The sequence below is a fragment of the Pseudomonas californiensis genome, assembly GCF_021147775.1.
In the GTDB taxonomy this organism is placed as follows: Bacteria; Pseudomonadota; Gammaproteobacteria; order Pseudomonadales; family Pseudomonadaceae; genus Aquipseudomonas; species Aquipseudomonas californiensis.
On sequence record NZ_JAGTPK010000036.1, the window covers coordinates 1 to 55,665 of the forward strand.

At 58.1% G+C, this 55,665-nt stretch carries 58 protein-coding genes and 2 pseudogenes (1 of these 60 only partly in view); 25 read left to right on the plus strand and 35 right to left on the minus strand.

Annotated elements, in window-relative coordinates; all coding sequences use genetic code 11:
- On the plus strand, positions 1–160 hold a 160-nt coding region (locus KDX37_RS24025), incomplete at its 5' end, for a transposase domain-containing protein (RefSeq protein ID WP_231655087.1).
- Positions 161–187: 27 nt separating this feature from the next.
- Here the strand turns inward: KDX37_RS24025 and KDX37_RS24030 are convergent.
- The 3 genes from KDX37_RS24030 to KDX37_RS24040 all read right to left on the minus strand — a co-directional run bounded on the left by KDX37_RS24030 (position 188) and on the right by KDX37_RS24040 (position 4,810).
- Complete coding sequence (locus KDX37_RS24030) at positions 188–1,726, minus strand: McrB family protein (RefSeq protein WP_231655515.1); 1,539 nt, start codon at positions 1,724–1,726, stop codon at positions 188–190.
- Positions 1,727–2,196: 470 nt separating this feature from the next.
- A complete protein-coding gene (locus KDX37_RS24035) occupies positions 2,197–2,949 on the minus strand; it encodes a site-specific integrase (protein ID WP_231655516.1) in 753 nt (250 codons plus the stop codon).
- 295 nt (positions 2,950–3,244) lie between these two features.
- A complete protein-coding gene (locus tag KDX37_RS24040) occupies positions 3,245–4,810 on the minus strand; it encodes a methyl-accepting chemotaxis protein (protein WP_231655517.1) in 1,566 nt (521 codons plus the stop codon).
- A gap of 236 nt (positions 4,811–5,046) precedes the next feature.
- Here KDX37_RS24040 and KDX37_RS29570 point away from each other — a divergent pair, with 236 nt between their 5' ends.
- Together KDX37_RS29570 and KDX37_RS24050 are read left to right on the plus strand one after the other, a co-directional pair.
- Positions 5,047–5,418 (plus strand): topoisomerase DNA-binding C4 zinc finger domain-containing protein, encoded by a 372-nt coding sequence (locus tag KDX37_RS29570; RefSeq protein ID WP_319941716.1) that lies wholly within the window; start codon positions 5,047–5,049, stop codon positions 5,416–5,418.
- Between the two features lie 143 nt (positions 5,419–5,561).
- Positions 5,562–6,149 carry a DcrB/PsbP domain-containing protein gene (locus KDX37_RS24050; protein WP_231655518.1) on the plus strand — a complete coding sequence of 196 codons (588 nt, stop codon included), beginning with the start codon at positions 5,562–5,564 and terminating at the stop codon, positions 6,147–6,149.
- A 42-nt stretch (positions 6,150–6,191) separates the two neighbouring features.
- On the opposite strand, the gene KDX37_RS24055 is transcribed toward KDX37_RS24050, so the two are convergent.
- Positions 6,192–6,827 carry a LysE family translocator gene (locus KDX37_RS24055; RefSeq protein WP_231655519.1) on the minus strand — a complete coding sequence of 212 codons (636 nt, stop codon included), beginning with the start codon at positions 6,825–6,827 and terminating at the stop codon, positions 6,192–6,194.
- A 97-nt stretch (positions 6,828–6,924) separates the two neighbouring features.
- Positions 6,925–7,833 carry a LysR family transcriptional regulator gene (locus KDX37_RS24060; RefSeq protein ID WP_231655520.1) on the minus strand — a complete coding sequence of 303 codons (909 nt, stop codon included), beginning with the start codon at positions 7,831–7,833 and terminating at the stop codon, positions 6,925–6,927.
- A gap of 109 nt (positions 7,834–7,942) precedes the next feature.
- Between KDX37_RS24060 and KDX37_RS24065 the strand changes: the two genes are divergently transcribed.
- Positions 7,943–9,142 (plus strand): MFS transporter, encoded by a 1,200-nt coding sequence (locus tag KDX37_RS24065; protein WP_231655521.1) that lies wholly within the window; start codon positions 7,943–7,945, stop codon positions 9,140–9,142.
- A gap of 264 nt (positions 9,143–9,406) precedes the next feature.
- Positions 9,407–10,483: a diguanylate cyclase gene (locus KDX37_RS24070; RefSeq protein ID WP_231655588.1), complete on the plus strand. Its 1,077-nt coding sequence runs from the start codon at positions 9,407–9,409 to the stop codon at positions 10,481–10,483.
- A 3-nt stretch (positions 10,484–10,486) separates the two neighbouring features.
- Here the strand turns inward: KDX37_RS24070 and KDX37_RS24075 are convergent, their stop codons facing one another.
- The 5 genes from KDX37_RS24075 to KDX37_RS24095 form a co-directional block, all read right to left on the minus strand.
- The gene (locus KDX37_RS24075) at positions 10,487–10,930 is read right to left on the minus strand and encodes a hypothetical protein (RefSeq protein ID WP_231655594.1); all 444 of its coding nucleotides are present in this window, start codon (positions 10,928–10,930) and stop codon (positions 10,487–10,489) included.
- A gap of 357 nt (positions 10,931–11,287) precedes the next feature.
- Positions 11,288–12,007, minus strand: coding sequence for a hypothetical protein (locus tag KDX37_RS24080; RefSeq protein WP_231655522.1), 720 nt, complete (start codon positions 12,005–12,007; stop codon positions 11,288–11,290).
- Between the two features lie 562 nt (positions 12,008–12,569).
- Positions 12,570–12,818, minus strand: a complete 249-nt coding sequence (locus KDX37_RS24085; RefSeq protein WP_231655590.1) for a helix-turn-helix domain-containing protein — start codon at positions 12,816–12,818, stop codon at positions 12,570–12,572.
- Between the two features lie 527 nt (positions 12,819–13,345).
- Positions 13,346–14,662, minus strand: a complete 1,317-nt coding sequence (locus KDX37_RS24090; protein WP_231655523.1) for an MFS transporter — start codon at positions 14,660–14,662, stop codon at positions 13,346–13,348.
- Positions 14,663–14,801: 139 nt separating this feature from the next.
- Positions 14,802–16,976: a TonB-dependent siderophore receptor gene (locus KDX37_RS24095; RefSeq protein ID WP_231655524.1), complete on the minus strand. Its 2,175-nt coding sequence runs from the start codon at positions 16,974–16,976 to the stop codon at positions 14,802–14,804.
- A gap of 321 nt (positions 16,977–17,297) precedes the next feature.
- Here KDX37_RS24095 and KDX37_RS24100 point away from each other — a divergent pair, with 321 nt between their 5' ends.
- The gene (locus KDX37_RS24100; RefSeq protein WP_231655525.1) at positions 17,298–17,606 is read left to right on the plus strand and encodes a PepSY domain-containing protein; all 309 of its coding nucleotides are present in this window, start codon (positions 17,298–17,300) and stop codon (positions 17,604–17,606) included.
- 87 nt (positions 17,607–17,693) lie between these two features.
- Here KDX37_RS24100 and KDX37_RS24105 read toward each other — a convergent pair whose 3' ends face one another.
- The 5 genes from KDX37_RS24105 to KDX37_RS24125 all read right to left on the minus strand — a co-directional run bounded on the left by KDX37_RS24105 (position 17,694) and on the right by KDX37_RS24125 (position 22,826).
- Positions 17,694–18,857 (minus strand): PQQ-dependent sugar dehydrogenase, encoded by a 1,164-nt coding sequence (locus KDX37_RS24105; RefSeq protein WP_231655527.1) that lies wholly within the window; start codon positions 18,855–18,857, stop codon positions 17,694–17,696.
- Positions 18,858–18,921: 64 nt separating this feature from the next.
- Positions 18,922–19,242, minus strand: coding sequence for a hypothetical protein (locus KDX37_RS24110; protein WP_231655528.1), 321 nt, complete (start codon positions 19,240–19,242; stop codon positions 18,922–18,924).
- A 145-nt stretch (positions 19,243–19,387) separates the two neighbouring features.
- The gene (locus tag KDX37_RS24115) at positions 19,388–20,602 is read right to left on the minus strand and encodes a GAF domain-containing sensor histidine kinase (RefSeq protein ID WP_231655529.1); all 1,215 of its coding nucleotides are present in this window, start codon (positions 20,600–20,602) and stop codon (positions 19,388–19,390) included.
- A gap of 231 nt (positions 20,603–20,833) precedes the next feature.
- Complete coding sequence (locus tag KDX37_RS24120; protein WP_231655530.1) at positions 20,834–22,015, minus strand: PAS domain-containing sensor histidine kinase; 1,182 nt, start codon at positions 22,013–22,015, stop codon at positions 20,834–20,836.
- Positions 22,005–22,826, minus strand: a complete 822-nt coding sequence (locus KDX37_RS24125; protein ID WP_231655531.1) for an alpha/beta fold hydrolase — start codon at positions 22,824–22,826, stop codon at positions 22,005–22,007. The genes KDX37_RS24120 and KDX37_RS24125 overlap by 11 nt, the downstream gene beginning before the upstream one ends.
- A gap of 153 nt (positions 22,827–22,979) precedes the next feature.
- Here KDX37_RS24125 and KDX37_RS24130 point away from each other — a divergent pair, with 153 nt between their 5' ends.
- Positions 22,980–23,981, plus strand: a complete 1,002-nt coding sequence (locus KDX37_RS24130) for a diaminopimelate epimerase (protein WP_231655533.1) — start codon at positions 22,980–22,982, stop codon at positions 23,979–23,981.
- Between the two features lie 30 nt (positions 23,982–24,011).
- Here KDX37_RS24130 and KDX37_RS24135 read toward each other — a convergent pair whose 3' ends face one another.
- The 4 genes from KDX37_RS24135 to KDX37_RS24150 form a co-directional block, all read right to left on the minus strand.
- Positions 24,012–24,449 carry a nucleoside deaminase gene (locus KDX37_RS24135; protein WP_231655534.1) on the minus strand — a complete coding sequence of 146 codons (438 nt, stop codon included), beginning with the start codon at positions 24,447–24,449 and terminating at the stop codon, positions 24,012–24,014.
- A gap of 25 nt (positions 24,450–24,474) precedes the next feature.
- Positions 24,475–24,975 carry a hypothetical protein gene (locus KDX37_RS24140; protein WP_231655536.1) on the minus strand — a complete coding sequence of 167 codons (501 nt, stop codon included), beginning with the start codon at positions 24,973–24,975 and terminating at the stop codon, positions 24,475–24,477.
- Between the two features lie 167 nt (positions 24,976–25,142).
- On the minus strand, positions 25,143–25,670 hold the full coding sequence (locus KDX37_RS24145) for a GNAT family N-acetyltransferase (protein WP_231655537.1): 528 nt from the start codon (positions 25,668–25,670) through the stop codon (positions 25,143–25,145).
- Positions 25,671–25,677: 7 nt separating this feature from the next.
- Positions 25,678–26,691 (minus strand): ABC transporter substrate-binding protein, encoded by a 1,014-nt coding sequence (locus KDX37_RS24150; RefSeq protein WP_231655539.1) that lies wholly within the window; start codon positions 26,689–26,691, stop codon positions 25,678–25,680.
- 153 nt (positions 26,692–26,844) lie between these two features.
- On the opposite strand from KDX37_RS24150, the gene KDX37_RS24155 reads away from it, so the two are divergent.
- Positions 26,845–27,276: a GNAT family N-acetyltransferase gene (locus KDX37_RS24155; RefSeq protein ID WP_231655592.1), complete on the plus strand. Its 432-nt coding sequence runs from the start codon at positions 26,845–26,847 to the stop codon at positions 27,274–27,276.
- On the opposite strand, the gene def is transcribed toward KDX37_RS24155, so the two are convergent.
- The 3 genes from def to KDX37_RS24170 form a co-directional block, all read right to left on the minus strand.
- Complete coding sequence (gene def / locus KDX37_RS24160; protein WP_231655541.1) at positions 27,277–27,816, minus strand: peptide deformylase; 540 nt, start codon at positions 27,814–27,816, stop codon at positions 27,277–27,279. It abuts the gene before it with no gap.
- Between the two features lie 46 nt (positions 27,817–27,862).
- Positions 27,863–28,822: a YihY/virulence factor BrkB family protein gene (locus tag KDX37_RS24165; protein ID WP_231655542.1), complete on the minus strand. Its 960-nt coding sequence runs from the start codon at positions 28,820–28,822 to the stop codon at positions 27,863–27,865.
- 225 nt (positions 28,823–29,047) lie between these two features.
- A complete protein-coding gene (locus tag KDX37_RS24170; RefSeq protein WP_231655543.1) occupies positions 29,048–29,239 on the minus strand; it encodes a CsbD family protein in 192 nt (63 codons plus the stop codon).
- A 244-nt stretch (positions 29,240–29,483) separates the two neighbouring features.
- Between KDX37_RS24170 and KDX37_RS24175 the strand changes: the two genes are divergently transcribed.
- Complete coding sequence (locus KDX37_RS24175) at positions 29,484–29,864, plus strand: hypothetical protein (RefSeq protein ID WP_231655545.1); 381 nt, start codon at positions 29,484–29,486, stop codon at positions 29,862–29,864.
- Positions 29,865–29,912: 48 nt separating this feature from the next.
- Here KDX37_RS24175 and KDX37_RS24180 read toward each other — a convergent pair whose 3' ends face one another.
- Positions 29,913–30,314 carry a DUF2177 family protein gene (locus KDX37_RS24180; protein WP_231655546.1) on the minus strand — a complete coding sequence of 134 codons (402 nt, stop codon included), beginning with the start codon at positions 30,312–30,314 and terminating at the stop codon, positions 29,913–29,915.
- A 144-nt stretch (positions 30,315–30,458) separates the two neighbouring features.
- Between KDX37_RS24180 and KDX37_RS24185 the strand changes: the two genes are divergently transcribed.
- On the plus strand, positions 30,459–31,091 hold the full coding sequence (locus KDX37_RS24185; RefSeq protein ID WP_231655548.1) for a DsbA family oxidoreductase: 633 nt from the start codon (positions 30,459–30,461) through the stop codon (positions 31,089–31,091).
- 60 nt (positions 31,092–31,151) lie between these two features.
- On the opposite strand, the gene KDX37_RS24190 is transcribed toward KDX37_RS24185, so the two are convergent.
- On the minus strand, positions 31,152–31,988 hold the full coding sequence (locus tag KDX37_RS24190) for a CvfB family protein (RefSeq protein WP_231655549.1): 837 nt from the start codon (positions 31,986–31,988) through the stop codon (positions 31,152–31,154).
- 362 nt (positions 31,989–32,350) lie between these two features.
- On the opposite strand from KDX37_RS24190, the gene KDX37_RS24195 reads away from it, so the two are divergent.
- The 4 genes from KDX37_RS24195 (at position 32,351) to KDX37_RS24210 (ending at position 35,051) form a co-directional block, all read left to right on the plus strand.
- Complete coding sequence (locus tag KDX37_RS24195; RefSeq protein WP_002554403.1) at positions 32,351–32,539, plus strand: hypothetical protein; 189 nt, start codon at positions 32,351–32,353, stop codon at positions 32,537–32,539.
- A 182-nt stretch (positions 32,540–32,721) separates the two neighbouring features.
- Positions 32,722–33,234 carry a hypothetical protein gene (locus tag KDX37_RS24200; RefSeq protein ID WP_231655551.1) on the plus strand — a complete coding sequence of 171 codons (513 nt, stop codon included), beginning with the start codon at positions 32,722–32,724 and terminating at the stop codon, positions 33,232–33,234.
- A gap of 147 nt (positions 33,235–33,381) precedes the next feature.
- Entirely contained in the window at positions 33,382–34,110 is a 729-nt protein-coding gene (locus KDX37_RS24205; protein WP_231655553.1) for a TorF family putative porin, read from the plus strand.
- Between the two features lie 68 nt (positions 34,111–34,178).
- Positions 34,179–35,051: a DUF6279 family lipoprotein gene (locus tag KDX37_RS24210; protein WP_231655554.1), complete on the plus strand. Its 873-nt coding sequence runs from the start codon at positions 34,179–34,181 to the stop codon at positions 35,049–35,051.
- 102 nt (positions 35,052–35,153) lie between these two features.
- Here KDX37_RS24210 and KDX37_RS24215 read toward each other — a convergent pair whose 3' ends face one another.
- On the minus strand, positions 35,154–35,531 hold the full coding sequence (locus KDX37_RS24215) for a transcriptional regulator (RefSeq protein WP_231655555.1): 378 nt from the start codon (positions 35,529–35,531) through the stop codon (positions 35,154–35,156).
- Positions 35,532–35,799: 268 nt separating this feature from the next.
- Positions 35,800–37,137 carry a DEAD/DEAH box helicase gene (locus tag KDX37_RS24220; RefSeq protein WP_231655556.1) on the minus strand — a complete coding sequence of 446 codons (1,338 nt, stop codon included), beginning with the start codon at positions 37,135–37,137 and terminating at the stop codon, positions 35,800–35,802.
- A gap of 271 nt (positions 37,138–37,408) precedes the next feature.
- Between KDX37_RS24220 and KDX37_RS24225 the strand changes: the two genes are divergently transcribed.
- Genes KDX37_RS24225 through KDX37_RS24255 form a run of 7 tightly spaced genes read left to right on the plus strand, consistent with a single transcriptional unit; the run spans position 37,409 to position 43,732 of the window.
- A complete protein-coding gene (locus KDX37_RS24225) occupies positions 37,409–38,098 on the plus strand; it encodes a thermostable hemolysin (RefSeq protein WP_231655558.1) in 690 nt (229 codons plus the stop codon).
- Complete coding sequence (locus tag KDX37_RS24230) at positions 38,088–39,569, plus strand: AMP-binding protein (RefSeq protein WP_231655559.1); 1,482 nt, start codon at positions 38,088–38,090, stop codon at positions 39,567–39,569. The genes KDX37_RS24225 and KDX37_RS24230 overlap by 11 nt, the downstream gene beginning before the upstream one ends.
- The gene (locus KDX37_RS24235; protein ID WP_231655561.1) at positions 39,566–40,255 is read left to right on the plus strand and encodes a TenA family transcriptional regulator; all 690 of its coding nucleotides are present in this window, start codon (positions 39,566–39,568) and stop codon (positions 40,253–40,255) included. Before KDX37_RS24230 ends, KDX37_RS24235 begins: the two co-directional genes overlap by 4 nt.
- A complete protein-coding gene (locus KDX37_RS24240) occupies positions 40,242–41,051 on the plus strand; it encodes an SDR family oxidoreductase (protein WP_231655562.1) in 810 nt (269 codons plus the stop codon). Before KDX37_RS24235 ends, KDX37_RS24240 begins: the two co-directional genes overlap by 14 nt.
- A complete protein-coding gene (locus tag KDX37_RS24245) occupies positions 41,048–41,692 on the plus strand; it encodes a tetratricopeptide repeat protein (protein WP_231655563.1) in 645 nt (214 codons plus the stop codon). The genes KDX37_RS24240 and KDX37_RS24245 overlap by 4 nt, the downstream gene beginning before the upstream one ends.
- 10 nt (positions 41,693–41,702) lie before the next feature.
- Positions 41,703–42,365, plus strand: a complete 663-nt coding sequence (locus tag KDX37_RS24250) for a response regulator (protein WP_231655564.1) — start codon at positions 41,703–41,705, stop codon at positions 42,363–42,365.
- Positions 42,362–43,732: an ATP-binding protein gene (locus KDX37_RS24255; protein ID WP_231655567.1), complete on the plus strand. Its 1,371-nt coding sequence runs from the start codon at positions 42,362–42,364 to the stop codon at positions 43,730–43,732. The genes KDX37_RS24250 and KDX37_RS24255 overlap by 4 nt, the downstream gene beginning before the upstream one ends.
- 26 nt (positions 43,733–43,758) lie before the next feature.
- On the opposite strand, the gene KDX37_RS24260 is transcribed toward KDX37_RS24255, so the two are convergent.
- The 4 genes from KDX37_RS24260 to KDX37_RS24275 all read right to left on the minus strand — a co-directional run bounded on the left by KDX37_RS24260 (position 43,759) and on the right by KDX37_RS24275 (position 48,131).
- A complete protein-coding gene (locus tag KDX37_RS24260; RefSeq protein WP_231655568.1) occupies positions 43,759–44,637 on the minus strand; it encodes a carboxylate/amino acid/amine transporter in 879 nt (292 codons plus the stop codon).
- Between the two features lie 97 nt (positions 44,638–44,734).
- Positions 44,735–45,649 carry a LysR family transcriptional regulator gene (locus tag KDX37_RS24265; protein ID WP_231655570.1) on the minus strand — a complete coding sequence of 305 codons (915 nt, stop codon included), beginning with the start codon at positions 45,647–45,649 and terminating at the stop codon, positions 44,735–44,737.
- Between the two features lie 95 nt (positions 45,650–45,744).
- Positions 45,745–46,773, minus strand: coding sequence for an alpha/beta hydrolase (locus tag KDX37_RS24270; RefSeq protein ID WP_231655571.1), 1,029 nt, complete (start codon positions 46,771–46,773; stop codon positions 45,745–45,747).
- Between the two features lie 158 nt (positions 46,774–46,931).
- Complete coding sequence (locus KDX37_RS24275; RefSeq protein ID WP_231655573.1) at positions 46,932–48,131, minus strand: MFS transporter; 1,200 nt, start codon at positions 48,129–48,131, stop codon at positions 46,932–46,934.
- 105 nt (positions 48,132–48,236) lie between these two features.
- Between KDX37_RS24275 and KDX37_RS24280 the strand changes: the two genes are divergently transcribed.
- Positions 48,237–49,130: a LysR family transcriptional regulator gene (locus KDX37_RS24280; protein WP_231655574.1), complete on the plus strand. Its 894-nt coding sequence runs from the start codon at positions 48,237–48,239 to the stop codon at positions 49,128–49,130.
- A gap of 5 nt (positions 49,131–49,135) precedes the next feature.
- On the opposite strand, the pseudogene KDX37_RS24285 reads toward KDX37_RS24280, so the two are convergent.
- Positions 49,136–50,167 (minus strand): annotated as a pseudogene (locus tag KDX37_RS24285) (XAC2610-related protein).
- Positions 50,168–50,508: 341 nt separating this feature from the next.
- On the opposite strand from KDX37_RS24285, the gene KDX37_RS24295 reads away from it, so the two are divergent.
- The 3 genes and pseudogenes from KDX37_RS24295 to KDX37_RS24305 all read left to right on the plus strand — a co-directional run bounded on the left by KDX37_RS24295 (position 50,509) and on the right by KDX37_RS24305 (position 53,506).
- Positions 50,509–50,898, plus strand: coding sequence for a DUF2946 domain-containing protein (locus tag KDX37_RS24295; protein ID WP_231655579.1), 390 nt, complete (start codon positions 50,509–50,511; stop codon positions 50,896–50,898).
- Between the two features lie 110 nt (positions 50,899–51,008).
- Positions 51,009–53,090, plus strand: a pseudogene (locus tag KDX37_RS24300) (TonB-dependent receptor).
- Positions 53,091–53,266: 176 nt separating this feature from the next.
- The gene (locus tag KDX37_RS24305; RefSeq protein WP_231655593.1) at positions 53,267–53,506 is read left to right on the plus strand and encodes a helix-turn-helix domain-containing protein; all 240 of its coding nucleotides are present in this window, start codon (positions 53,267–53,269) and stop codon (positions 53,504–53,506) included.
- A gap of 42 nt (positions 53,507–53,548) precedes the next feature.
- Here the strand turns inward: KDX37_RS24305 and KDX37_RS24310 are convergent, their stop codons facing one another.
- The 4 genes from KDX37_RS24310 to KDX37_RS24325 all read right to left on the minus strand — a co-directional run.
- The gene (locus KDX37_RS24310) at positions 53,549–53,842 is read right to left on the minus strand and encodes a hypothetical protein (protein ID WP_231655581.1); all 294 of its coding nucleotides are present in this window, start codon (positions 53,840–53,842) and stop codon (positions 53,549–53,551) included.
- An 80-nt stretch (positions 53,843–53,922) separates the two neighbouring features.
- Positions 53,923–55,098 (minus strand): baeRF3 domain-containing protein, encoded by a 1,176-nt coding sequence (locus tag KDX37_RS24315; protein ID WP_231655583.1) that lies wholly within the window; start codon positions 55,096–55,098, stop codon positions 53,923–53,925.
- Positions 55,099–55,108: 10 nt separating this feature from the next.
- On the minus strand, positions 55,109–55,534 hold the full coding sequence (locus tag KDX37_RS24320) for an HPF/RaiA family ribosome-associated protein (RefSeq protein ID WP_231655584.1): 426 nt from the start codon (positions 55,532–55,534) through the stop codon (positions 55,109–55,111).
- Positions 55,515–55,665, minus strand: part of the annotated coding region (locus KDX37_RS24325; protein WP_231655586.1) for a hypothetical protein (this coding region is incomplete at its 5' end). 171 nt of the annotated region lie beyond the right edge of the window; 151 of its 322 annotated nt are in view. The genes KDX37_RS24325 and KDX37_RS24320, both read right to left, overlap by 20 nt.

Below are 55,665 nucleotides of genomic sequence, written 5' to 3' on the forward strand. Positions count from 1 at the left end.
CAGCGGCAAGCGGGCGGCGGCGATCATGAGTTTGATCCAATCGGCGCGCATGAATGGGCACGATCCGTATGCCTATCTTAAAGATGTGCTGGCGCGGTTACCGACGCAGCGAGCGAGTGAGATTGAGCAACTGCTGCCGCATCAGTGGGTATCTGCCTAAGTCGTGCAAGATGACTTCGGCGGACGCTTACGCCATAGCTTTGATGACCATAGCTCCCAAGTGCCGGGTATTCAGCGGAGTGCCCGAATCATATTTCAACGCGATGTTGAATTTATGGGCCAACTCCCGAAGTACGGGGAGCGACTTTTCAGCCCTAATTCCATCTTGAAGCACTTCAATGGTTCCAGAGGCAAGCTTTCGTACAATCACACCCCCCACTGAAGCCTCTAGCTCATCACCCATGACCGGGGCGATAGAAACATGATCTATGATGCCCAGATACGCTTCCACACGACTGAAAGCCTCTTCGTTTAGCTCCCACCGCTCATTGTTCTGGCTCACGGTGACGGTATCGCCAAACAGCGCGTTAACGTCTTGAGTAGGTTGCACCAAGAATCGATTTTCAGGAGCTTTGCGCTGATCGTTGAGCACCCACTGAATCCGCTGCCAATCTTCAAAGAAATACTCCTGAAGGAGCGGCAAAATCTGCGTACGGAAAATGCTTTCCAGTGTATTCAATGTCGGCTTGTCTATGAGCGACATAAAATAAGCGTGGCCGAGGCAATGGTCGCGATCCAGCAGCGCAGCGATACGCTGATTCATGACGCTAAGCAACTTATCGATGGCGACGCCTTGAACCTCAACCGCTTTGAGCAAATCAGGCTCAGGCGGCGTTTCCAGAAAGGTAAAGCGACGACGAAGTGCTATATCCAGCGCTGCCAATGATCGGTCGGCGGTGTTCATAGTACCTATCAGATAAACGTTGCCAGGAATGCTAAAACGTTCTTTTGAGTACGGCAGTGTGACCTCTAACGCTTCGGCAGCGCCTGCTCGTTTCGAAGGCTCGATGAGCGTAATAAGCTCACCGAATATACGGGAGACATTACCGCGGTTGATCTCATCAATTATTAGAACTTTGGCGCTAGTGTGTTGCACAGGGCTTGGCTCAAACAAACCGTCCTCGTTGAGTCCAATCATGTGTTCGACCATGGAAGGCAGAAAGTTTTTGTAGCCGTTCACTAGGAACGGATCAAGAATCGAGCCCGGTACTTTCTTGTCCCACCGTCCATTACCCAGCTCTTCAATGGTAAAGGTGCCTGCGTCGACATAGGAAGCGAGCGTATTCAACAGACTCATGCCAATGGGCAAATGCTTACCTTGGGGCTTTTCTATTTCCACGACGTCAGGCGTAGCCCGGGTGACCTTGTAACCAGTGCCGTATCTATCACCGACTCTGAATGCACGGTACTTACTACTCGCCCCAGCCGCCGATTCGCAAAGGCTTTTGAACACACCTGGAACCACGTCGTAGCGAAGCTGGCCGTGTTCATCGGTCGTAGCCCTCAATCCTTCGACAAAATCTTCATAGCTGAAGCTTTGATGAAAGGTCACGAAGCGAACGTCGCCAACAGCCAGCAACTCGTCGAATCGTGCCTTCAAAGCCGCTCGATCTTTTGAATGACCCGCGAGAAAAGGCTGATCAAGGATCCGCAACGCTGCTTCGACTGTGGCGTAGGTTTTCCCCGTACCGGGCGGACCGAAGAAAATCTGGTTGAGCGAAGACATTGCCGAACGTCCTTGTAGGAAAATTCCGTCAACAGTATCTAGATTGCCAGCATGGGTAAAGCGAAGGGTTGGAAGGATCTGCAAGCATGGCCGCTACAAACGCTGGATTGCTTCGCTCTGAAAGAACAGGAGTCTGGGCTTTGCTGAGCCGCTCAGTTGGGGTTTCTTCTGACCGCGCCACACTCGCCTCCTAGAACACCATGATCAGTGCTAGCGATCTAGGCCGCATGATCGGTAGGCCGTTGAATGCGCGGATGCTGCGCAAGCTGCATGGGATTAGCATCGAGTGGTGATGCTGGCGCTTCACAGCAGGCCTACGTCGGAGTTGATGTTGGGTGAACCTGGCGCGGGATCAAGACCTTCTGGTCGGCCCTGGTGGCGCGCGGCGTGGGAAGTGCTGCGGCTGAGTTGAGCGTAATCGGTCGGCCGCTGGGGTGGCGGCCGCCGCTGCGGGCGCTTGTTGGCGGGTTTCAAGTGCCGGGGTTGGCAGCCTTGCGCTCGGCTTCGAGCGCGTCCTTTTTGCACTCCAGCGCAAGCTCGGTCAGGGCGATGACGCGGTCGTAGCGCACGCAGGTCATGTGGACGTAGCCGCACATGATGTAGAAGAGGCTCGCCGTTGCCACAACGAATGCCCAGTGCTGAGGTGAGGCGGTGATGCCGGCTTCAGTCAGTACTTTGTTGATGGCCACGCAACCGGCGAACAAGGCAATGATGCCTGGAAAGATGCCGAGCTTTTCCAGCGCGCCGGTGACGAGGTAGGTACGTTTTTCAAAACTGCCGCGCTCGCTTTTCAGCTCCAGCGCGCCCAGTTTCAGTATTTCGCGAGGCAGTGCCGTCAACTGCGGAAGGTAATATGCATCGATCTGCATGATGGTTTTGACGTTGGCTTTTACCAGGCTGGCAAACGGCGCGGCAATCAGTCTTTTGAACGAGTGACGGTTCATCCACAGTTTGAGCAATGGATAGACCAACAGCACCAGATACGAGACGACGATCAGCCCCGAGCTTACGTAGAACACCCAGCGCAGGGATTCGATCAGGCCGATGGGCACGATCAGTAGCGCCAGAATCGACGGCCCCATCAGTCCGAACCAGAACACCTTGATGTCCATACGGTAAGGCTTGCTCAACTTGTGCTCATCAAACTTGGCTTTGACGGTGCTTTTGTAGGCTCGCTCGATGTCGGCGATGATCTGCAGGTACTTCTCGGTATCGTTGGACATGGGTTTCCTTGAACGGGCAGGAGCGCCTGATGCGCGTGCCTGAAGGCTTATTGAAACGAAGAGCGGATGATAAAAGTCAGGCTGTAGGGGCCAGTCAATGTATGCATTGTCCTGCCGTTGCGTGGGCAGGTTCGTGCAGAGAGGTCTGACGCCTGAATCTTTTCTGGACGGTCGAAGGCGACACGCAAGCATTGACCACAACCAGGCCGAACCCGATGATCAATGGTCATCAGGTTGGGCTGGACGGTTTGGTGAGTGCCGCCCGCAGCAACGGGCAGTGATGATACCGGCAGACTTAGCGGCTGAAGCGCTCCGCGAGGCTGTGCAGGTATTCGGCCATCTGCTCGAGTTCGCTGCTGATCTGTGAGCCTTGCTGGGCCTGACCGGCGCTCTGGTCGCAGAGCTGGGCGATGCGGGTGATTTGCTGGCTTATGTTTTCGGCCACGTGGCTTTGCTCTTCCGAGGCGGAGGCCATCTGCTGGCTCATGCCGGTGATGCGCGTGACGGACTGGCTGATGCCATCCAGGGCCTTTTGTACCGCTTCGACGCTGGCGACACTTTCCTTGGAAATCTGCTCGCCCTTGCCAGCGGTCTGTACCGCGCGGTCTGCGCCGTCACGCAGGGAGGTAATGATTTGCTGAATCTGCTCGGTCGACGATTGGGTGCGTGAGGCCAGCGAACGGACCTCGTCCGCGACCACGGCAAAACCGCGACCCTGCTCGCCCGCCCGAGCGGCTTCGATGGCGGCGTTGAGGGCCAGCAGGTTGGTCTGCTGAGCGATGGAGGTGATCACGTCGACCACGCTGCCGATGGATTGGGTGGCGCTGGCAAGCTCGCCCACCGCTTGGCCGATGTCAGTGACCGAATTGGCCATGTGCCGAATTGCCAACAGGCTTTCATCCGCCAGACCGCGCCCTTGCTGGGCCAGCTTGTCTGCCTCTTCGGCTGCATGGGCCGTGCTTTGCACGTTGTGGGTCACTTCCTGAATGGTCGCGGCCATCTGGTTGATGGCGGTTGCCGACTGATCGGCTTCGCTGCGCTGCTGATCCAGCGATTCGGCCTGACGCAACGAAAGTTGCGCGGAACGCCCAGCGTGCGCCCGAACGCTTTCGCCAGTGTCCACCAAACGTGTCAAGGCGGTTTGCAGGCGGGCCTCTTCACTGAGCATCGCCAGGTCGAGCTGCGCCTGCGGGCCACGGTTGTCGCTGTAGGTCAGGGCCACCAGAGCGCTGGTAAAGGCCTTGGGATGTTCTTCAAGTGTCTTGCGAATGCCGTTGCGCTGGCGTATTTCAATGAACGCACCCAGCGCAATCATTACCGCCGCAATCATCAGGTACGAAGCCAGGTCATCCAGCAGGTACACGCCTGCTGCAAGGGCGATGGCGCAGAGGATCATGGGCAACTGGCGGATCAGATGATAAGCCGCTGAGCTGACAGGCGAGACCGCCGGTTTGCCGGCACGCAGGCGCGCATACAAGGCTTCGGCACGTCGCACCTGATCACGTGTCGGTAGCGAGCGCACGGACTCATAGCCCACGATGCGGCCGTTTTCGTACACCGCCGTCACGTAGGCGCTGACCCAGTAGTAATCACCCTGCTTGGAGCGGTTCTTGACCACGCCCATCCACGGTTTGCCCTGCTTGATGGTTTCCCACATGTGGGCGAACACCGAGGCGGGCATGTCGGGATGGCGTACCAGATTATGCGGCTGGCCGATCAGCTCTTCGCGAGTGAAGCCGCTCAGGGTGACGAACGCGTCGTTGCAGTAGGTGATATGACTGTTGATGTCAGTGGTGGAAATAAGACGGTCAGACTCCGGAAATGTCCGTTCTGTCTGAGTGATAGGCATGTTCACACGCATGAAAAATCCGCTCCCTGATAACCGCTGAATATCCTGAGTACGTGCTGAAGGTGTAGCACACCTGCGCAACGTCACCACCGAAGCATCTTTATCGCCCGGCACTGACTGGGCTTTAATCGGTTTTCGACGTTGGCAGAGCCGCAACAGGGCAATCAGGCCATTTGCGTCAGCGAATCCATACCTGCACCATGCGCGTCTTCAACACGGCTCAACGCAAGGTAACCAGGGCAACCTCCATGGCGCGCAGTAAACACTTGATTCTCAAAGCCATCGGCGTGCTTGCTGAAACGCTGCGGCGCGTGTTCAGCCGAGACGCCGGACCAGACAAGCCACGCGACACGATGCCGCGCACGGACGCGCCGCAAGCAGATGCTTCGCCGCCGATTGCGCCGCGCACGAATAAACCTGCCAGGTCAAAAAACAACTCCGATCAGCTGAAATCCAGCCGCAAAAAGGCAAAACCTGTCGCCAACCCAGAGGTGCCTTGTTGCCCACACTGTAAAAAGCCGATGGTGATCAAGGTCGCGCGAACTGGCAAAAACGCCGGAGAGTTCTGGGGGTGTGCAGCTTACCCAGCGTGTCGCGGGATTCGGCCGATCTTTCGCTAGCCTGCCTGGGCAGCCGTTCGCATACGCCGGCACGACACGCGGCAATCGGGCACTTTTTTCAGCGCTGCCGCTCACATGCCTCAGGCACACTGTGCGCCGGTCCGTTTCATCATGTGTTTTTCCGAAGAAGATAGGGAGTTCCAATGCGGTCGTTCAGCTTGAAAGCAATCGTGATGTGCATGGCGTTGGTCGGCATACAGGGCATAGTCACCGTCCAGGCCGCGACAAAACAGCAGGCAGCGGCACCGGCCGCAGCGGCACAGAAGGCCTCGTTATTGGGTGGCAAGCTGACGTTCACATTGCCCGCTGGCTACGTGCAGGGCGAGATGCCAGAGATCGATGCAAAGGCCAAGGCGCAGGGCGTGACCGGCGCGCTGTATTCGAACTCGACCGAGAAGCGTGTGGTGATCGTGACTGAAGCGCCGATCCCGATGGACGTGAAGGCCAGCGATAACGACAGCATCGTGCTCGACGGTTTGGCCACCGGCACGCTCACCCAACAGAGCCAGGGCTACAAGGACTTCAAAAAGCTGGGCGAGAAGAAGATCGTCAAGAAAAACGGCCTGGGCATCCGTCAGCTCGACACCTCCGCCACCATGAGCGACGCGAAGGTGCTGAGCACCACCATCGTTGCCGCATCAGGCACACGGGCGGCGGTGTTGAACGTGGTGTCCAACGCTAAAAACCCGAAAGAACACGCTGCCCTGGTGAAAGCCATTATCGGCCAGTGATCTGAATGCCCGAGTGTTTGACCGCTCGGGCAGTATGGCTGCCTATTTGCGCCCCTCGACCATCATGCGCACCGCAAAGCCACACAGCACGGTGCCCATGAACCAGCGCTGCACCATCGCCCAACTCGGCCGCTGAGTCAGGAATACGGCCACGGACCCAGCGGCGAAAATCAGCAGGGAATTGACGGTCAGGCTCACTGCAATCTGGCAGAAGCCCAGCACCAGCGACTGGCTCAGCAGGCTTGCTCCCTCATGGACTGTCATGAACTGCGGCAGCAGCGACAGGTACATCACCGCCACTTTGGGGTTGAGCAGATTGGTCATCAGGCCCATGAGGAAAAGCTGCCGGTTGCTGTCGGGCGGCAAATCCTTGAGCTGGAACAGCGAACGCCCGCCCGGCTTGACCGCCTGCCAGGCCAAGTACAGGAGGTACAGGGCACCGGCAAAGCGCAGCGTGTCGTAAGCGAAAGGTACGGCCATGAGCAGCCCGGTGATGCCGAAAGCGGCGCACAGCATATAGAACAGAAAGCCGGTCGCGACGCCCGCCAGTGAGACCATCCCCGCGCGACGCCCCTGGCTGATGGAGCGCGAAATCACATAAATCATGTTCGGCCCCGGCGTCAGCACCATGCCGAGGGCAATCAGGGAAAAACCTATGAGGCTGGACAGCTCTGGCATGACGACTTCCTGTTGTCTGAGCGCGGATCAGCGCTGCGTGGCATTGCAGCTCAATCGCCGGTTGCGGTCAATCACTCCACTTGTTTATTCCACCCTGTCATTCCATCCGGAGCGCCCCCGATAACAGCTCGACCAACGCGTGCACCTTGGGCAGCGATTCCCGACTGCGCGGCCAGGCCAGGTGCAGACCCAGGCCTTCGGTGGCAAGCTGGGGCAGAATTTCGACCAGTTCACCGCGCGCCAGCTGGTCCTTGATCAGCCAGGTCGCCAGCTGCGCGATGCCACAGGCGCCAGTTACCGCCGTGACCTGAGCTTCACCATTGCCGACCACCAGCCGAGCGTTCACCGCGCGCGACTCCGGCTGTCCTTGCGCATCGACAAACAGCCACGGGCTGACGCTGCCGTCACCGCGGCCGAACAGGATGCACGCATGGTCTGCCAGGTCTTCGAAGGTTTGCGGCGTACCGTAACGTTGCAGGTAGGCCGGAGCAGCACAGAACACCACGCGCTCGGTGCCCAGCCTTTGATGGGCCAGTCCCGCTGGCCAGACCTGGGGGCCACTGATCCGCACCGCCAGATCGATGCCTTCTTCAAGCAGGTCGACGAAGCGGTCGGTAAACGTCACGTGCGGGCGCAGTTTGGGATGCGCTTCAGAGAACGACAGAATCAGCGGCAGCACATGCAAGCGGCCGAAGGTGGCCGGCAGATCGATGCGCAATTGGCCTGCAGGTTCGGAGCGTTGCGCGGCCAAGGCGGTTTCGGCATCTTCCAGCTCCGCCAGCATGCGCGTGCACACGGCGTGATAGGCCGCGCCCTCCTCGGTCAGCGCCAGGCTACGCGTGGTGCGCTCGAACAGTCGCATCCCCAGCCGGGCTTCGAGGCGCGCCACGCTTTTGCTGACGGCAGAGTTGGTCAGGTTGAGACGTTCGGCGGCAGCGGTGAAACCACCAGAATTGGCAACGGCGACAAACGTTTCGATGCCCTTGAGGCGGTCAGTAGAGAGCAAGACGGTGACTCATTATGGAAATTTATTCCATTATGTCCGGAATATTGGCCAAAGATAGGAAATCATTTCTGCAATATGCTGACGCACTTATTTTTTGCGAGCCTGTGTCATGCCGTCCTTCGAAACAACTTCCGCCTCCGCGAGCGAACGCTCGACCGGCGCGGGCCTGTCCATTGCCATTCTGGCGTTGGCAGGCTTCGTGATCGTCACCACTGAATTCCTCATCATAGGCCTGCTGCCCGCGTTGGCACGGGATCTCGGAATCTCGATCTCTACCGCCGGCTTACTGGTCACGCTCTTCGCTTTCACCGTCATGCTGTTCGGTCCGCCGCTGACCGCGATGCTCTCTCACCTGGATCGTAAACGGACCTTCATTGTCATTCTGCTGATCTTCGCGGCCTCCAATGCGCTGGCAGCGGTATCCAGCAATATATGGGTGTTGGCGCTCGCGCGGTTCATTCCAGCGTTGGCCTTGCCTGTGTTCTGGGGCACCGCCAGCGAAACAGCCGGTATGCTGGCTGGCCCGAAGCAGGCAGGCAAAGCGGTGGCTCAGGTCTATCTGGGGATTTCAGCGGCCATGCTGTTCGGCATCCCGCTGGGTACCGTGTTTGCCGACGCAGTTGGATGGCGCGGGGCGTTTTGGGCGCTGACGTTGTTGTCTGTGCTGATGGCATTGCTGCTGGCGCTGTCGATGCCGACCCTGGCACCGACCGCAAAAGTCGGCCTTGCCAAGCAGGCCAGGATCCTGCGTGATCCGCACTTCATCGCGAACCTGCTGCTGTCGATTCTATTGTTCACCGCCATGTTCGGCGCCTACACCTACCTGGCTGACACACTTGAGCGCATCGCGGGCATCGAGCCCGCACAGGTCGGCTGGTGGTTGATGGGCTTTGGCGCCGTGGGCCTGATCGGCAACGCACTCGGTGGCAAGTATGTGGATCGCAGCCCGCTGGGTTCCACGATGGTGTTTGCCTTGTTACTGGCCCTGGGCATGACCGCAAGCGTTCCGGCAGCCGCATCGCTGCCACTATTGGCTGTGGTGCTGGCAGTGTGGGGTATCGCGCACACAGCGCTGTTCCCGATCTGCCAGATCCGGGTCATGAATGCAGCGCCCCATGCGCAGGCACTGGCCGGGACACTCAACGTCTCGGCCGCCAATGCCGGTATCGGTTTGGGTTCGATCATTGGTGGCGTCACCATTGAGCATCTGGGCCTTGGCGCCGTTGGCTATGTTGCAGCCGTGGTCGCCGTGTTGGCTATAGCGCTGGCCTGGATCACCTTGCTGAAAAGTACCAAAGTCGCCGGCTAGAAAAACGCGCACGCCTTGGACAGACAAGTCGGCCCACTTACCGTGGATCAAGGACAATTATGGGCGTGCGCTCATTGGAGTTGCGCACAGATAGGCAGCGCCAAGGCTCTGGTCGGGGACAAGCATCGCGAAGGCTGACACTCAATTTTCATCCAGGTAATGGCAAATTGAACTTCCCATGGCCTGACTGAAAGGCCAAACTCTCCCCCTTCGGTCAGGAACGGGGAGTGTATGACCGGTTCGACTCAGATTCCGGTACGCGCAATGAACTCATTTCAGGGTAAAAGTCTGGCATTTGCCAAGCGCATTTATGCCCCCAGAACACTTGGCGTCAGCATAGGTTTTCTGACCGTTGCTGTGTCTCTGTTTTATGTGAACGCTCCTTTCTGGTTGTGGCCGCTGGCGATATTCAATGCGCTGGTCTGGCCACATATTGCTTTTCGCCTGGCCAAGTCCGCCAGCGAGCCTTACAAGGCTGAATGGCGCAATCTGCTGGTGGACTCTCTGGCCGGTGGTTTTTGGGTAGGTGCCATGGGTTTCAGCCTGATGCCCACGGTGACCGTGCTGGCGATGATGGCCATGCACAATATCGCTGCGGCCGGGCCTCGCCTGATGCTTCAGGGTTTCGTTGCGCAGACCTTAGGGGTGCTGATTTCATTGCTGGTGTTGAACCCCGAGATCAACCTGCACGGCAACACGGCCCAACTCTATGCGTGCATTCCTGTGCTGGTGGTCTACCCGATTTTCATTGGCTGGATGACGCATCAGGTCACGGTCAAGTTATCGGAGCACCGCAATGTGCTCCGCAGGCTGAGCCGTACCGACAGCCTGACCGGCCTGCTCAACCATGGTGCCTGGAAAGACACGCTGGACATCAAGTTTGCAGAAGCCGAACGCTTGGGGCAGGACTGTGTCGTCGCGTTGATGGACATCGACCGCTTCAAGACGATCAACGACACCTATGGCCATCTGGTAGGCGACACCGTGTTGCAGAGCATCAGCCAGGCACTGGTCGAAAACCTTCGTGAAGGTGACTTCATCGGTCGCTGTGGCGGCGATGAGTTCTGTGTGATCCTGCCGCGCACTACACCCGTTCAAGCCAGCGAGATTCTTGAACGGCTGCGGCTGGCCATCGACGACACCACTTACTCGCTTCATGAAGAACTCAGAGTCAGCCTGAGCATTGGCGTGGCCGGTTTCGCGCAGGACATGACGGACCCCTCCTCATGGCTGCACGAAGCAGACAAGGCGCTGTACCTTGCCAAAAGCACCGGCCGCAATCGGGTAGTCATCGCTGAAGATGCTAGAACCGACTACACCGCTGAGGGCGCCCAGGCGTAGGCATCAGCGCCGATCCTTGAATAACACGTCAAACAACCTCGGAAAGCCCTTGATGCTGATAGCCTTCATGAAGGCCTGACGAATGTCAGCTGCAAGGCTTTCAAGGGTTATTTCCTTGGGTTTTACGACTTTGTTCGCAGCACCAGCAGGGCCCTCCTTATCGGTATCTCCCGACATGCGTTTGTCCCTGTACGAGGTCAGGATGGAGTTTTCTTTCTTGAAGTCATATTTGGCCTTGCCAAGCACCGACGCATCCAGGCGTGGGTCATTGGTCCCGGAGACGCGCTGTTTAAGCATCGCTTCACCGCTTATCGTTACATTGAGGTCTTTGAAGACCCGCTCTGTAGAACGGGCCGATGGTGCTCCCTGTTCTTTTGAAGCCGCTATTTTTTTGTCAATTTGCTGCATGATGATGGTTGGATTGGCATTCGAACTTATTACTCTCATCAGTCACTCCCTGTTGAAGCCCTCAGGTGAGGGCTTGAATCGCGCTCCTTGCGTAACGTATTAAAACGCCCGCCCCTGTGAGGCCCCGACGCCCCAAGCGCTTCGAGGCGCACAGATCACGTCTGTATCAAGCCTCAGAATTTCAATGTATTCACGCGGATGCCCAGCCGTAAACGGCGCTCGCTGATTGCGGCATTGTTCGATCATTGGCAAAACCGGGCGCGTGCACATCGGAAGAAACAGGCCTGCACACACGATCAAGCTACCCATTGCCCATCCCATTATTTTTTTCGAATGCTTAGCCATTGAGATCGGATCTCTGATCACGCCCATGCGGACAGTCATGTAGCCGATGCATCAACCTGCGCAGCTCTGAAAAACCGACAGGTTGTCCAAGAGCCATTGGGGAGTACGCGTTTTGAGTAGCACACTGACGGGCTGCTCCAGTGTCAGCTTGCCGTAGAGCGCCTCCTCGTGATCCAGGTGGGTTTGCTGGACGACGCGGTAGTCCAGCGGATAGATGCTTTTTTCGATAGGCAACAGGCGATCAAAGTGCTCAAGCAAACCATGGAAGACGATTCGCCGCTCGACCGTGTCCCGCGTGGTGGCAATCAGCTGAGCGAAATATTCGCTGTCGTGCTGTCGCAGCGCATCGTGCGCGGCATAACGCTGGATCAGGCTGTAAGGTGCCGTATCGTCAAACACGACGCAGCACAAATGCTCTCTCGGCAGCCCTTGGAAAGGGTTATCAGCAGGCGGTCGTCGGTGATGTACACCCAGAACGAATTGCACGACGCCCTCGCACAACGCTTGCCGTTTGCGGCCGCGAATACCGGCTGAATCTTCGAATACCGGCGCTTGACGCCCTTGTTCCTTGACCTGCCGGGACAGTTTGGCGAACTGGCCTGCGGGCCCTGACAGCCTGGCCTGCTGCTCGGCGAGCAGCGGAAAAGGAATAACTGATTGACGGGCGGCAAGCTGTTGAAATTCCGCCATCACCTTGATGCCGGACAAGTGCGGGTCCGGCCGCGCTGACTGGTCGGTACGCGTATCGCTCCGAGAAATACAAACAGTCATGAATTGCTCCTTTTTATTGTTTCGTGTGTTGTGCAGATAGATGCTTCGGTACTTCAATCACCCTGCAATACCCTCGCAGGCGAGAAACATGACGCAGAAGACGCTGGGCCTGGGCCTGAGAAAGGGCCACTGAACACGTGCCAAGCGATATTCGGGCTACAACCCCAGATCGATGCGTCAAAGGCCCCCAGCCTTAAGTGATCATCTGTTTGCCAGCCTGGTCTGGACTCATCAGAAATGACGCAACTCTGGCCACGATCAAGTTCCAGCCCGGCAGTAATGAGTATCGAAACAATCTGTTTGCCATAGCAGTAATAATGTTGAACATCCTGAAATTCGAGCAGCGTTCACGTATCGACTTACAAGCCACGCTCCATCCGTATTGCCCTGCGCAGGAGGGATGGCAATTCAGTCAAACACTGTCACGCCATTTCTAATAAAAGGCAGCGCACCGTAAGTCAGTTAAAAACAACTTGGCTCGGGCATTTATCCACCGTCAACAAACCGGGAGCTCCCGGTTAACCTGAGCACTCATCTGGCGCGTACGCCCTTAAAGCCCACATTATGTATGGATGGTGTCAGCGCACAATCCGACAGATGTAGGGGGTTGCAGTATTTTTGGTAGCAACAACCGGGAAACACATCGCGCCATCAGTTCCGCACGGCTCCTGGCCTGATTCTTTCTGAGCAGCGAGGATACGTGATCCCGTACGGTGTAGCCGCTGATGCAGAGTTTCTGCGCGATTTCCTTGTTGGTGCAGCCCTGCAGCAGCAGGCCCAGAACTTCTTGCTCTCGGGTAGTCGCCAACATGATCTTTCCTTTTGTGATCACTTTGTCCACAGGTGAACGTGTAGGAAGTCTCTTACATTCACAATCCATGACATCAAGAGTAAATCGGCACAGAAGCATTTTTATTTAGTGTTCTTTTCTTCTTCACAAAAAATACACCCTTTTCTCATATCTGACAGCCAGCACTCCACCCACCTTTAAAAATGACCATTCATTAAACTCGCGAAAATTCCTACATAAACTCCAGACATTTCCTGAGCAGTTTCATATTAAAGCCACAAACAAGCCGTTAACCGAAGTATTGAACGAAGAATACTTGACAGCAGACGGAGCAAAACCGGCTTTTAACAGAGAGTTGCAAGATAAACTTGAGCACTGATAATTACAATCAGTTGTTACAATTGGATCCGGGAACATAAAAGAAGCGTGACCTGTGCTTCGTTTGATCGGTGAGGGCGTCAGTACTCGGAGGGATACCAAGTACCGACGCGGGCCGGCGCCCTGACAAGTACATGTTTGAAGCGCGCCAAGTCTCTGAACAGAGGCCGTTAGCGGCCACTGCTTACCGCAACGTCGTCGACGACCACGCCCCTGCGCAGACCAAACACTGCGGCGGTAGTCAGGCCGACTGCGCCCATGACCAGGCTGTACATCACGCAGACCCAGACATTGAGCGGCATCAGCGCAATCAGCAGCAGCGGTGTCGTGCTGGCCCAGAAGGCGTAGGCGATGTTGTAAGTGAATGATATGCCCGATACCCGAATGCTTGCCGGGAACAATCCGACCATGACAGAGGGCACCACGCCAACGATGCCACAGGCCAGGCCAGCGATAGCGTAGGCGACGCCAAGCGGCAGCCACTGTTGAATCAGGCTGGCGTACAACACGCCGATCCCCAATGGTAGAAGCGCACTGTAAAGCATGACGCCCCGCCAGGCCCCTATGCGGTCAACCAGCTTGCCGGCAAGCACGCAGCCGATGTTGAGAAAGACGATGCCCGCAGCGCTCAATGCGAAGGTGTGGCTGGCGCTGATGCCAAAACGCTGTTGCATGACCGTCGGCGTGATGACCACCAGCACCACCACAGCGGAGGTCAGAACGAAGGTCAACAGCGCGGCGGGCAATAGCGAAGCACGATGCTCACGCAGCACTTGCCCCAGCGGCAGGCCCTGCATGTCTTCGCGCTGAGCGTGCATCGCCATGAACACCGGTGTTTCGCTCAGCCAGCGGCGCAGCCATACGCCGACCACCCCGAAGACACCGCCCAGCAGGAAGGGAATGCGCCATGCCCATTCGAGGATTTCCGCCGGGCTGAACATGCGGGCCAGCCACGTCGCCGTCAGCGCACCCAGCAGATAGCCGAACGTCAAACCGGCCTGCAGCACACCCAGCGCGTAGCCCCGATGCCCCTTGGGTGCATGCTCGGCGACGAACACCCAGGCGCTCGGCACTTCACCGCCCACCGCAGCGCCTTGAAGGATGCGCAGTGCCAGCAGCACCAACGGCGCCCAATAGCCGATTTGTGCGTAGGTCGGCATGACACCAATCAGCAGGCAAGGCAGCGCCATCATCAGAATACTGAGGCTGAAGACCCGCTTGCGTCCCAGCCGGTCAGCGAAATGGGCCATGACGATGCCGCCAAGCGGACGCGCCAGATAGCCGGTCACGAAAATCCCGAAGCTTTGCAGCAGACGCAGCCATTCGGGCATGTCCGGGGGGAAAAACAGCTGGCTGAGGGTCAACGCAAAGAAAACGAAGATGATGAAGTCGTAGATTTCCAGCGCCCCGCCCAAGGCCGCAAGGCTCAGCGTCTTGTAGTCGGACCGGGTAAAGGGCTGAGGAGATGGTCGAACGATGGCCGTCATGAAGCCCCCGAAACATGTTTGAAATGAGCGCCCTGCGCTCGCTGGGCGCGAAGAATAGCAAAGCTTGCCGCCCCATGTGCGGCATGGCCCGGCGCTGGACAGACCAGCGGTAGCGCAAGGCCGTGCGAGGCGGATCAGGTCAGAAGTTGACCGAGGCCGACAAGCGGGCGGTGCGAGGCGCGCCCATGAACAGGTAGTCGTCGCCAAGGTACTCGCCCACGTCGCGCCAGTAGCGCTTGTCGAACAGGTTGTCCACGGTCAGGCGCAGCACCGTGTCGTAGCCGCCCACTCTGGTGCTGTAACGACTGCCGATGTTGAACAGCGCGTAGTCATTCACCTGAACGGAGCCTTCGCGATCTGCCATCTTGCTGGCGCTGTACTGCACCCCGCCGAGCAACGCCAGCCCGCGTATCGGCAGGCTGTAATCGGCTTGCAGGGTCCCGCGGAATTTGGGCACGTTGAGCGCCTGGTGACCTTCGTATGTTGGCGTGCCGCTGTTCTCGACACGCGCACGGATTGCAGCAGCGCTGGCGGATATCTGCAAACGATCGGTCAGCCAGCCGTTGGCACCCAGCTCCAGCCCCGTGTTCTTCTGCTCGCCCTGCTGGACGTAAGTAAACGTACCGTCATCATTGGGTCTGGAGTACTGGTAAGCCTGACGCGCTTGGAAAAGCGCGGCGGTCAGGCTCATGCGCTGCCAGTCGTACTTGATACCGGCTTCCAGTTGTCGCGAGAGGGTCGGAGCCAGAATTTCACTGGCGTTGCTGGTGAACCATGCAGCCGTGCCACCCAGCGACAGCCCCTTGCTGTAACTGGTGTAAAGGGACAGGTTTTCCACCGGTTTGTAGATCAGTGCCGCTTGCGGCAGGAACACTGAACGCTCGGTGTGCCGTGCGTCGCTGCCATCTTCGTTATAGGCCTGCTCGTCGAGCTGCACCAGACGCCCGCCCAGTACCGTCTGCCAGTGATCGTTGAAGCTGATCCGGTCGGTCACGAACAGCCCGTACTGGCGGCTGTCGAGGCGGCGTTCGGTGTGCGGCAAGGTGAGGTCGGACGGCGTAACCGTTTCGGGCGATTCGTTGATGTTGCCCGAACCGCTGAACTCGTTGAACGTACCACGGGTGTCCACCGTGCGGCGGTAAGCGCTAGTGCCGAAGGTCAGTTCGTGTGCCAGCGAACCGGTGTTGAAGGTACCGGTCATGGCCGCTTCAATTTCGTCGTTGCGACGCGTGTCATCCGGGCTGCGGAAGTCATAGATGTCGTAACCGCCCTCGGCGCTGAAATGGTTGGGCACAGCCTCGGTCGCGCAACTGGCCGAGCCGTAGCAGCCCCACGCAAATGCGCTGTAATCATCAATGACCACACGACTGCGTGATGCGCTCAGGCTGCCTTTCCAGCTGTCGTTGAAACGGTATTCAAAACGACCGTTCAGGTTCAGCGAGTCGATTCCGACCGGATTTGACCACGGTTGGTAACCCAGCAATTTGCGAGGTGAGGCGCCGTGCGGCAATTCAGTCCCGCCGAGCAATTGGTAACCGGGGGCAGAACGCTGTTCTTTGGTCTGATATTCGACGTCAAGCTGCAACAAGGCACGCTCGCTGATTGCCCAGTCAAACGCCAGCGAGGCGAAATCCCGCTGGCCATCGGCATGCTCGACGTAGGAGCGAATGTCTTCATGGGCCAGGTTGGCGCGCAGCCCGAACTGGTTGTCACTGCCGAACCAGCCTCCGACGTCAGTCGCGATGTAGCGCTCGCCGTGCTCGTTGGTCGAGACCGTAATTGAACGAACATCCTGCGCCCGCTTGGTTTGATAGTTGATCACGCCGCCGGGCTCCGACGCCCCGCTTTGCAGGCCCGACAAACCTTTCAGCAGTTCCACTTGCTGCTTGTTTTCCAATGCCACGCTCTGTTCGCCGGCAATGCTGCGACCGTTGATACGGTAGCTGTTGGCCGCATTCAAGGAAAAGCCGCGCACAACGAAGTTTTCGTAGTAGCCCACCGGGGCATAGCCCTCGCCCACCGACGCATCGTTGCGCAGCACCTCACTGAGCAAGCGGGCCTGGCGATCCTGAATAAGCGCTTCGGTAAACACCGAGACTGACGCTGGCGTGTCGAGCAATGTCGCCTGACCGAAGCCCGCAATTGCGGCGCGGCTCGTCTTATAGTCAGTCTCACGCGCAGGCTCACTCATGCCTGACACATTGACGGCGTCCAGAGTGACCGGCCCGGCCCCCCAGGACGGCGAGGCAGCGGCTATCCCGAAAGGCAGCAAACGCCACGCAAGGCGCACGGCAGGTCGATAAGGTGTGCTCATTGTTCAGACTCCAGAAGATCAGGCGCCCGGACAGACGCGAAGCACCTTCCGGCAGGGGGCAACCTTTTACGTTTACCGCAGGTTTTTTTCAACCTTTGCGTGCCCGCCACCGGCAGTGCGGTGAGACATCACCTAATAGACGATTCTGGGCGAGAAACAATGAGTGACAGTCCTGTGAAAAACCATCCGCCGCATCCCATTCGCCAGCGTGGATAATTAAGCGTGAATTAAGTATGCGTGGCTAATCTGAACTCAACACAGCGCTGAACCATTCAGCGAGTCTGGAATCCATTACAACAGATCAATCAGAAGGAACACGTTATGAAAGTTATGTCTGCCCTCTTCGCCGCTGTTGCCCTGTCCGTTGCTGCTGGCGCAGCCCAAGCCGATATCGGTCCTGATGAAGTCATTCGCCTGCAGAAGGCTGGCACCGTAGGTGATTTCGAGCAGTTCAACAAAGCGGCTCTGGCCAAGCACTCTGGCTTCACGATCCACGACACTGAACTGGAAAAAAACAAGGCTGGTCGCCTGGTCTATCAGATCGAACTCAAGGACGCGAAAGGCGTTGAGTGGAACTACGACGTTGATGCAAAGTCGGGTGAAGTTCTTCGCGATAAACAGGATCATTAATCTGTCTCTCGATAGAATGACACAACGCCTGTAAGAAAAATTCCCGCACTTGGCGGGAATTTTTTCGTGTTGAGTTTAAATCAAACTTTATTGATCAAGTCCAACTTTCAACAGATTGCCCTTGTCGTCATCCGTCAGCAGATAAACATAACCGTCCGGCCCCTCACGAACATCACGAATACGCTGCTTCATGTCTTTCAAGAGGCGTTCTTCGTGAACGATTTTGTCCCCTTCGAACTTCAAACGTATCAGCTCTTCAGTGGCCAGTGCACCAATGAACAGACTGTGATCCCACGCCTTGAAACGGTCGCTGTCATAAAAAGCCATGCCACTGACGCCGGGTGACTGCTCCCAGACCTGATACGGCACCTTGGTACCTTCAACAAATTTGCCTTTGGCCTCCGGGATCGGCTCGCCAGAATAATTGATGCCATGGGTTGCCAGCGGCCAGCCGTAATTCTGGCCGCGCTCAATGATATTCACCTCATCACCGCCCTTTGGACCATGTTCGTTGGTCCACAACGTGCCAGACCATGGGTTCAGCGCTGCGCCCTGCTGATTGCGGTGACCGTAGGACCAGATCTCTGGACGGACGTTTTTCTGCCCGACAAAAGGGTTGTCCTTCGGCACGTTGCCATCGGGGAAGATGCGGACAACCTTGCCTTGCAGCTTGTCCAGATCCTGCGCGGTGGGCCGGTCGTTGTTCTCACCCAGAGCGATGAACAGATAACCGTCACGGTCGAACACCATCCGCGAACCAAAGTGGTTGCCGACCGACAGTTTGGGTTCCTGACGGAAGATCACTTCAAAGTCTTCCAGCTTCGTCATGTCGGTCGACAACCGGCCGCGCCCTGCCGCGGTGCCTGCCGTGTCACCCTGAGCAGCGGTCTTGCCACTCCCTTCGGAATAGGTCAGATAGACCATGCGGTCCTTGGCAAAGTCAGGTGAAAGCACCACATCCATCAAGCCGCCCTGCTTCCTGGCCCACACCTCAGGCACGCCGGAAATGGGGCCGGACAGCTTGCCATCTGCCGAAACCAGACGCAGATTGCCTGAGCGCTCCGTGACGAGGATGCCTTTCTTGTCCGGCAGAAACGCGAGCGCCCATGGATGGTCAAGCCCTTCGGCAATCGTGGTGACGCTCACGGTACCCAGCTCGCTTTTGTACTGCTCTGTGGCGGCGCCTGCAGACAGCGACAGGCTCAAGGCTGCTGCGGTGCACAGTGTTGCGATCAGGGTCTTTCTAAACATGGGCGATTCCTTGTGCATGGATTGGGCGTGCCGCCAGCAATGGTCGGCACCCAAAGTGGCGGGTTCAATTGGAGCGCCTGGAGTCAGGCGTCAGCGTGGTCGGTGGCCTGGGTGTTTGCCGGGACGGCTGGCCGTTGCCGATACCGCCGTTTTCGATCGTTGGCTTACGCACGGGCGGAGCAATGTTGGGCGCGCGGCCACGCGGCGTCGTGGGCTCGGTGCCCTGTCGGCTGTTGGGGTTGGCTCGTTTGGTCGGGCTGTTGTAGGGGTTGCCGTTTGCGCCACTGTTGGGCGTACTGTTCGGCAGGGTCTGTGCGTGGACAACGCTGATACTCGACAACACACAGAACGCGATCCCTAGCAGTTTTCTCGCAAAACTGTTCATCACTTACCTCAGGGGAACGGTGAAGACTCAGGCCTTTGATGGCGATTCGAGCCTCAGGTTCGACCGTGCGCCGCTGATCAGCAAGTAAAGCGAGGGAAGAGTTTGTAACAAGGATGGTCACAAGCGCGGACGGGCAGCGCTGCCTTTACGGTTCAATCAGGGGCGATGGCAACAACGTCGAGGTCAAACGGGGCATGCTGAAGGTGAACGTGGTGCCCCGCTCACGTGTTGAACACACCTCAAGCGTGCCCTGGTGGGCCAGAGCAATCTGGCTGGCGATGTACAGCCCTAGCCCAAGCCCGGCCTGCGGCGCATCAGTCACTGGCCGCGAGTAGGGCTGGAACAGCTGAGCCAGAACTGTTTCCGGGATGGGCTCGCCCTGATTGGTCACGCTGAGCAGGAACGCGTCGTCATTGGCCAGAGCAACAACTTCGACCGGGCTGGCGGCGTCACCGTGGGCAATCGCATTGGACACAAGATTGGACAGCAACTGGGCAATCCGTCCGTGATCGCAGTAGATGCTTTCCAGCCTGCCGATACGTGAGTGGATCAATCGGGTCGGGTGCACGCGCTGCACTTCCGATACAACGTGCTCAAGCGTCGCCTCCAGACCCTCACCGTCGTGCAAGCTCAACGGGATGCCGTGTCCCAACCGGCCACGTGCGAAATCAAGGACATCGTCCACCAATTGTGAAGCACGCTTGCCGGAGGTCAGGATGTGGTTGACGATCTGCTGGGCCTTGTCATCGAGAGGTCTGCGCAACAACAGTTCGGCACTGGCATTGATGGCGAACAGAGGGTTGCGCAAATCATGCCCCAGTACCGCAATGAACTGCTCACGCAGCTCGGACACTTCACGCTCGGCCAACAGGTCTGCGCGCACTTGCTGCATGTTGTCTTCCGACTCGATCTGCAAGGCCAACAGCCGGGCGAACGACTCCATCATGGTGAGAATGGGCGTACCGGTCAGCTTCGCAGGTTTGGGATCGAGCGCGCAGATGGTGCCGAAGAAGGCACCACTGGACAAGAAGATCGGCACCGAAATGTAGCTCTGGAATTTGTACAGGCGCGGCGTGTGGTGCAGGCAGAACGTCGCGTCTTCAGCCACGTGGTCGATTACCACCGGCTGATGCGAAGAGCGGATTTCATGGCAGATCGTGCTGGTGAGTTCCAGCTCACCACCGGGGGCCAGGCCAAAATCCAGACTGTCACGCACGGCGCAGGCAACCCATTTGTGTTCTGTGACGCGCGCGACCGCAGCGAACCCCAGGCCGGTGGATTCGGTGATGACTTGCAGGATGGCCGGGACGGCGCTGATCCGTCCGATCGTAGCTACATCATTTGCAATGGATTGCCGCATGTCATACCCGTAACGAAGCATTGAAGAGGTGAAGACCGAGGCCATTTTAAAGGGCTGTCGGTGATTGCGCATCACCGGATTAACCTTAGCGTTTACTCACGTGTCTGCACAACGACAATGAACAAGCGATAACGGACGGCGATAATATCCCTCATTCGAATATCAATAAATCCATTCGAGTGGTTTTTACCACGAAGTTTTGGCACATAACGAGGGCTGAAGACAAACTCATCACGTCAAAGAAGCCGGGCGTGGAAATATCACGGTGAACGTCGTGCCTTCTTGCGCCGATGAGCGAACCGTTATGTCCCCCAGGTGCGCACGCACAATTTCCCTGACGATAAACAACCCAAGCCCGACCGTGCGTGTCTCGTCGCCCTCACCCACGATACGAACCATGGGTTCATACAGACCGTCGACCTTTTCCATCGGGATAGGCTCGCCCTGGTTGTGTACCGACAGCCTGATCCAGCTGGCATCGAACGCTGTTGTTATCACAATCTCGCTCTGCGGCGCGCCGTAATCCACGGCATTGCTCACCAGATTGCCAAGCACCTGCAACAGCCGATCCGCATCAGCCACACAAGCGCCTTCGCCCTCGCGGTTGTGGGTCAACAGGCGGTCTCCAGACGTCAGGCGAAGTTCCTGGACCCCTCGCCCGACCACTGCGTGTAAATCGACAGGCTGCACAGACACCGACATGCCGCGCCCGACCCGAGCGTTGGTAAAGTCCAGCAGGTCGACGATCATGCGCTCGGCCCGGTCGGTCGATTGATCAATGTGGCCAAGGATCCGCGTTTGCCGGGTGTCCAGATTAGTACGCCCCAGCAATCCTGCCGCCATCTTGATGGCCGCCAGCGGGTTACGCAGATCGTGGCCGACAATGCCGACCATCTGCTCGGCAAAAATGGCCCGAATTTCCGCTTCGGCATGCGCCAGACGCAGGCGATTGCGCGCAGACGTCAGCTCGGTCTGGACAGCCATCTGCTGCTGCAACAGTTCTTCAGCCATCTTGCGTGAGGCCAGTAATTCGCGCTCATACCGGTTGCGCTCTTCGGCCATGCACACGGCCAACTCGTGCAGCACGCCGGACGGATGCGTGCGGCGCACGGCGCTGAGCATCATCGGAACAGGGCGTCCGTCGGCGTGCATCAATTCCACTTTTACTTCGGCAATCGAGCCCTGCGTCTGCAACAGCGGCGCCCAATGGGTCTGGAGGAACACCCGACCTGCCACGTTCAGCAAATCCTGAAAGCGCTTGCCTTGCAGGGCTTCACGCTCCATCCCCAGCATCCGGCAAAAGGTCTGATTGACGCGTTCGATGGCGCCGTTGGGCTGGGTAACGATCAAGCCGCACGCGGCGTGCTCGTACAACGCCTCGGTGAGCGGCTGGATCATCTCGTCAACCGGCATGCGCTGCACATCCGGACGTTTCCAAAAAAGCGTTCATGGCGTCAATACAGGCTTCAGGCGCACTCATATGAGGGTAATGACCTACATTGTCGATCATGTACAAGGTGCTGTCGGGGATCACTGTGTGCAGATACTCACCGACCTGAACTGGCACGACCAGATCGTCACTGCTTTGCAGGATCAGGGTCCTGGCCTTGAACTGTTCGACATCGGCGCGATGATCGGAAAGGAACGTGACCCGGGCAAATTGCTTGGCGATTTCTGCGTTGGTGCGGTGAAAACTGTCGGTCAGTTCTACACCCAGTTCAGGCTGCTCGGAAGTCCCCATGAGTGTCGGTGCCATCGTGCTGGACCATCCCAGGTAATTACTTTCAAGCGTTTCCAGCAACGAGTCGACGTCGGCCCGGGTAAACCCGCCCACGTAGTCGCCGTCGTTGAGGTAATGGGGCGAAGGACCCACCATGACATGGCCCTGAAAACAGCCTGGTGACTGGAGCTCAGCCAACACGGCAATCATGCAACTGACCGAGTGCCCGACATGAATGACCGGTCCGGAGCCGCCGAACTCGTCGACCAGTTCCAGCAAGTCGCTGGCGTAGCCTTTCAGCGAAGCATACTTGTGCGGGTAGTAAGCCGAGGTTTCCGATTGCCCACTGCCGACCAGGTCGAACAGCACCACTCTGAAACGCTCGGCAAAGTGCGGCGCCATGAAACGCCACATATGCTGGTCGCAGCCGAAACCATGGGCAAATATCAGAGTGACCGGTCCATGGCCTGTGACGTTGACATTGTTACGCTGCTGGACCGACATATCAGACCCCCGAAGACGGCTTGGCACCCGGCGCGATGCACAGGTTACGATAACGAAAAAGCGAGATTATCACCGTTGGAGGCGATCTAGTGGCACAAACCGCATATATGATCGAGCCCCTGTCCAGCAGGTCTGCAAAAGAGTGAACACAGCATGACTCGAACCTATGACGCACGCGGCAACGTCTATGCCGTCGCCACACCTTATGAGCTGCGAAGCATGGGTATCGCGGTGCCTGAAACAGCCCGGGCGGCGATGTCTGATCGCAAAAACTGGGCAGCCAGCGCCATCAGCCATGTGTGCAGGCGGATCGACGCAGAGGGTGGCAGTAAAGCGCACAGCACCGACGGCCTGCTGGTCGGGCCATTTCAGTACGCGGCACCCTTTGACCTGTTGATCATCAATACCGACGGCACACTGGCAGAGCGCAGCGGCAACGGCCTGACAATCTTTGCCCAGGCGCTGACTGACCTTGGCCACGTTGATGGCCTGGAGCATTTCATGCTGAATGTGCACCATGACAAAGGCGACGCACTGTCGCCGGTGCAGACCAGCGTTCAGCCTGCAAACGTTGATGGAGACGCGGGGTTCTGGCTCGACCTGGGTACACCAGGGTTCGGGCAGCAAGCGGTTGGCGCCAAGGGTTCGGGCGTGTCGTGCGGGACACTCGATGGTCGCCAGGTGAATGACGTCCAGCGCCTTTCAGACATTGACGCACAATGGGGCCACAGCGTATTTGTGCGCATCGGCAATCCGCATTGCGTGACACTGGTGTCCACCGAACAGCACCTGCCTTCGTTTGCGCAATTGCACGCACCAGACCTGAATCAGGCGCTGACAGCCATCGCTTTTTCCAATGAAGACGTGGGCGCAGGCGATCCCTGTCCAGCGGGGATCAATCTGCAATGGGCGTGGGTCAGCGCGCCCGATGAAATCGTGGCGCGGGTATTCGAAAGGGGTGAAGGGCCTACGGCGTCATCGGGCACCAGTGCCAGCGCTGTCGCCTGCGCGGCCTGGAAAACAGGGTCGGTGAAAGCCGGGCTGGTCAAGGTCATCATGCCGGGCGGCACGGCCCCCGTTCAGTTGAATGGCGATGCCCAGACACTGCACACTGTCGCGCTGTTCGGCGTGGCCGAACGCAAGTCAGCGAGCTGACTGCCGACAGCGCATCAAAAGGTGGGTTGGCTACTCGCCGATGTCCTCGTTCCAGAGTGTCGGTTTGTCGGCTATGAAGCTGCGCATCATATGTTCGCAAGCCGGGTCGCCCAGCACCTCGACGTCGACGCCACGTGAGCGCAGCAATGCCTCTTCGCCCATGAACGTCTGGTTTTCGCCGACGATGACTTTACGGATGCCATACAGAAGGATCGCGCCGCTGCACATCGCGCAAGGGGAAAGCGTGGTGTAGAGCACTGCCTCGCGATACACGCTGGCGGGCTGACGACCAGCGTTTTCCAGCGCATCCATTTCGCCGTGTTTGATGGCGCTGCCTTCCTGAACGCGGCGGTTATGGCCACGGCCGATAATCTGATTGTCGTGGACGATCACCGAGCCGATGGGAATGCCGCCTTCCTCCAGCCCCTTTTGCGCCTCGTCGATTGCCGCCTGCATGAACGGGTCCATGGTGTTCCTCGTCATTAAATGAATGTCAGTTATTGAGCGACTGTTGCGCATTGCTCAGCGCCCTGCTGACAAACCGCTCCAGCAGCGCGGATGAAGTGGCCTTCATCTCGGCGCCGACCTGAGTGTTGCCAGCTTTCAATCGGTTGGCTTGTGAGGGGGAACTGTCGCCCTGATTGAGCGACCGTAACTCATCGGAGCTAAACGAGTGAGCATAAGCCGCTGCCAGATTACGATCCCATTCAGCCTGGTAGTCTGGCTGCAGACGCTGCAACTCGCCTTGCACCAGTGTTTGCGCCTCGGTCTTGCCAATGGTCTCGACGATACGGGTAAAGGTGGCCGTGCGCGAGGCGACCTGATAGCCGAGCCACGCCAGACCATTGCCAAGATGCCGCTCCTGAACAAACGCCAGTGCCACGTCATCGACTGGCTCTGCATGCACCTGCCTTGAGCTGTCAAACAGCAGGCAGGCCAGCAGTGTCAGGCCGGTTCTGAGCACGCGGTGTGTTCCCTGCCTGGTATCAATCATTGACTCTTCCCCAGCATGAAGCGAGTGCCTTTTTGAAGCGCGAAGCACCTGAGAAAGCAGCGAGAGCAAAGGCACCTGAAGCGAAATATTTAACGACTTCCCGAAACTTAACAGCAAAAAAAGGCTTTGCCACCCGTGAGGTCGTTTACAGCCCTGCCATGCCGCTGTCAGCAATGTCTGGCCCGCAGCTGCTCAGGTGTCATCCGGTAGATTCGCACACCCAAACGGTGGTATTGACTGTGGACATACCCTTCAAAACCGACCTTGTGCAGCACATTGACCGAAGCGCGATTCTCGGGCTGAACGATGGCAATGATCGACGCCAGGTGCAGCAGTTCGAACCCATGATGCAGCGTCGCATTCACGGCTTCGCTGGCAAGGCCACGGCCCCAGAATTCAGGCGCCAGACGGTAGCCGACTTCGATCTCCGGAACGCCATCGACTGGCTCTACATGCAGCCCGCAAAACCCTGTGAGCTGCCCGGATGATGCATCGACCACGGCCATTACGCCAAAGCCATTGCACGCGTAATGCTCGATGCAGTTCTCCACGAACTGGCCCGTGGCCTGCTCGCTGAGCACGCCACGCACCGAAAAACGCATCACTTGGGGGTCTCCGAGAATGACCGCCAACGCCGCGACGTCAGTGGTCTGGAACTCACGCAGCAACAGCCTTTCAGTGCGTAACGTGCTCATGAACGGATCACAGACTGCCGCTCACCTTGCTGGCGACATCGGCGGGCAGCCAGGCTTTCCAGACGTCCGGGTGCTGTTTGAGAAAAGCCTGAGCAACCACTTTCGGGTCCTGGCGCTTTTCGCTCATGTCAGCGAGGGTCTGGTTCAGCAGATCAATCGGCAGATCGACTTTCTTGAAGAACGCAACCAACTCCGGGTACTGCTTGCTGAACTCAGCTGATACGCCGATAGACAGGTTGGCCGCCAGAGACGAGGTCCCACGCGGGTTCGGATTACTGGCGTCGGTCAGGGTTTTCCAGGCCTCGGCGTCGAACGGCGGCTCTTCCAGTTTGATCAACTTGTAGCGGCCCAGCAGTGGGGTCGGCGACCAGTAGTAGAACAGGACGGGTTTGCCACGACGGATTGACGAAGCGATTTCCGCATCCAGTGCAGCGCCAGAGCCGGTGCGGAAGTTAACGAAACTGTCGTTAAGGCCGTAGGCCTTGAGCTTTTGAGTATTGACGATTTCAGAGGTCCAGCCACTCGGGCTGTTGAGAAAGCGCCCTTTGTCCGGTGACTCCGGGTCTTTGAACACGTCCTTGTAGCGCGCCAGATCGGCAACGGTTTTCAGGTCAGGCGCCAAGGGCTTGATGCCTTTGGCCGCGTCCCCTTTGATCACGTATTCCGGCACCCACCAGCCTTCGGTAGCGCCTTTGACAATGTCGCCCAGTCCGAACACCTTGCCTTCGGCTTCAGCCTTGACCCACACGGGGCTGCGACCTGTCCACTCTTCGGCGATCACCTGAATATCGTTTTTGGCCAGAGCGGTTTCAAGGCTCACGGTGCTGCCGGGCAAGGTATCGGTCTTGTAGCCGTAGCCCTTTTCAACCAGCGTGCGCAGCACCTCGGTGATCAGGCTGCCGCTTTCCCACGTGAGGTCGCCAAAGTGAATCGGTGCACCTTTGTCGGCCGCGTGCACAGGCTGCCCAAGCAGCCCCAGCGCCAGAAGCGAACAACTCAGGAGTTTTGTCAGGGTTCTCATGCTCACCTCGGGTCCGTAGGAGGATTCATTATCTGAAATGTATCGACATCAGCGCTGCACGATTAGTTGTAGCGACGATAGCGCTCTCTGCCGCCAGCGCAAGGGGCTCTGTATGATGCTGCTCTCTGTTGTAGACCGCCGAGCCTTGCCGTGATGTCCGAAATCCAGTTCCTTGTGTTGCCCGATAAGTGTCGCCCGCTGCTGGGCAAGTTCTACCGTGAGCACTTGTCATCGATGCGCGCGGCGAGCAAGGGCCAGGCATGGGTTGCCAAAGACACGGACATCATCGCTGCGCTGAACCTTGCGCCTGTCGCTGAAGGGCACTGGCTGACCGGGCTGTTCGTGGCTCCGCAGTTACGAGGGCAAGGACTGGCGCGCCGCCTGGTCGATACCGCCGTGCAGCCACTGACAGGCCCCGTCTGGCTGTTCTGCCACCCCGACCTGCTCGGGTTTTACCAGCCCATGGGATTTGAGCCGGCACAGCGGCTGCCACAGTCGCTGGGCGAGCGGTTCATGCGCTACAGCCGCAGCAAGACGTTGATTGCGTTGTGTCGAGAGTGCCGGAGTGGCGGCTCCAACAGTTGATCATTCGTCGGCGTTAGGGTCCATGTCAGGAAACATCACGTCCATGAAGCCGAATTTGCTGAAATCGGTGATACGCGACGGGTACAACCGTCCAATCAGGTGATCGCACTCATGCTGCACGACTCGGGCATGGAAGCCCGTGGCAACACGGTCGATCGGCTGACCGTCCGGGTCCAGGCCTTCGTAGCGAATGGTCTGGTAGCGCGTGACCATGCCGCGCAGGCCAGGCACCGACAGACAACCTTCCCAGCCCTCTTCAACTGCCGGGTAAAGTGGCGTGATCACCGGATTGATCAGAATCGTCTGCGGAACGGCTTCTGCCTGCGGATAGCGCTCGTTGCGCTCGAAGCCGAAAATCACCAGTTGCAGGTCAACGCCGATCTGCGGCGCAGCCAGGCCGACACCACCGACGCTCTCCATGGTTTCGAACATGTCGGCGATGAGCGTCTTGAGCTCGCTGCTGCCGACCATCTCTGGGGGTACAGGCGGTGCGATTCGCAATAAACGCTCATCACCCATTTTCAGGATCTTGTGAATCATGGCTGCCCGTCCTTTGCGTAAATCGTCATGTTGCCACAGGTGGCGATCAGGTTTCGTCGGCCTTCATCAGTGGCACAGAATGATCGCGACCCAGGCCCGATACATGCTGCTTGCCATTGGCTTCGCTGGCGCCGTCACCGGCCTCTTTCTCTCCGGCTTCTTTGCCTTCGGCAGACATGTGTTCGATGACCGCATTCATCTCAGCGCCCAGCAGCAGCACCGCTGCGGAAATGTAAAAGTACAGCAAGAGCACGATAATCGCCCCGATGCTGCCATACATGGCGTTGTAGTCGGCGAAGGTTTTGACGTAGAAACCGAACGCCAATGACGCGATGATCCACACCACCACAGCCAGCACCGAGCCTGGGGTGATGAAGCGAAACTCTTGCTTCACATCGGGCATCACGTAGTAGATCAAAGCCACCGCGACCATCAGCAACAGAATGATTGCAGGCCAGCGCAGGATGGTCCACAAAGTCACGATGAACTCTTCCATGCCGATTTGTGCGGCAATCCAGTTCATGACTTGAGGGCCCAGCACCATGAACGCCGCAGCGGCGAGCAGCATGCCGGCGATGCCCACAGTGTAGAAAATCGACAGCGGGAAACGCTTCCAGATCGGGCGACCTTCCACCACGTCATACGCGGCGTTCATGGCGCTCATCATCAGGCGTACGCCGGCCGATGCGGTCCAGAGCGCGATCACGATACCAATCGACAGCAAGCCACCCTTGGACTGCTGCAGTTGATCAATCACCGGATTGACCTGCTCAAGCGCCTGAGGCGGCAACACCAGTTCGGACTGCAAACGCAGCCACGAGAAAAAGTCCGGCAGATGCAAAAAGCCGATCAGCGCAATCAGAAACAGCAGGAAGGGGAACAGGGAGAACAGCATCTGATAAGCCAGTGCCGAGGCATAGGTAGACATCTCGTCATCGAGAAACTCGTTGACCGTGCGCACCAGCACTTTACCGACTGACAATTGACGCAAATGGGGGAAAATCATGGCGCTTCCTCTCGCTCCCTAACTGGAACACCTTACATCCTCAAGACCGGTAGACGCGGTATTTATCTGTTTTTCAAGCAGTAAGTGCGCAATGACCGATGTCACATTGACTTGACGGGGGGTAAAAGGTTTCAGTCCAGCAGAGCAGAATGCATAACGGCCATCCGAGGATGACCGTTATCTGCGACTCTTTCCCTCGATCCCGGGAACCGAGGGAAGGTTGGCTCAGGCCTTGTCGACGCCTTTCTTGATAGCGTCTTTGGCGTCGCCTTTGGCCTGTTGGCCTTCACCCTTGATTTCCTGAGCCTTGCCTTCTGCTCTCAGCTTGGTGTTATCGGTAGCCTTGCCAACAGCCTGCTTGATGTTACCAACTGCTTCGTTGGCCATGCCTTTGACTTTATCGCCTGTGCTACTCATGGAAATCTCCTGGGTCTGAAGACCACACTGGAATCGGACGTCGTACTCGACATAAAGATTGACCGACGTCCATCACCAAGAGTTTCAACTATTTTTGGTTGCCCATATTCCGTTCGTCTGCCGCTTGATGATGCTCGTATTTCGCGCGTTGACGGCGAGTTCAAGCCAGACTTTGTGCGAGAATACGCACCACAGCTGCACGGCCCAGCCGACAGACTGAACAGAACCGATCCACAGGAACGCTATGAAACTCGATAAAAAGCTGGCCATTGCACGTAGAAACCAGGACTTGGGCGGTGCCGTGCTCGGCGTGAACAACACCTATTTCGCCGTGCTGGACCCCAAACGCAACATCTGGTGGTTCGACCTGCCGGTACCACGCCTGCAAGTTGGCCAGTACGAGTGGCTGCACCTGCTGCTGCACACGCCGCAGACCGACCAGTTGCTGCATTTGAAGGTGACCACTGTGTTCATGCGTGATCACATGGAAGGCCTGGAAGTGCGCAATGCTGAAAAACGCAAACCCACCGTCAGCCTGGAACTGAGCGCAGACAAGGATTCGTACCTGAAGGACATGCGTCCCAAAGGCAGCAACCTCAGCTTCGCGAGTTTCTTGCAGGACTGACCAACGGCTCAGCCATGGATGTCGCTACAACGCGACATTCATGGCTTGTCACGCAAAGCGTCGTACCGCCAGATACCCCGCCGTGCCAGCCAGCGCCGACACCACAGTGCCCCACGCCAGATCCACCAATGCCAGCTGTGCAGGCCAGCCCTGCAATGTAGCCCAGTTGGTCAGGTCATAGGTGCCATAGGCAACCAGCCCCAGCAGACCGCTGTACACGGTCGCACGCCCCACACGTTGCTCTTTTACCGCAGGCAACACACCAAATATCACCACACCAGCGCCATACAGCAGGTAAAACGCGACGGCAGGCCCGATGACCGGGGTTGCCAGCATCAGCGGCCCGAGCCACTCCCGGTAGGTAGGCCCCATCAGCACGCCGAGCCATAGTCCATCGAGAATCAGGAACGCCAACAGCGTGCCGAGGTAAGCCGTGAGGATTTTTTTCATGGGGCGTCCTTGAGGAGATGGCAAGCGCAGAAAACCCGCGCACAAGGGTAGGACCGACCAATCACGGAAATTGATCCTCCGAACGGCAGGACTTTTAACGAGCTGCGGGAGTCAGTGTTAACTAGCGTTATGGAGTTTTAGCAAATGAACACTGTTGGACCGTTGAAAATCGATGTCTGGAGCGATTACGTCTGCCCCTTCTGTTATTTGCAGTTATCGGTACTGGAACAGCTTCAGAACGCTTATGGCGAACAGGTCGAGCTCAACTGGCACGCCTTTGAACTGCGCCCCGATCCGCTTGCCATGCTTGACCCCAATGCCGAGTACCTGCGTGCCACCTGGTCTCGTTCAGTGCTGCCGATGGCAGACCGACGTCAGGTGGTCATGAAGATGCCGACCGTGCAACCGCGCAGCCGCAAGGTTCTGGAGGCCGCGGCCTTTGCACGAACAGTCGGAGGCTTTGACGCTTTCAACAAGGAAGCCTTCAAGGCTTACTTCGAACATGGTCTGGATATCGGTGAAATGCCCACTCTGCTGGACCTCGCCAACACCACGGGCCTGGACCGCAAGGCCATGGAACTGGCGTTGACGGACAGTCACTACGAGAAGAATGTGCTGGCTGATCAGACACTGGCCCAGAAGCTCGGGCTCAGGGCAGTGCCGGTTGCGCTGGTGCGCCGCAGCGACGAAACGCTGGATCAGGCCAGGGTGTTCAACGGCACCCTGTCTTTTGATCGGTTGAAGCTGGAAATCGACAAGCTCAATACACTTTACTGAGCGACAGCTGCAGTGCAGTCAAAGCACCGCAGCGATGTACCGCACAGCCGGGTCTGTTGATCAGACCAGTTCGATCCGGTCAGCGTGAATAACAATCTGACCTTGCTTGTACAACGCGCCAATGGCTTTCTTGAAATTGCCCTTGCTGACACCAAACAGGCCGCTGATCACCTGCGGATCACTTTTGTCGCTGACCGGCAACGTGCCGTTGTTCTCACGCAGCCTGGCGAGAATCTTGGTGTTCAGGCTGCTGGCCGCTTCTGCGCCCACCGGTTGCAGGCTCAGGCTGATATTGCCGTCTGCACGGATTTCCTTGATGAAACCCTTCTCCTGCTTGCCCGCCCGCATGAACTTGAATACTTCGTTCTTGTGAATCAGGCCCCAGTGCTTGTTGTTGATGATGGCCTTGAAACCCATATCGGTCGCTTCGGCTACCAGCAGATCCACTTCCTGACCGACGCTGTAGTTCGCCGGGGTCTTGTCCAGATAACGATCCAGACGTGCCGTGGCGGTGATGCGGCGGGTGTGCTTGTCGAGATAGACATGCACCACGCAATAGTCGCCAGCCTGCAGCGTGCGCTTCTCTTCCGAGTACGGCAGCAACAGATCCTTGGGCAGACCCCAGTCCAGGAAAACACCGATACTGTTGACTTCGACCACCTTCAGGCTGGCGAACTCGCCCACCTGAACCTTGGGCTTCTCGGTGGTCGCGAGCAACTTGTCTTCGCTGTCGAGATAGACGAAAACGTTGAGCCAGTCTTCATCTTCGCTGGGCACATCCTTGGGGATGTAACGATTGGGCAGCAGGATTTCACCATCCTGCGCGCCGTCCAGATAAAGACCGAAATTTGTGTGCTTGACGACTTGCAAGCTGTTGTAGCGCCCGATTAAAGCCATGTGCAGATACCCTCTTTGCGTGGGCGGCATTCTACCCGACTTTGCGACAGCGTTCGCGTCACACTCGGCAGCGCCGATGTGGCGCAACAGCTGATGGGCTGCATTTGATCTGCATGTCGCCGAAAAGGCTCAGCAGGCGAAGGCCACTCGTCAGTTGCCCGACTGAACCAAATATTGAAAACGCACTCTGCATCACCGGTCGCCCAGCGAACTTTTCATGTAAAACAGCCGCTTAGCGCTCTCAAGAGAGCGTGCGTCAGTGCCGATCACGGCCGTACGCCGCGCATCGCGGCCATTTTGACCAAGCAAGAGGCCAGCATTTCCTGTACGATGGCTGGCCGTATTACGTTTATTGAAGGTAAATGGCAGCCATGCGTATCAAAGCATCCCACTCGAAAGCCAAACCAGCCCCAGCCGTTGAAACGAGCGACTCGATCAACGCGCAGATTGCAGCTTTCCTGAAGTCCGGCGGCGAAATTCAACAAATCGCCAAAGGCGTGAGTGGCCAGACTTTCGCACCGTCCAAGCAGATCAACCTCGGCAAGAAGTAACTCCCCGCCTTGCCCGTCGATCTCTATGCGCCTTGATGCTCAAGGCGCTAGATTGACTATCCCGCGCTGGATATTCTTCCGGTCACGCTGCTACTCTCTTCCCTGTATCACGATAAACCTGGATCACGATGACCACGAGCCGGATCACGCTCGTGCAGCTGTCTCATTTGTGGAATGCTCGAATGAAGAACTGGATGCTTTTCGGCGCACTTGTTTATCTGGGTGGATGCGCTTCGCAGCACTGCGAAAACGGCCCCAATGACAGCCAACTGTCCGACAGTCCTTGCCGGGCAGGTCATCTGCTGTATCAAAACGATATGCTCCAGGCCAAATTGCTGATCAGCGAAGACAACCGCGAGAACTACGAACTGGCCGAAGCCATGTTGCGTCGGGCAGCGCTGGACGATGTCTCAGGCGAAGCGGAGTTTTACCAGGCCGTTCTGCTGATTCGCCAGCAAGCCGACCAGAAGCAGATCATTGATCTGTTGCAGACCGCCGCCAAACACAAGCACCCGCTGGCTATCGCCCTGCTCTCCCAACAGTTGAGTATGAGCGACCCGAAACTGTCCGAACGCTACCAGGCACAGTACGCTGAACTGGACGTTGCCAAGAGCGGCTACCCGTCGTTCGAACAGGCGCTGGTGGTCATTCGCGGGCTGATTATCCCGTCTGCGCAGACCACAGCCGCCAATTGATGCGCAACGGATCGACGAACGGTCTGTCATCGCCTGATTTCATCGGTATCCTTGCGAGGCTCTAGCACGCGGCTTGTGTCGGGCTCCTGAGCCACTTTTCGATACGCCATTCCTGACCACACTCCTCGACACACCAAGGAGTGAGCCATGCTCAGCCATCGCTTACATACGCTGACCCTCAGCGCCCTCTTCGTCTGCCAGTCTGTTTCTGCGCAGGTGATGGAACGGGATCTGGGCGACTTCGACCTCAAACTGGCCACTACACCCATGCGCAGCATGGCTCAGGGTCTTGTGACGCCAACCGGCGGCTCGGGCTCTTTTCATGGCGGGCTTGATCTGACCCATGACAGCGGCTTCTACGTCGGCCAGTGGGCACCCGACATGGGGTTCGCATCCGACAGCGGCATGGAGCTGGACTCCTACATGGGCTTCAAGAAGCCGTTCGATAACTCGCTGGGTTACGAACTGGGCATGATCCGCTACAGCTACCCGGACACCAGCCAGATCGACAGTCACGAGTTCTACGCCGGGCTGCGCATGCTCAACAGCCGCGTGGGTGCTGCGTTCAGCAACGATGTTGGTACTCGCGACAGTACGGTTTTCGTTGACCTGGGCGCCATTGAGCAACTGGGCGTCGGGGTGCGCATGCAGTACGCCAACCACCAGTTCGATACGCCACAGACCTCAACCGATGGCGGCATAATCAACGGTTTCAACGACTGGTCGCTTAACCTTTCGCGTCCGTGGCTGGGGATCGACATGAACCTGATGTACAGCGGATCAAGCCTCAGTGGTGGCGATTGCAGCGTGTATAGCGGCCACAATCCGCGCTGCGAAGGCACCTTCACGCTCAAGGCCGTGCGTTCATTCTTTTAACACCGCAACCCGGTTGAACTGCCAGACGTTACACTCCTCTACTGCAGGTCAGTACCCGAGGAGTGGTCATGCAGTCTCTGTTCAAAGCCGTCGTAACGATGTTGATGACTGTGTCACTGCTTGCAGGGTGCAGTCAGGTAGGGCTGGCGTATCGTAATCTGGACGTGATCATTCCATGGACGCTCAGCGACTATCTGGACATGAACTCCGAGCAGAAGAGCTGGCTGGATGTCAGGCTCAAGCAACACCTGGACTGGCATTGCAGCACCCAGTTGCCCGAGTACCTGACCTGGCTGGACAAGCTTCAGGACATGGTGCAGAACGACCAGGTGACCTACGAAGCGCTTGAAGCGCGAACACACGAAGCCAAGGACGCGATCTCGAACATCTCCAGAGAAATAACGCCGTCGGCTGTAGAACTGCTCAAGCGCTTTGACGACAAGCAGGTCCAGGAGATGCAGGCCTCGTTTGCCAAGGACCAGCGCAAGCGTGAAAACAAATACCTTGATCAGCCATTGGAGCGCCAGGTCGCTGAGCGCGCGGACCGAATGGAAAAGCGCCTGACGCCGTGGATTGGCAAGCTGACCCAGCCGCAGAAAGACCGTATCCAAAGCTGGTCTGCGTCATTGGGCGAGCAAAACAAGGCGTGGATAGAAAACCGCACGCGTTGGCAGAATCTGTTTCTGAGCACCGTGCAACAGCGTCAGTCGCCTGACTTCCCGCAACGCATCGCCGCATTGCTGCAGGATCGGGAGACGTTCTGGACGCCGGAATACCGCAAAGCCTACGACCAGACTGAAAAGGCCGCCATCTCACTGATCGTCGACGTAACGGCACAGAGCACGCCTGAGCAACGCACACGCCTGTTGAGCCGAGTTGCTGACATGCGCAAAGACTTTACCGACCTCAACTGCCTGAAATCGGCGCCTAAAGCGTTGTAACACTCCGCATGAATGGCGCGTGCTGAAAGGGGCTGTCAGACAGCCCTTTTTATGCGTCAACCAAATTATGCGTCAACCAAACGTGAGACTTTGCCGGACGGTTCAGGCCACCTGAGCCTTGGATGCCACTTCGTCGAACGTCGCTGGGTCCAACGCATCCTGCTGTTCATCCAGTACCTGGCGCGGATGGTCATTGCCAGGAATGCTGCTGTCGATGAGTGCCAACAGGCTCGAGCCCCGAGCGGTCAGCAAACAGGCGGAACGGTTGCCGTCCTCTGCTGCTGGCCTCGGTTTGATGAAGCCACGATCAAGCAGTAGATCTCTGAGCTGTGTCGCATCGGCTTCCAGTTGCTGCGAGCTGCCCACTGACTCACCTTCAGCGGCTTTGGCAGTCGCGTACTCGTCAGACACAGCGGTTTGGCCACCGCTGTTCTGCACTTCATGAAGGATGTGTTCGATAAGGTCCCAGTTATAAGCCATTGTTATAAACCTCCGTCCAGCATGGATTGAATGGCCCGTGACATCCGGTCACAGGCGCATGACTCATGGTTGTGACCGACGGCCTGCGCCACCGTTCAGCCTTCACGTCGAACGGGCAGCGTTACGCCAGACAACGCGTGAGGAGAATGAACAGACTGAGCGATTTACGTGAGCGGCAGTTGGAGGGAATTGCCGAGGCGTAGATGATTGTTGCGAGGGGGTGTTACCGTTGGTCGTTCCCACCCAGAGGTGGGAGCGACCAGGTCGATCACTCGGCCGCAGGTGCCGGAGTGCTGCGTTTCTTCAGCGGAGCCATGCCGTCCTGGCTGACCAGGTCAGACTTGGGACGGTTGACCGTCTTGCGCTTGGTCGGGCCTTTGGCGGCAACCTTTTTCTTGTCACCCTTGGCGTCGGTCTTTTTCTTCTTGACGCCTACTGCCTTGCCGGAAGCCTTGACTTTCTTCGGTCCACCGTAGGTGCCTTTGACTTCCTTGATGACGCGACGCTCGAAGCTCTGCTTGAGGTAGCGCTCGATACTCGACATCAGGTTCCAGTCGCCGTGGCAGATCAGCGAGATCGCCAGACCGTCGCTACCTGCACGGCCGGTACGACCGACGCGGTGCACATAGTCGTCGCCACTGCGTGGCATATCGAAGTTGACGACCAGATCCAGACCGTCGACGTCCAGACCGCGTGCGGCCACATCCGTCGCAACCATCACCTTGGCACCGCCCTGCTTCAGCCGGTCGATGGCGGCCTTGCGGTCCTTCTGGTCCTTGTCGCCATGCAGGACAAACGCTTTGTACTCCAGCGCCACGAGACGGCCGTACAGGCGATCAGCTATGGCTTTGGTATTGGTGAAAATGATCGCTTTCTGGTAGGTCTCGTTGGACAACAGCCAGTTGAGCACCTGTTCCTTGTGCACATTGTGGTCGGCGGTGATGATCTGATGACGCGTCCCGGAGGCCAACTCGCTGACGTTGTTCAGTTGCAGGTGCTGAGGATCCTTGAGCACTTTGCCGATCATTTCACGCAGGCCGGCGCCGCCAGTGGTTGCAGAGAACAGCATGGTCTGCTCACGGCCAGCGCATTCGCCCGCCAGACGCTCGACATCTTCCGAGAAGCCCATGTCCAGCATGCGGTCGGCTTCGTCCAGGACCAGCACTTCAACATGCTTGAGGTCGAGGTTGCCCGCGTTGAGTTGTTCCAGCAGACGACCCGGCGTACCGATCAGGATGTCCGGTACCTTGCGCAGCATCGCAGCCTGGACCTTGAAGTCTTCGCCGCCGGTGATCAGACCTGCCTTGACGAACGTGAACTGGGAGAACCGCTCGACTTCCTTGAGGGTCTGCTGGGCCAGCTCGCGGGTTGGCAGCAGGATCACGGCGCGGATGTCCACGCGGACCTTGGCCGGACCAATCAGGCGGTTGAGGATAGGCAGTACAAACGCAGCCGTCTTGCCGCTACCGGTTTGCGCAGTCACCCGCAGGTCGCGCCCTTGCAATGCGAGCGGGATGGCGGCCGCCTGCACAGGCGTAGGCTCGACAAATTTAAGCTCGGCCACAGCTTTAAGCAGGCGTTCGTGCAGGGCGAATTCGGAAAACACGGGTGCTACCTCGACGAAAAACAAAAATACAGCTGCATAGGTTAACGGTTTCGAGCGCCGGGGCCGAGTTTCTTTACTACCAACGGCTCATTTTGTTTGTTCAGCGCCCGATCAGAACCCGCGAATGGCCCCTGCTCCAGCGGCCGATCCTTTCAGACGGACGTCTTTGGAGCGCCAGGTCGGCAGCAAAAAATTTTTCCACCTTCAGATTCCGTTAAGAAACCCTCTCGATACTGCGCCTCACTTGCTGACTGGGGGAGGAACCTCACCAATGCCCGATCTTGACTGGAACATCTGTCTGCCTATGCGCTTCGGTGATGCCGGTGCTGGCGCATTGTCCCTCTCCCGAGCCTTGCCGTCCGAGCCAAGGCGCCTTGATCTCGAAGGTTTCGTTCAGCAGCGCTTTCGCGAGATGCATGACGCACAGGTCCACCACTTCATGCCGGAACTGTTCGGGCTCAGTGACGGCGCCGGGACGCTCTGTGCTGTCGCGGGCATCCGTCTCGCTGCCCGCGAGCAGCTGTTTCTGGAAAGTTACCTTGACACACCCATCGAGCAGCAGGTTCATGCCGTTGCGGGGCATGCAGTGGGCAGAAACGCCATCGTCGAAGTCGGCAATCTGGCCGCCAGCACTTTGGGCAGTGCACGGCTGAGCATTATTACCGTGACCTGGTTACTCGCGATGGGTGGCCTGGAATGGGTGGCTTTCACAGGCAACACCGCACTCGTCAACAGCTTCAATCGCCTCGGTCTGCGTCCGGTCACGCTGTGCCCCGCCGACCCACTGCGCCTCGGCGACGAACGTCACACATGGGGAAGCTATTACCAGACCCAGCCCAGCGTGCACGTGGGGGACATTCGCTCCGGCTTTTCCAGACTGAGCCAGATGGGACTCTTTGAACGCTTCGGTCTGCCACTGAGCCTGCCGTCGGCTCTTGAGGAGCGTTGTCATGTCGCGTGAACGTGATGATTTCTGGCAACGGCTATCGTCGCTTGCTATCGAGCAGCCGGAAAAGACTGCACTGGAAGGCGACGGTCAGATACTCAGCTACAGGGCATTGGTTGCCGAAATAGACGAGCGGCGCCAGTGCCTGAAAACGGCCAGGACCACGGTGGTTGCTCTGATTCTGGACAACAGCCCGAACGCCCTTCTCTGGGACCTGGCGATTTTGTTCGAAGGGCTGAGCTGCGTGGCCTTGCCGTCTTTTTTCAGTGCCAGCCAGCGATTGCATTGCCTGGAGCAGAGTCAGGCCGATCTGGTCATCGCCGAACCTGCCTGGCATGCAGAACTGCAGGCCGCTGATTACGAAGTTCGCGGGCTTTTCTGGCGGCGCACGTTCCACACGGCCCCAGCCCTGCCAAAGGGCACGGCCAAACTTACCTTCACCTCGGGCACCACAGGCACGCCCAAAGGCGTGTGCCTGAGCGCTGAAAGTGTACTTGTCGTTGCCCGGGCGTTGTACGAAGCGAGCCAACCGGTAGGGCCAGGACATCACCTGACCATGCTGCCGCTGGCGATCCTTCTGGAAAACATCGGCTGTTATGCCGCGTTGTACGCAGGTGCATGCATCAGTCTGCCCAGCCAGGCTGCGCTGGGCATTCAAGGGGCCAGCGGTGTTGATGCTCCCCGGCTGCTGAGATTTCTCGATCAGCAACGTGCAGACAGCCTGATCCTGGTCCCGCAACTGCTTTTGCTGTTGGTGACGGCGGCTGAAATGGGCGCCTTCGATGCGTCGATGCTTCGCTTTGTGGCCGTCGGTGGCGCACGCGTGAGCGTAGACCTGTTACTGCGAGCCCAGGCGCTGGGCTTTCCGGTGTTTGAGGGCTACGGCTTGTCGGAGTGCGCCTCGGTGGTCGCCCTGAACCGCCCTGGCGAAAGGCGAACTGGAAGCGTCGGCAGGCCCTTGCCACACATCGATGTGCGTCTGGCTGATGACGGCGAAGTGTTGATCGGCAATGTTCCGATGCTGGGCTACCTCGGCGAGCCAGCACCCGCTTCAGCCTGGTGGGCAACGGGCGATCTGGGCGAGTTCGATACCGATGGCTATTTGTATCTCAAAGGCCGCAAAAAACATCAGTTCGTGACCAGCTTCGGGCGCAACGTCAACCCTGAGTGGGTCGAAGCAGAGCTGACCCAGAGCGGCACCATCGCGCAGGCGTTTGTATATGGCGAGGCGCTGCCCCACAACCATGCCCTGCTCTGGCCGCATCGCCGCGAAACCACCAATGAGCAGTTGGCCGAAGCAGTTGCCCAGGCCAATCGCGCACTGCCTGACTACGCCAGGGTTCATGGCTGGACTCGACTTGAACAGCCGTTCAGCCCAGCGAACGGCCTGGCCACCGCCAATGGCAGGCCTCGTCGCGACGCCATCCTCAACCATTACCGTGACCACTTCCTTTCCTCGAACCCGACTGAAGGTATTTCATCATGAGTTTTTTCCAGACCCTGCAGGATGCGACCCAGACAGAACGGGACACGCTGTTCAATCTACCCATCATTCGGGAGGCGCTGCAGGGCCAGGTGAGCCTGGAAAACTATCGTGCCTTTTTGTCACAAGCCTATTACCACGTGCGTCACACCGTGCCATTGATGATGGCTTGCGGCGCACGTCTGCCTGGTCACCTGGAATGGCTGCGCGGCGCAGTCTGCGAATACATCGAAGACGAATACGGCCACGAGCAGTGGATACTCAATGACTTGCGTGCCTGTGGCGGCGATGCGGACGCTGTGCGTGACGGCCAGCCTGAAACGCCCATCGAGCTGATGATCGCGTTTCTCTACGATTTGATTGCACGTGGCAACCCGGTGGGTCTGTTTGGCATGGTCAATGTGCTTGAGGGCACCAGCATTGCCCTTGCGACACATGCCGCTGACAGCATCCGCCAGCGACTGGAACTCCCGGCCACGGCATTCAGTTACCTGAGTTCGCACGGCAGCCTGGACATTGGCCACATGGAAACCTTCCGCAAGCTGATGGACCGGATCAATGACCCACAGGATCAAGCGGCTGTGATTCATGCCTCCAAAGTGGTCTACCGTTTGTACACCGACATGTTCCGCGAACTGCCAACTGCTGTGGTCACGGCCCCTGCGGAGCGTATTCATGCGGCTGTCTGAAGCCAGAGTCGTATTGACCGGGGCCAGCGGTGGTATCGGTCTGGCCATTGCCGAAGCGCTGTGCAGCCAGGGAGCTCAGGTACTGGCGGTGTCGCGCCATGCAGAACCGCTGCAGGCACTGATGGCCCGCTACCCGCAGACACTGCAATGGGTTGCGGCGGACCTCTGTACGCCTGAGGGTCGCGAGCAGACGGTCAAGGCTGCCCATGCGTTGCAAGGTGTCAACCTGCTGATCAATGCGGCGGGCAGCAACCGATTCGCGACGCTGGAGCACATGTCCGCCAGCGAAACCGAGGCCCTGCTGACCTTGAACCTGCATGCACCGATCCTGTTGACCGGTGCGATGCTGCCGCAGCTCAAACAGGCGCGCAGTGCCATGGTGGTGAATGTCGGGTCGACCTATGGCTCTATCGGTCACGCCGGTTATGCGACCTACTGCGCCAGCAAGTTCGCACTGCGCGGTTTTTCCGAGGCGCTTCGCCGTGAACTGGCCGATACGCAGGTCGATGTACTGTACGTTGCACCCCGCGCCACCCGCACGGCCATGAACGGCAAAGCCGTGCAGGCGCTGAACGATGCGATGAAATCTGCTGTCGATGATCCGCATGACGTCGCGAAAGCTGTGCTCAATGCTATCGCCACTGACCAACGAGCGCTGTATCTGGGACGGCCAGAGCGCTTCTTTGTCATGATCAACAGCATTTTGCCCACAGTGGTCGACCGAAGCCTGCGCAAGCATCTACCCTTGATCCGTCGCCTGAGCGCCCCTCACCCGGAAGAGAAACCGACCTCATGAAAAAATTCGCTTTGGCCCTCGTGGGTCTGATCAGTCTGCCACTCTGGGCAATGGATGCCCCCGACGAGCAACGTCTGGCAACGATCCAGCAAGACTGGCGCCGCATTCAGTACGACCTGCCGAAAGACCAGCGCGTTGCTGCATTCGAAAAGCTTTCGACGCAAACCACTGCGTTCGTCAAAGACCGTCCGAACGCCGCAGAAGCGTGGATCTGGTCGGGGATCGTCAACAGCAGTTGGGCCAGCGCTCAGGGGCCGGGGCTCGGTGCGCTGGAAAAAGCCAAGGTGGCCAAGGCCGACCTTGAAAAGGCGTTGAGCCTAGACCCGACGGCCCTGCAAGGCTCGGCCTACACCAGCCTTGCGGTGTTGTATGACCGTGTGCCGGGCTGGCCACTGGGTTTCGGCGACTCGGACAAGGCAGGCCAGTTGCTTCAGCAGGCGCTGAAAGTGAACCCCAATGGCATCGACCCGCTGTACTTCTGGGGAGACCATCAGTATCGCCAGGGCAACTATGCTCAGGCCCGAGACGCATTGAACCAGGCCCTGAAAGCGCCGCCTCGCCCAGGCCGTGAACAGGCAGATGCCTCGCGCCGCAAAGACATTCAGCAGTTGCTGGTTGATGTGAACAAAAAGCTCGACTGACGGAGACACCATGCGCCTGCTGCTCATCGAAGACGACGTTGCGCTTGGCGAAGGCATCCACCAGGCCCTCAGCCGAGAGGGTTATACCGTGGACTGGATCAAGGACGGCAGCAGCGCTCTGCACGCGCTGCTCAGCGAAACGTTCGACCTGGCGATTCTGGATCTCGGCCTGCCCAGGCTCGATGGTTTCGAGGTATTGCGCCGGCTGCGCCACAGCGGCTCGACGCTGCCGGTCATGATCCTGACCGCCCGCGATTCCACCGAAGACCGCATCACCGGGCTGGATACCGGAGCGGACGACTATCTGGTCAAACCGTTCGACGTATCAGAACTCAAAGCCCGCTTGCGTGCCCTGTTGCGACGCAGTGCCGGGCGCGCCAAGGTCCTGATCGAACACGCAGGCATCACCCTGGACCCCGGCACGCAGCAGGTCAGCTATCACCGGGAGCCGGTCGCGCTGACGCCCAAGGAGTATCAGCTGCTGTATGAACTGCTCTCGCCGCCAGGCCGGGTCATGACGCGCGAACGGCTCATGCAACTGCTGTATGGCTGGAATGAGGGTGCTGAAAGCAACACGCTGGAAGTGCACATCCATCATTTGCGCAAAAAGTTTTCCAGCGACCTGATTCGCACCATACGGGGCGTGGGTTATCTGGTAGAGGAGCGTGCTTGAAGTCGATCCGCCGCCGCACCCTGACCTTGATCATCGGCCTGCTGTCGCTGGGTCTGCTGGTGCTGACGCTGTTCAATGTGCATGACAGCAACCATGAAATCGCTGAAATCTACGACGCTCAACTGGCGCAGAACGCACGCTTGCTGGAAGGCGTCATGCGCATGCCGCTGGAGCGCAAGGAGCATGCGCAACTCTATCAGGCATTCAACTTGGCATTGGCCCAGGCAGAGCCGCGCATCGACGGGCATCCCTATGAGGGCAAAATCGCCTTTCAGGTCTGGGACAAGGACGGCAACCTGCTGGTGCATACCGCCAGCGCACCCACGTTTACGCAACCGCCGCAGAGCCCGGGGTTCAGTAACGTTCAGGATCTGAGTCGGCATCAGTGGCGCGCTTTTTTGCTGATGGACACCCAGAACGGGCTGCGAATCTGGGTCGGTGAACGTGATGACGTGCGCTCGGATCTGGTCAACCGCATTGTGCGCCACACCGTATGGCCCAATCTGATCGGCTGCCTCTTGCTGGTTATTGCCATGTGGCTGGCGATTGGCTGGGGACTCAAACCCCTCGCCAACTTTGCCAGCACGCTCAAGGCGCGCAACCCCGGCTCTTTGCAACCCTTGCGGCTGACGCCCCTGCCCGGCGAGCTTGCGCCCATGCAAGCGGCGTTGAACCAGTTGCTCGGCCAGATTCAGGACCTGCTCAAGCGTGAGCGCCGCCTGATTGCCGACGCAGCCCATGAAATGCGCACTCCGCTCGCCGTGCTCAGGGTTCATGCGCAAAACGTCCTGGAAGCCCAGAACGAAGAACAGCGGCGTCAGTCGCTGGGCTATCTGATCATTGGCGTGGATCGCACCACCCGACTGGTCAACCAATTGCTCACCATCGCGCGACTGGAACCCGGCCCAACGCCCACCGGTACAACGAAAGTCGAATTGGTCAGTGCGGTACGTGACAGTCTGGTGCAACTTACGCCCTGGGTGTTGAACAAGGGGCTGGAGCTGTCATTCGAATGCAGCGAAGTGGCCCGTGAAGTGGACATCGACTTCGCGGCACTAGACATCGCGCTGCACAACCTCATCACCAATGCTGTGAATTTTTCGCCCGAAAGTGGCCAGGTCACCGTGGGGCTGACGTTCTCGAACGCGCATTTTCAACTGACCGTCGACGATCAGGGCCCTGGCATCAATGAGCAGGAACGTGAGCGGCTGTTCGAACCGTTCTACAGTCAGGGCAACGATCAGGGCGTAGGGCTGGGTCTGGCGATTGTGCAAAAGGTTGCGCTGCAAATGAGCGGCGACATACGTTTGGACAACCGACCAGACGGGGGATTACGTGCAAGCCTCAGCGCGCCGCTGGCGGTGTAGCTCAGGCGGTGTGCGGCCAAGCTGCCCTACCGGCTGCCGGAAATCACAGCTTTGTTCGAACGAATGCCCAACCGGCTGATCCACACCGACGCCACAATCACCCCGCCCCCGATCAACAGGCGTGTGAAGTCTTCGTGCTGGTTCCAGATCAACAGGTTGATCAACAAGCCAAGTGGCACATGCAGGTTATTCATGACCGCCAGCGTGCCGCCGTTGACCATGCACGCCCCTTTGTTCCACCAGTACATGCCCAACGCGGTCGAACACAGCCCCAGAAACACCAGTACCGCCCATTGGGTGGGCGCCTCGGGCACGTGTTGCGGATTGCCAAACAGCAGAAACGCCGGCAGTACCACCGCCAGTGCGCCCAGATAGAAATAGCCGAAGCGTCGATAATGCGGCAGGTCGCTGGGGTGGCGGGCGACCAGATGTTTGTACAGCACCTGCCCGGCGGCGTAAGTGAAGTTCGCCAGCTGCAGCAGCAGGAAACCACCGAGAAAGTCACCGTCCAGCCCGTCGTAGCGAATCACCCCGGCACCCAGCACCGCGACCAGTGCCGCCACCAGTGCCCACGGGTTGAAACGCCGGTTCAGCGCATCTTCGATCAAGGTCACGTGTAACGGGGTGAGGATGGTGAACAGCAACACTTCCGGTACCGTCAGCACTCTGAAGCTCAGGTACAGGCAGACATAGGTAATGCCGAACTGCAGCGCGCCGATCAGCAGCATGCCACGCATGAAACGCGGCTCGACCTGGCGCCAGCGCGTCAGGGGAATGAACACCAGACCGGCGAGCACCACACGAATCAGCACGGCGAAATAGCTGTCGACATGCCCGGCCAGATAAACGCCGATCAAGCTGAAGGAAAACGCCTGAATCAGCGTGACGAAAAGTAGATAGCCCATGCTTGCCCCTTTTTTGAAGGGCGCGAACATAACGGGTTGCAACCGCGCCTGTCCACTCGACAGGCGTACGCGCGGCCAGGCGGGCTCCGTTCAGCGGTCACAACCAATCGCCAAGCGGCTTGAGCTCCCGAATCAGGTCAATGAGCAGACGCAAGCCCATCGGCATCTGCCGGGAGCTTGAATAATAAATATGAAAACCCGGCCCCACGGTGCTCCAGTCTTCAAGCACAGGGTGCAACACGCCACTGTCGAGCAAGGGCGCAATCAGCGGCTCGGCGATATACACCAACCCGGCACCCTGCTGAGCGAGCGCAAGTTTCAGGCGTGTCTCGTCGAGAAGGATGCCGCCCGGTACCGGGATGGCCAACGAGACGCCATCTTTCTCGAATTCCCAGTCATAAACCCGGCCAGTGCCTATGCGAAACCTCAGGCAGCGATGATGCAGCAGCTCTTCAGGATGCTGCGGTATCCCGTACTCAGCGAGGTACTGAGCACTGCCCGCAACCACCCAACGCACATCCGGTGACAGACGCTGCGCAATCATGCCTTCCGGCACTGTGGCGCCAAAGCGCATACCGGCGTCAAAACCGCCCTCCACAATGTCGACCATGGCGTTGGAAATCGTGATGTCCACCTCTACATCCGGATAGCGCTTGCCAAACACGGTAAGAACAGGCGCCAGGAGCAAAAGGGCCGCGTCGCTGAAAACGTTGAGCCGCACTTTTCCGGCGGGCTCGTCCCTGAAGCGATTGAGCACTTCCAGGGCGCGGTCTATTTCATCGAATGGGTGGCTGATCAGAGTCAGCAACTCCTGACCCGCAGCGGTCAACGTCACGCTGCGCGTGGTGCGATTCAATAGCCGCACGCCAAGCCTGCTCTCCAGCCCCTTGATGGCGTGGCTCAGCGCAGATGCGCTGATGCCGCACTCCACTCCCGCACGGCTGAAGCTCAAATGGCGAGCAATGGCCATGAAGTAAACGAAGTCGGCAAGGTTGGCGCGCGTCAGTTGCATAAGATTCCTGCCATAGAAAGCCTGCTGACAATGTAGAAAAACCAGCCCGAACAGGGCTGGCGTAAGACTCATGGCGTCCGCTCAGCTCGGGCCGCTTACTTCAGGTTCTTTTGAAAGAACTCAGTCAGCGTGCCAAACGGGATCAGGTTGACCCGGTCATACAGGTCCACATGACCAGCACCCGGCACAATCACCAACTGCTTGGGCTCACCCGCCAGTTTGTAGGCCTCTTCGCTGAACTCCAGCGAATGCGCTTGCGAACCCGCGATGAACAGCATCGGACGCGGCGAAATGGTCTCGATGTCGGTGAACGGATAGAAGTTCATGAACTTCACGTTGCTGGTCAGCGTCGGGTGCGTGGTCAGCTTCGGCGACTGGCCTTTGGGCGTGAACTCACCGCGTGGCGTGCGATAGAAGTTATAGAACTCCACTTCGATGGGGTGAGACTTTTCGTTCAATTTGTCTACCGTGCCGCTGGTGTACAGGGTTTCACCACCAGTGAACTCTACATAGCGCTGCTGTGCAGCGGCTTCAAGCGTCTGCTTGCGCTGCGCCAGGGTCTGCGAATGCTTGAGACCGTTGCGGTTGGCGGCGCCCATGTCATACATGCTGACCGTGGCGACCGCTTTCAAACGCGGATCGATCTTGGCGGCGCTGATCGCAAAACTGCCACTGCCACAGATGCCCAGGACACCAATACGGTTTCTGTCGACAAACGTCTGCGTGCCGAGGAAGTCGACCGCTGCGCTGAAGTCTTCAGCGTAGACATCGGGCAACACTGCGTTACGCGGCTCGCCCGCGCTCTCGCCCCAGAACGAGAGGTCCAGCGACAAGGTCACAAACCCCTGCTCCGCCAGCTTCTGCGCATACAGATTGGCGCTTTGCTCTTTCACCGCACCCATTGGGTGGCCAACGATAATGGCTGGCGCTTTGGTGTTCGGATCAGAGCCTTTGGGGATGTACAGGTTACCCGCGACTCTCATCTTGTACTGATTGTTGAACGTCACCTTTTGCACGTTCAGCTTGTCGCTCTTGTAGAAGTTGTCTGCACCGTTGGACATGTCTGCTCCTGTTGCGGCATATGAACTGATCAACAGCCCAAGCATTAAAAGATATCGTTTCATTCGAGTGCCCTTGATTGATTGGTTAACCCACGTGTCATGTAAAACGCACTTGCAACCCGGCTATCCAGGCGGCGCACTCGATCCTGATCGACTGATGAAGTCGCTGTGCCTGGTCTTGACGGGCACGCGTGCCGAAGCACCCGCGCCTGATCGGTTTTTTATCGAGAGCAAAGACTGTTACGAAGGGCTCCCCAGGCTGCCAGTGCGGAGCCTGCCAGCATCACGGCGCCGAACACGAAAGGGCTCCACCAGCCATGGGCGTCGAACAGTGCCCCACCTGCACCCGCACCGACCGTGATCGCCAACTGAATGGTCGCGACCATCAAGCCGCCTCCGGCTTCTGCGTCTTCGGGCAATGTGCGGCTCAGCCAAAGCCCCCACGCGACCGGTGCTCGCGTGGCCACCAGCCCCCAGAAGGCAAGCACCAGCGCGACGGCTTTTGGCGAATGCCCCAGAAAGACCAGCGCGACAGCCAGCAGCGCCATTACCAGCGGGATTGCTATCAGGTAGGCGTAGATCCGTTTCTGCAGCAGGCCGCCGATCAGGTAAGTCCCGACAAGGCCCATCAAGCCCAGCGACAGCAGCATCAATGACAGCTGCGTCACGCTGACTCCGGTGACACTTTCCAGAAACGGGCGCAGGTAGGTGAACACCGCGAACTGGCCCATGAACAGCAACATGATCGCGCCCATCCCAATGGCAACCTGCGGTTTGCCCAGCAGCTTGAACGGGTTGCGCGCTTTGGCATCCGGCGGGCTGCTCATGGCCGGAAGGCTCAGCCATTGCCAGACGAACGCCAGAACGGCCAGCGGAATCACCAGAAAGAACGCTCCGCGCCAACCGATGTACTGACCCAGAAAACTGCCCAGCGGCGCAGCCACGGTTGCGGCCAGCGCGTTGCCGCCGTTGATGAGCGCCAGGCCTTTGGCAACGCTTTCCCTGGGGACCAGCTTCATGACCGTAGCGGTCGACATCGACCAGAAACCACCAATCGACACGCCCAGCAACGCACGGCCGGTCATGAACACCACACCATTGGATGCCAGCGTCACGATCACGCCCGACACTATCAGCAGCAGGCTGAAGCCGAGCAGAACCTTTTTACGGTCGAACCGCCCCGTCAGCGGCGTGTTGAGCAAGCTGATCAGTACGGCAAAGAAACCGGAGATCGAAATCGCCTGACCTGCCTGGCCCTGGCTGATACCCAGATCCTGTGCGATGGGCGTCAGGAGGCTGACCGGCATGAATTCCGAGGCAATCAGTACGACGACACAAAGCGCCATCGAAAAAACCGCGCCCCATGCGGGAGGATGCGCGGTGACGGCGGGCTGCCGGGTAACTGAATCAATGGTGTGCATAGCGTGAAAACCTGGCGTCGCTCAAAGATGCGACACAGGTTAGGGCAAAGCGATTAGGATAATTAGATGGAACAATCCCCATGCGCTTGTGAGAGATACTCAGCAATGAGCACACCACGACTCAATGACCTGCAAGCCTTCCTGGCCGTAGCCAGAGAACAGAGCTTTACCCGTGCCGCAGCCCGACTGGGTGTCACGCCGTCTGCACTGAGCCACACCTTAAGAGCACTGGAAGAGCGCATGGGCGTACGCTTGCTGACTCGCACCACCCGCAACGTGGCGCCGACCGAAGCGGGCGAAAAGCTGATGCGTTCCATAGGGCCGTTACTCGACCAGATCACAGCAGAAGTCGACATGCTGGGCGAATTGCGCGACAAGCCTGCAGGTACGATCAGAGTCACCTGTTCCGATGACGCGGCGGAAAGCATCATCAGGCCGATGCTCGCAGATTTTCTGGCGCAGTACCCTGATATCCAGGTCGAGGTCTGTATTGATTACGGCTTTACCAATATCGTCAGCGAACGCTTCGATGCGGGTATCCGGCTCGGTGAGTCCATCAGTAAAGACATGATCGCGGTTCGCCTCGGCCCTGACTGGCGATTGTCCGTGGTGGGGTCGCCCGCTTACCTCGAAACGCATGCTGCGCCACGTCTGCCCCAGGACCTGACCCAACATACCTGCATCAACATTCGCCATTCACCCAATGGCGCGTGCTATGCGTGGGAATTCGAGAAAGACAGCCGCAAGTTGAACATCCGGGTCAACGGCCAGTTCACCTCCAACAGCATGATCCATGTGCTGAACGCAGCGCTGGACGGCGTCGGCCTTGCCTACGTACCCGACTTTCTGGCCGCGCCACATCTGGCCAGCGGCCGCCTTGTCGAAGTGCTTGCCGACTGGAGCCCCTACTTCGAAGGTTTCCACCTCTACTACCCCAACCGCCGCCAGGCTTCACCGGCGTTCACGGCATTCGTCGAGGCCATCCGGTATCGCGGCTGATGGCACTATTCGGCGCTGGCCTTCAAGGCTGCCGCGACCGCATTGAGCGAGCCGCTGGCGGGCTCCGGCAGCAATTTCAAATCGGTGGTCTTGCCACGTATCGCCACCTGCATGCGTTGGGGAACGCCCTGCGCGTCGCCCAAAATACGGTACGTCGTGTCTCCACGAACGAAGCTCAACGCATGGCTGATTTCGTCAAACGTCAATTGCTCGCCCTCGGCCTGAGGGTAAACCAGACTGACCTCATCCTTGCCATCGACGGCAGCGTAATACACCGCACCACCGACGCCGGAGCGAAACAGCACAATGCGCTTGCCTGATGGCGCCAGCTTGAGCGTCTCGCGCTGGTCATCGTCCTGCCACAGGGTCCGAGTGGTGTAAGCCATCTTTCCATTGGTGTTACGCCCAACGGTTTCAACGGACAGTCCTGAGCCTGCGCTGTACTCAACCACTGTCTCGGTGTCCATGAACGGCTCGCCATTGCGAATGCTGTACGTCGCCATCTGATGCCAGCAGCAGCCATCCTTGGTCATCGTACTCAGCTCGCGTCGCTTCTCGTCCACGCCGAACATGCCGCAGTAACTCTGGGCCAGTTCGGTGAACGAATCGCTGTGACGAAAGCCTTGCGCAGTGCCCAAAAAGACTTGAAAAGACGGCCCGTGATAGCAGCTGTTCTGGCCGTCCATCAACGCAAGGTCCTTGATACCGTCGAAATTGAAATCCCGATAGATCAACACACTCTGCTCGCCATAAGGCAACTCTTGAACGTTGGTTTTAACCTGGCCCGTCTCAGGTTGGGTACTGACCACCATTTCATCCGACTTCACCTAGATCAGCGCAGCACCGCTCGCCTTGTCGTAAACGCGAATCACACCGGGGCGGAACACATCGTCATCCCCGGAAACCTCCAGACTGGCCCGGTAACGATCCGAAAAATCCTCCAGTGAATAGGTGCTCTTCGCGCCCTTCTCAAACGCGTCGGCGTCCATCTCGCCATACGCCATCGGCGCCTCGCTCGCACTGACCAGCCCTGCCATGAATAACCCGGCAATTGCCGGAAAACTCCTTACGAGTTGAAGTGCGAAGGCTCGTTTATTCGTGGAAAGCGGCAAGGGGCTGCTCCTGGAAACGTTGATGTGGATGGATGATCGAATACAACGGTGTACTGACTGGACACGTTCGTGCACTCCGACGAGCGGATATTAACCCGCCCATACGGGTCCAGGAAAAACACCTGTGTCATGGCCATGCCAATGCCTTCAAGCGCTGCGCCTCACCCGCATGCCCAGCGTGGCCGCGGCGAAATAGCGCACCCTGGAACTTTTACTTCGCTCATGAATTGCTGCTAAATGAGGGCCCATTCGCGGCGATTTCATTCATGGCTTCGTTGAAACGCATCAGCCCCTGGATAGCCTGTCTGGTAATCCTGCTGAACATGTTGGCCATGCCGCTCAGCCGTGCGATGCAAACGCCGGATGTGCGCTTGATGCTGTGGGGAGGCTTCTGCTCAAGCGGTACTACACATACATTGCCTGAAAGCTTTAACAGATCTATCGATGATTTGCAGATGCCTTCCTCAAAAATGGCCATGCAACACGGTGACTGTTGCTGTGGACATGCAGGACTTGCAGCAATTCCGTCAAATTACTATCGGCACTTTCTGCCTCAATACACACCCGATACCGCGCTCGACAATCCCGAGTTACCCAAGCGGCACCCCAGAGTTCACTGGCCAGCCCTGAACCCCCGCGCCTCTCCCTTCGCCTGATCGTCAACAGCGCTGGCCTCTGTCCGGCACTGACCTCCCTGGATACTTTCGCGCCCCCGATCGGGACGCTGAAGACTTTTTGAGTTCTTGATAATCAGGAAGTATGCGTTATGCCTGCTCCATTTACTTTGCCTGCTGCAAAGCGTTTGTCTGTGCCTCGTTCAATGTGGCCCGTGATGTCGGCGGGTCTGTTTGCAATGAGTCCGTTGTACTCGGCATTGGCCGACACCGCCGACGTCGAAAACCCCACCCTGACCCTCGGTACCGTGAATGTTCAAGGGGCAACGAGTGGCCCATTGAGTACCAGCAGCGTACTCAGTTCGGTGGATATTCTCGGCGCAGACATCCTCGAAAAAATGCCCGTCACCTACAGCTGGGAGTTATTCAGGCGCGCGCCGGGCGTCATGATCACTGAGTTCAATCAGGGTACGACTTCTGGAAAAATCTCCTTGCGCGGCTTCAACGGGGAAGGTGAGATCAATGCGGTAAAACTGTTGATCGACGGAATACCCAGCAACAGCAATGACGGCAACATGCCGTTCATGGACATGATTTTCCCGTTGGAACTAGACAGCATCGAGGTCGTGCGTGGCACCAGTGACGCTCGCTACGGGCTGAACAACATTGCCGGCAACGTTAATATGCTGACCCGCACCGGCGGTGAATACACCAAAGCACGGGTCCGATATGGCAGCTACAACACTCGGGAAATGCAACTCGCAAAAGGCATAGAAAGCGCTAACTGGACGCAAAATTACTTCTTCGCCTATCAGAAATTGGATGGCTATCGCGATCATTCCGAAGCCGATAAATATTCTATGTCAGGCAAATGGTTTTACACACCCGACGATGACGGTTATCGCGTTGGCCTGATCGCGCGTCACTACGAAACCGACGCTCAAGAGCCTGGCTACCTGACTTCAGACGATGCCCGTCAGCATCCAACAATGACCAACAGTTACAACGCCAGCGACAAAAGTACACGGCGCATGAATCAAGTCAGTCTGCATTTTGATACCGATCTTTTGGATACGCTGGCCTGGACGGCAAAGACCTACATCAATACCTTCGATGACCGACGCTGGACGCAATATTGGCGCAGCAGCTCGCAGCAGGAGCGGGATGCTTATGAAACCCAGTACGGCGCCCTCAGTTCGTTGACGTGGAGGCCAGAGATAAGCTGGCTGCACGACTTGGCTCTTGACGGCGGCGCAGACCTGCAAAAACAGCGCAATGTCAGTGAGCGTTACCGCACCATAGAACGCAGTCGTAGTGCGCAGACGCGAGATCAGCGTTTTGATGTCGATACCTATGGCGCTTACATCCAGGCGGAGATCAAACCGTTCGAGTCGTTGAAGATCGTACCCGCGTATCGAGTCGATAAAATCCAGGGCGACTTCACCAATGAAATGACAGGACTGGATTACGACATCAACGACTACGGCCTGATCAAACAGCCCAAACTCAGCGTGGTCTACTCGCCGTTGGCGGCGGCCAGCATATACGCCAATTGGGGACGCACCTTTCAGGTGGGTACGGGCGCAGCGGCCTATAAAGTCCCGCCGCGCGATACCGATCTGGCACCTTCGATCAACGACGGTTGGGAGACCGGCATCAAGTTCATGCCCGCTGACTGGATGGATGGCCGTGTCGCTTATTGGCAGCAGGAAGCCTCCGGCGAAGTCAGTCGACGCCTCAACGACCCGAGCGGCGAATCGGATAACGTGGGTGAAACTCGGCGGTGGGGTTACGACGCGCAGTTAAACCTGCGCCCTGACGATCGCACTGAAATATGGATGGCCTATTCCTGGCAGTATTCGAAAATCCTCCAGCCCAGCGCCACGCTCCCCGCCAGCAAAGGCCGGGAGATCGATCACATCCCACAACATCTTTACAACGCAGGCATCCGTTATGAGGCGACACCCGCTTTGCAGTTGACCGCCTGAATGAACGGTCAGACGGATTATTACCTGGAGCGAGAAAACACCAAAGGCTCTTACGGTGGTTACGTACTGATGAACCTGGGTGCCACTTATAAAGTGACCCAGTCAGTAACCATCGATCTGCAGCTGAAAAACCTGGCTGACCGATACTATGAATACGTCTGGTATGACGCGGAGGGTGCACAGGCATCCCTGCATTCACCAGGTGACGGTCGCGCACTGTATACGGGAGTGACCCTGGACTTCTGACCTGAGTATCGCCGGGGCTCTTGAAGCTCCGGCGTTGCTGAACACTCCGGTAATGAATAAATCGCGACCGAGCCTGCCTGGATTCGCGTACCCGCAGGCTGCCGGACAGCAGCCAGGTCTGTTCTGAAGGGTATTCCGAAAGGATAGCCACGTTCATGTGACTGTCATTCATGAACATGAGTGAAAGAACATTCACCCGCAAGTACAGCGATAGCACCGGGCAAACCCCCAGCAAGATGGTCGAACTGCTTCGCCTCGAGGCAGCCCGCCACTTCCTTGCCACGTGCGCCAGCCCGCTCAAGACAGTGGCTCAACGCTGTGGTCTGGGCAATGAATCCACGTTTATCAGAAGCTTTACAAGGAAGTTTTCAGTTACCCCAAGCGAATATCGCGCGCGTTTCAAGTCACGCCACTAGCAGCGGCGCTCTGCACATGAACACTGGATCGCCCGATGGAAGTCATTGCTTGATGGTCCTGTTATTGCTGGCATCGATACACAGGTCAATCGACACGGTGTTCAGACTGTCACGCTGCCGTATCGAGAGGCTGTGCAGTGTTTTTTCGTGCACAGCTTCTGCCGTGTCCTTGAGTTTTTGCCACTCGGATAAATCAATGATCTCGCGCAACACCAGTTCATCGGCGCGCCGGATCAGGGTCAGATAGAAGTCATCGGGAAATTCCAGACGATACGTGTCGTCCTCCAGCAGCAAATGCCAGGCTTTAAGCTCCCGTTCCTTTTCGTTTTTAATCATGATCCAGGCTCCGGAATTCATTTTTTACAGGTCGTATCAGGGCGTGAGGCTGCAGGCGCCTGTCCTGCAGCCTCCACAGGTCAGTATCGATAGACCGCAGCGGCGCCGGTGTCCGTCGGCATTACTCGCTCCGGTGGCACGACCACCACTTCACCGCCATGTCGAATGACGCCCAGAATCAGTTCGTCCAGCACGTCGTTGGCAGCACCCTCTTGTTGCGGCTCAAGGACAAGCTCTCCGCTGTTTTGGTCCATGGTCCCGTCGACTCGGCGATCAGCCTCCACCAACAGCAGTGCAACCCGACCCTCTGCCGCCGCATGGGCGATCTCGGGCAACTGGGTGCCGGAACGCCGCTGGCCGACAGCAACCCCGTAACGATTGAACACGTCATTGAGCTTCTCGGCATGACGGCTCTGCATCAGCTCGCCGCAGGCTTTGGCCAACTGGGTGGCGGAAAGCGTTGCCGGGTCCTGATCAATGCCCGCCGGCAACAAAAGCGGGTTACGGCTCAACGCCCGGAACACAGCCTGATTCTCAGGCAAGGCAACCAGCACCAGCGGCAGCCTGGAACTGCGCGAACAGTGCTCGGTGAATTTTCGGTCCACGATCCGGAAAAAGCGTTCACGGTCCAGATTGATTTCATCCTGCTTACCGCCACCACCCGACTCATGCATCATCGGGTCGCCGCGCTCTCCTCCTCCGCTGAAACCGTCCGGGTGACCTTGCTGGTCACGTGGGGTCAGTTCCTCACCCAACGCCGCTACCTGGGTAGTCGGAATGCTCTCTGGCAAGCTGAATTCGTAAAGACTCTGTGCCGAGCCCTCATACATCCACACGCGATCACGCGACAGGCACAACGCCTGGTAGCCATCGGTCATCGGGGCTATGCGCAGCAGCGGTTTCAAATAAGGATGACTGTTGACCATCGCGATCTCGGGCACTGACTGGTGAAGGCCGATCACCATGAAGTGCTCCAGACCACCGAAAATGGCAATGGCGTCCGGACCGCTGTTCCAGAAAGTAGGGTCATCGACCAATGCCTGGAATGGATCGAGCAGCACATGACTGGAGATTTGCGGATAGTGCTGGGCCAGTGCAGTTTCGAGTTGCTTGATCAGATTCTTGAGCCGAATGGGATCTTGCGTGCGCTCCGGAAAGGTCCGGTGCGTCGGCATGTAAATGCTCAGATTGGGCTGATCGGCCAACGCCAGGAGCGTATCGAGCGTCTGTTGGGTAAACGACTGAATATGAACCATCTTGAACTCCTCACTCTTTGCCAAGATCGGCCTGCTTGGCCAGGAACTCGTCCTGCAGCAAGGCATCGATTTCTTCGGCGGACTCTTCATGCTCGGCTGGTGCGGTCAGATGTCCTGTAGACAGGGTCTTGGGTGACAGCCGGCCCGTCAGGTGTTCAAGGGCATGGCTCATTTTCTTCGCGGCCCCTGCTACCGCCAGATCGAGGCTTTCCGCCTTGTGGCTTACCGAAAGGGAGCTATGGCCCTGAGGCCGGGCTTCGATCTGGCAGCGCTTCTCCTGAGGGCCAGACTTCTGTGCATTGACGTCCCCGACATGGATTTCCACGCGCGTCAGCAGATCGGTATAGCGCTCCAATTCATCCACTACCGTGCTGCCCACCCACTCCTGCAGACTGGCACCACCCTCTAAATGGTTACTATTGACTTGAACTTGCATATTGCTGCTCCTCTACAGTTGACGCGTGGATGCGTCTGTTGCCTGTAGAAAGATCAGGCCACGGCGCGGTTCCTTCAGAATGATGATTGGTCGGCTGCCCGCCGCTTCGCTTACTCCACCGGGCACCAAAA

Coding starts and splice junctions, on each gene's coding strand:
- KDX37_RS24085 (WP_231655590.1), bottom strand. CDS start 12,818: ATGTTGGCGACTACCCGAGAGCAAGAAGTTCTGGGCCTGCTGCTGCAG.
- KDX37_RS24155 (WP_231655592.1), top strand. CDS start 26,845: ATGTCCGAAATCCAGTTCCTTGTGTTGCCCGATAAGTGTCGCCCGCTG.
- KDX37_RS24180 (WP_231655546.1), bottom strand. CDS start 30,314: ATGAAAAAAATCCTCACGGCTTACCTCGGCACGCTGTTGGCGTTCCTG.
- KDX37_RS24110 (WP_231655528.1), bottom strand. CDS start 19,242: ATGAACAGTTTTGCGAGAAAACTGCTAGGGATCGCGTTCTGTGTGTTG.
- KDX37_RS24075 (WP_231655594.1), bottom strand. CDS start 10,930: ATGAGAGTAATAAGTTCGAATGCCAATCCAACCATCATCATGCAGCAA.
- KDX37_RS24265 (WP_231655570.1), bottom strand. CDS start 45,649: ATGCAACTGACGCGCGCCAACCTTGCCGACTTCGTTTACTTCATGGCC.
- KDX37_RS24250 (WP_231655564.1), top strand. CDS start 41,703: ATGCGCCTGCTGCTCATCGAAGACGACGTTGCGCTTGGCGAAGGCATC.
- KDX37_RS24275 (WP_231655573.1), bottom strand. CDS start 48,131: ATGCACACCATTGATTCAGTTACCCGGCAGCCCGCCGTCACCGCGCAT.
- KDX37_RS24175 (WP_231655545.1), top strand. CDS start 29,484: ATGAAACTCGATAAAAAGCTGGCCATTGCACGTAGAAACCAGGACTTG.
- KDX37_RS24195 (WP_002554403.1), top strand. CDS start 32,351: ATGGCAGCCATGCGTATCAAAGCATCCCACTCGAAAGCCAAACCAGCC.
- KDX37_RS24205 (WP_231655553.1), top strand. CDS start 33,382: ATGCTCAGCCATCGCTTACATACGCTGACCCTCAGCGCCCTCTTCGTC.
- KDX37_RS24115 (WP_231655529.1), bottom strand. CDS start 20,602: ATGCGGCAATCCATTGCAAATGATGTAGCTACGATCGGACGGATCAGC.
- KDX37_RS24080 (WP_231655522.1), bottom strand. CDS start 12,007: ATGACTGTTTGTATTTCTCGGAGCGATACGCGTACCGACCAGTCAGCG.
- KDX37_RS24170 (WP_231655543.1), bottom strand. CDS start 29,239: ATGAGTAGCACAGGCGATAAAGTCAAAGGCATGGCCAACGAAGCAGTT.
- KDX37_RS24295 (WP_231655579.1), top strand. CDS start 50,509: ATGGCTTCGTTGAAACGCATCAGCCCCTGGATAGCCTGTCTGGTAATC.
- KDX37_RS24200 (WP_231655551.1), top strand. CDS start 32,722: ATGAAGAACTGGATGCTTTTCGGCGCACTTGTTTATCTGGGTGGATGC.
- KDX37_RS24230 (WP_231655559.1), top strand. CDS start 38,088: ATGTCGCGTGAACGTGATGATTTCTGGCAACGGCTATCGTCGCTTGCT.
- KDX37_RS24040 (WP_231655517.1), bottom strand. CDS start 4,810: ATGCGTGTGAACATGCCTATCACTCAGACAGAACGGACATTTCCGGAG.
- KDX37_RS24070 (WP_231655588.1), top strand. CDS start 9,407: ATGAACTCATTTCAGGGTAAAAGTCTGGCATTTGCCAAGCGCATTTAT.
- KDX37_RS24035 (WP_231655516.1), bottom strand. CDS start 2,949: ATGTCCAACGATACCGAGAAGTACCTGCAGATCATCGCCGACATCGAG.
- KDX37_RS24135 (WP_231655534.1), bottom strand. CDS start 24,449: ATGGACCCGTTCATGCAGGCGGCAATCGACGAGGCGCAAAAGGGGCTG.
- KDX37_RS24240 (WP_231655562.1), top strand. CDS start 40,242: ATGCGGCTGTCTGAAGCCAGAGTCGTATTGACCGGGGCCAGCGGTGGT.
- KDX37_RS24065 (WP_231655521.1), top strand. CDS start 7,943: ATGCCGTCCTTCGAAACAACTTCCGCCTCCGCGAGCGAACGCTCGACC.
- KDX37_RS24315 (WP_231655583.1), bottom strand. CDS start 55,098: ATGGTTCATATTCAGTCGTTTACCCAACAGACGCTCGATACGCTCCTG.
- KDX37_RS24215 (WP_231655555.1), bottom strand. CDS start 35,531: ATGGCTTATAACTGGGACCTTATCGAACACATCCTTCATGAAGTGCAG.
- KDX37_RS24090 (WP_231655523.1), bottom strand. CDS start 14,662: ATGACGGCCATCGTTCGACCATCTCCTCAGCCCTTTACCCGGTCCGAC.
- KDX37_RS24270 (WP_231655571.1), bottom strand. CDS start 46,773: ATGAAACGATATCTTTTAATGCTTGGGCTGTTGATCAGTTCATATGCC.
- KDX37_RS24210 (WP_231655554.1), top strand. CDS start 34,179: ATGCAGTCTCTGTTCAAAGCCGTCGTAACGATGTTGATGACTGTGTCA.
- KDX37_RS24125 (WP_231655531.1), bottom strand. CDS start 22,826: ATGTCGGTCCAGCAGCGTAACAATGTCAACGTCACAGGCCATGGACCG.
- KDX37_RS24105 (WP_231655527.1), bottom strand. CDS start 18,857: ATGTTTAGAAAGACCCTGATCGCAACACTGTGCACCGCAGCAGCCTTG.
- def (WP_231655541.1), bottom strand. CDS start 27,816: ATGATTCACAAGATCCTGAAAATGGGTGATGAGCGTTTATTGCGAATC.
- KDX37_RS24145 (WP_231655537.1), bottom strand. CDS start 25,670: ATGAGCACGTTACGCACTGAAAGGCTGTTGCTGCGTGAGTTCCAGACC.
- KDX37_RS29570 (WP_319941716.1), top strand. CDS start 5,047: ATGGCGCGCAGTAAACACTTGATTCTCAAAGCCATCGGCGTGCTTGCT.
- KDX37_RS24050 (WP_231655518.1), top strand. CDS start 5,562: ATGCGGTCGTTCAGCTTGAAAGCAATCGTGATGTGCATGGCGTTGGTC.
- KDX37_RS24260 (WP_231655568.1), bottom strand. CDS start 44,637: ATGGGCTATCTACTTTTCGTCACGCTGATTCAGGCGTTTTCCTTCAGC.
- KDX37_RS24310 (WP_231655581.1), bottom strand. CDS start 53,842: ATGATTAAAAACGAAAAGGAACGGGAGCTTAAAGCCTGGCATTTGCTG.
- KDX37_RS24320 (WP_231655584.1), bottom strand. CDS start 55,534: ATGCAAGTTCAAGTCAATAGTAACCATTTAGAGGGTGGTGCCAGTCTG.
- KDX37_RS24245 (WP_231655563.1), top strand. CDS start 41,048: ATGAAAAAATTCGCTTTGGCCCTCGTGGGTCTGATCAGTCTGCCACTC.
- KDX37_RS24190 (WP_231655549.1), bottom strand. CDS start 31,988: ATGGCTTTAATCGGGCGCTACAACAGCTTGCAAGTCGTCAAGCACACA.
- KDX37_RS24120 (WP_231655530.1), bottom strand. CDS start 22,015: ATGCCGGTTGACGAGATGATCCAGCCGCTCACCGAGGCGTTGTACGAG.
- KDX37_RS24130 (WP_231655533.1), top strand. CDS start 22,980: ATGACTCGAACCTATGACGCACGCGGCAACGTCTATGCCGTCGCCACA.
- KDX37_RS24095 (WP_231655524.1), bottom strand. CDS start 16,976: ATGAGCACACCTTATCGACCTGCCGTGCGCCTTGCGTGGCGTTTGCTG.
- KDX37_RS24225 (WP_231655558.1), top strand. CDS start 37,409: ATGCCCGATCTTGACTGGAACATCTGTCTGCCTATGCGCTTCGGTGAT.
- KDX37_RS24235 (WP_231655561.1), top strand. CDS start 39,566: ATGAGTTTTTTCCAGACCCTGCAGGATGCGACCCAGACAGAACGGGAC.
- KDX37_RS24185 (WP_231655548.1), top strand. CDS start 30,459: ATGAACACTGTTGGACCGTTGAAAATCGATGTCTGGAGCGATTACGTC.
- KDX37_RS24280 (WP_231655574.1), top strand. CDS start 48,237: ATGAGCACACCACGACTCAATGACCTGCAAGCCTTCCTGGCCGTAGCC.
- KDX37_RS24305 (WP_231655593.1), top strand. CDS start 53,267: ATGAGTGAAAGAACATTCACCCGCAAGTACAGCGATAGCACCGGGCAA.
- KDX37_RS24165 (WP_231655542.1), bottom strand. CDS start 28,822: ATGATTTTCCCCCATTTGCGTCAATTGTCAGTCGGTAAAGTGCTGGTG.
- KDX37_RS24100 (WP_231655525.1), top strand. CDS start 17,298: ATGAAAGTTATGTCTGCCCTCTTCGCCGCTGTTGCCCTGTCCGTTGCT.
- KDX37_RS24030 (WP_231655515.1), bottom strand. CDS start 1,726: ATGTCTTCGCTCAACCAGATTTTCTTCGGTCCGCCCGGTACGGGGAAA.
- KDX37_RS24150 (WP_231655539.1), bottom strand. CDS start 26,691: ATGAGAACCCTGACAAAACTCCTGAGTTGTTCGCTTCTGGCGCTGGGG.
- KDX37_RS24055 (WP_231655519.1), bottom strand. CDS start 6,827: ATGCCAGAGCTGTCCAGCCTCATAGGTTTTTCCCTGATTGCCCTCGGC.
- KDX37_RS24140 (WP_231655536.1), bottom strand. CDS start 24,975: ATGATTGATACCAGGCAGGGAACACACCGCGTGCTCAGAACCGGCCTG.